Raw genomic sequence first — 48546 nt, 5'->3', positions numbered from 1 at the left:
TTGTAAAGATGAGTAACGATATGTAAATGAGTCTCTTATAGGTCATTGTAGTTTTGTTCTATTGGCTGTTTGCACGAGGTAAAGGTACAAAATGTTTTTGGAATAGAAAAATTAAAGTGATACTTTTTATGGCATTAGTAAAAATTTTGTAAATAAAATGTATTTTCATTTTGGAGTACTTGCACTAAGTTCTCCCTATATAACTCCTATATAGGCCCTATATAGACAATTTTCGTATATAGAGTTGGTAGAGGATAAATAATGTGTAATTTATGATAAATAATTGAAAATATTGCATAGTAAAATCATTTTTTCTCCTTTATAAATTTATATACTATTAGTATTACAGCTATAACTAAAAGTATATGATGAATAGGTTCGTATAACATAGCAAAAGCCATTATTGATAAAAACTCATTACAATCATATAAAGAATAGCAGTTATACACATACAATAGGAAACCTATTCCAAAAAAAGTATAGACTATAAATGAAAAGTATAAAAATCTATCTTTTCTAAAAAAAAATGTTATAAAACAGCTTAATATGTAATAGACTAAGATAAGCGTAAAAGATATTAAATTATTTTCCATTTATATTTTTTTAATGTTATTTTTAATTGGATAAAGCATTTCTAATTTCCTCAGCTGTTATTCTTCCTTGTTTTTTTGTAGTCAGTATGCATTCTCCATTGTTATAAACTTTCCTTTCTCCATGTCGATAATCTTGTTCTTTATTTTTTCTAATATTCCATGCTTTTTCAGATTCACCTTTTCTTATTTTTGTTGTTGGTAAATTGGGGTTAGCTTTTGTTGAATGCCCTATAACAACAGAATTTGTTTTACCTGCATCATATAAGTTCTCTGATAAATCTTCACACAAATTATCTAACCAAAAGGCTACCCTAACTACTGCTGCAGTGTTGCATCCATGTATTTCTATTTTTGCAGCAGTAGTAAATTTATTATAATCAATATCAGATATTAACCTTTCATCTCCACTCAAATTCCAGTTGGAAATAGCGTTTGTGGTACGTCCTATTGCTAATGGAGAATGTAAATCTTTTTCTTCTACTTCTTCTTCTGTTATATTATTATTAATACTACTCCCCTTAATGAAATAAAGCGCGACCTCACTTCCATGACAGAAAACATCAAGTGATTGTATGCTATTGTCTTCTTGTCTATTAATTATATCAACAAGCGACTTCGCTGTATTTACAGGTTCATGTATAAATTCACCATCATTTCCATAATCCTTTTTTACATTCAAAGAAGCATAGTAAAAACTACTATTATCAGAAGCTTTTCTTGCTCCTCCATATAGTAATAGCCTTTTATATGTTACGTTTATACTTTTAGTTTTCTCTTGTTCTATGCCTGGTATCTCTAATACAATATCTATTTTTTCCATAATTAATATTCTTTTTCTATAAACAGTTCTATTTCTTCGTGGTTTTTAGTGATCTCATAATTTTTTAGAGTGTCTTTCTCTAATTTTTCCCCTTTATAAATGAAATCAATAAATTTATTATTCATATTAATGTTAATTCTATCATTAATTAAATCTTGTGTTTCTATATGTACAATTATTTTGTCTCCAATATAATTAGTAATGTCAGATTCTATTCTATTCCCTTCTACATCTGTAATATAATAATCAATTAACTTAGGAGTTTTAGACATTTCTTTCTGGTTTCTAAATGTAGCAAAATCCATAAAAGGATTGATCATATCCATTTTAATAGGGTCAGCACTATGTAGATTGCGGTTTGTTATCTCTGCCACCTGTCCGTGGTTGATAATGCTGATGCAATCCTTGCCGCCTATGGGGCAGGTGGCTTTACTGTCCTCTAAAAGGGGGTGTCCGTTGTTTTCTTCATAGGTAACATTCTCATAAGCACCGCTCCACTGAGTTACCATTGCCTGACAGGGTTTATAACCACCACCTGGTAGTGGTTGCATCTGACACAGCCCAAAGGTGTTTTTCTCAAAAGTAGCTCCTATATCGGCAGTTGTAGCGACCAATTTCTCTTGTGGCTCTTCCTCATTGATAAAGGCTTTGGTCTGCGTAAGTACCTTTAACTTATCGGGAGCATTGCCAAATTGACATTGGCAGGTTGCTCCTTGGCATACTAAATGTTTCTGGCTCATAATACATTATCTTTTATGTTGTTATCTTCTTTTCTATTCCACACGTTTTTCCCTTCCTGCCAATCGGCTATGATGCTATCGCCTTCCTTAAACTCTCCTGCAATAATCTTTTTAGCTAAGGGACGACGTAGTTTAGCGCGGATAACCCCCTTTAAAGGTCGTGCCCCATATTTAATGTCGTAGCCCTCTTCTGAAAGCTGCTGATCCTTGTAATTGCTTTCTGTGTATTTAGCATCTATACTATCCTTATGAGCTTGCGCGGCTTTGCGAAAGCTATCCGTATAATAATGATAGGGCACCTTACGGATATACTTACCTGTTGAGCAAGCGGCTGTAAAGATGAGTGCTGATATGTAAATGAGTCTATTATAGATCATTGTGGTTTTATTCTATTGACTGTTTGCACGAGGTAAAGGTACAAAATGTTTTTATTCAATATTTTCTCATAGACAGGTTTAACCCACATAATATTCACCATTTGCAACGGCCTGTTTTGTTGCGTTTTACCAAATCAATACAAATTTTATGAATGGAATCATTTTGCATTTGCGGGATCTTATCCAATGCTAACACAATAGAATCTATACAAACAAAGTCCGAAATTCCTTTGTTTATAACTTTTAGAATAAAATATTCACTTCTGTTATTTTTCAAAGTTAATAGAAGAATAGTCAAATTATATACAGAAAAAGACTCTGGTGCATATTCTCCACTATTTCTGACTTTCAAGTATTCATATTCCAACAATCGCCCTGTTATAGCCTTAAAACGATTATCTTCAAACAATTCTTCTGGCAGAATTTTTGAAAAATAATAATTTAAACTATCATTGGTTTTAAAGTAATTTTTATTATTTTTTCTGTTTTCAATAGTTTGATTAATAAGGTTTTCTACTTTTTTATAAAAAACTTCTTTATTTAAAATACTGTCTTTTGGGGTTTCTTTTTTTTCGAAAATAACAGTATCTTAAAAGAGAACTTCTTTAAGAGATTGTATGTAATTAGGAAAAATACCGTTTAAGAGTAGAAATATTCCGAATATTATTAAAAAAATATTAATTCCTTGTTTTACCTTATGAATATTAATAGGAGTGAGCCTATGGCGAAGTCGCTTTGCTATAAGTATTTTTACTACATCTGTGAGTAAGTATGTCAGTAGTATTGTTGCTAAAAAAATAAGTGTACGCATGGAAGTATTTCCCGGTCTGGAAGAAAAGGTAGCAATAGTAGCCAGCCAATAGAAAAAAACACCTATATTGATAATATTCAAGAAAAAGCCTTTGTAAAAAAAAGTAAAATAATTCCCTTCCTTAATTACGGTTATACGTGCCTGAGGAGGGTTTAGTCTGTAATCTTTCCTTTCTTTGAAATAGGAGAACACCCCATAAATAATAATAATAATACCTCCATAAATGAATAAATTAGGATTGTCTTCTATATAATTGGCTAGCTTACTTGTTCCCCAATAAGCTAATGTTATGAAAAAAATGTCTCCTGAGATAGCTCCAAAATCAAAAGCTAATGCTGAGCGCATTCCCTTGGTGATACTGGTCTCTATTAGAATGAAGAATACAGGTCCTATTGTAAAAGCTAATATTATGCCTAAGGAAATAGCTACAAAAATATTCTCTATCATTTTTGAAATAAAAAGCAAATATACATAAAAAAATGAAAACATCAAAAGGTTTTTTTAATTAATTCAGGCTTGATGGATTTTCTATAGGGTATCAACCCATAACCTGCTGAGCAGACCATTACTCTTGTATCATTTTCTCTTCTACAAAAGCCCTTATAGTGGCTGAAACATCTGTCTTTACAGAAATGTCTTTTGTGTTCATTGGTTAATTCTTATGTTTTTACGTATTAGAAATCCCTTTTTTGGCTATTTCTACATATAAAAGGATATTATAATAGATTTTTATCTTCCTAATGAATTTATATAGGTAAAAAGGAGTTGTTTTATCTAAGAAATAGGACTAATCTATACAAAATAGAAATAGTAGGGACTTATTATAGAATTTTTTTAGAACTATTTATAATTTAGAGGAGGCTTATGTAAATAGTATGCGATAAGTAGATTCCTTTGCATGGAGAAGATGATTGATTTATAAAGGATCTTTAGAAATAAAAAATAGGGGCAAGTTGCGCAACTTGCCCCTATTGTATTTTGGGAAATTATTTTCTTCTTTCTCTCTCCTGAGCATCCACTACGGCAAAGGTAGTGAGGTTCACCATTTCATCCACACTGGCATTCATTAGGGTAATGTGAATAGGCTTAGAGAGTCCCAAGATAATAGGACCTATGGAATTAAGCCCTTCATCCTCTTTGATAATTTTATAAGAGATATTTGCTGACTCTAAGTTAGGGAATATCAATACATTGGCAGGTTTCCCGTTATTGAGTTTCGAGAAAGGAAAAGCTGCTGCCAACTTTTCAGGATTCAGAGCGATATCCACCTGTACTTCACCATCCACCACCAAATCAGGATAATTTCGGTGTAAATATTCTACCACTTTGGTGAGCTTCTTAGTGCTCTCTGAAGGGGCAGAACCAAAGTTAGAGTAAGAAAGCAAAGCTATGGAAGGCTCTATACCGAACATCTTGGCTTTCTCGGCTACAGCAAGGGTGATTGAGGTCAAATCCTCTGCTGTAGGGTTAGGATTCATAGTAGTATCTGAAAGGAATAGTGGACCCCTTTTGGTAATAAGAATACTGGTTGCTGCGATACGACTAAAGCCTTCCTCCTTTTCCACCAAGTCCAAGATAGGGCGAATAACCTGTGGATAGGAACGCGAATAACCTGTAATCATTGCATCAGCTTGCCCAGTATTAACCAACATAGCTCCAAAGTAATTACGTTCACGCATAAGGCGTTGTGCATTGAGCTGTGTGATTCCTTTACGTTGGCGTTTCTTCCAATAGATATCGGCAAAGGATTTGCGACGTTCTATTTCTTGGTCACTCTTAGGATCAATAATCTGTAGGTTAGCATTAAAGTCCAATCTTTCCATGTGGGAGAGAATGGTCTCCTTATGACCGAGGAGTACTGGAATGGCGATTCCTTCCTCATATACACGTTGGGCAGCCTTGAGCACTTCTAAGATATCAGCTTCAGGGAATACCACTCGCTTAGGATTCTGGCGGGCACGTTCCTGTAGGGCGCGTATTTCCTTATTACTACCTCCTAAACGATCCATAAGTTGTTCACGGTAAGCATCCCAATCGGTAATGGGCTTTTGGGCTACTCCAGAATCCATTGCTGCCTTAGCTACCGCAGGAGGTACTTCATAAATAAGGCGTGGGTCAAAAGGTTTAGGGATAATATATTCCTTACCAAAGGTAAGGTTAATGCCTCCGTATACAGCGTTTACTTGGTCAGGAACACTCTTTTTGGCAAGGTTCGCTAAGGCATGTACCGCAGCGAGTTTCATCTGTTCATTAATCTTAGTAGCCCGTACATCCAAAGCACCGCGGAAGATAAAAGGGAACCCTAATACGTTATTCACCTGATTAGGAGTATCGGAACGACCTGTTGCCATAATGATATCTGGACGTGTCTGGATAGCTAAGTCATAAGCAATTTCAGGAGTAGGATTTGCCATAGCAAAAACGATGGGATCCTTAGCCATGGAAAGAAGCATTTGAGGGCTTACTACATTTCCTTTTGAGAGTCCAATGAATACATCGGCATCCTTGATGGCTTCCTCTAAGGTATGAAGGTTATGATCGGTAGCAAATTCTGCTTTTAGAGCGTCCAAATTTGGATTATCTTTGCGTATGACTCCTTTACTATCAAGCATAACAATATTCTTAGGATTTGCTCCTAAAGCAATATATAGGCGGGTACAGGAAATTGCTGCTGCTCCTGCTCCATTGACTACGATACGTACTTTGCTAATATCCTTTCCAACAATCTCCAAGGCATTCTTCAAGGCAGCTGCGGAGATAATGGCAGTCCCATGTTGGTCATCATGCATAACTGGAATATCCAATTCTTCTTTAAGACGTCGTTCAATTTCAAAGGCTTCTGGTGACTTAATATCTTCTAAGTTAATACCTCCAAAAGTAGGAGCAATTGCCTTAACCGTATTAACAAAGGTATCCACATCGGTAGTATTTACCTCAATATCAAATACATCAATATCGGCAAAAATCTTAAAAAGCAATCCCTTTCCTTCCATAACAGGTTTGGCAGCATCAGCACCAATATTCCCTAGTCCCAGTACAGCAGTACCATTGGAAATTACCGCCACAAGGTTTCCCTTATTGGTATATCGGTAAGCATCGTTTTTGTTCTCTTCAATAGCCAAGCATGGCTCAGCTACTCCAGGGGAGTAAGCCAAAGAGAGGTCATACTGAGTTGCATGTTTCTTGGTAGGTACTACGGCTATCTTCCCAGGTTGGGGATACTCATGATAGTCCAATGCATCACTTTTTTTATGATGTTCTTTCATTTATAATTTTTTTTAATTAGTATTTTTTATTTAAAAAAGTTCTTTATTTTACCCAAGAGGCTTGTTTTCCCAAGTAATGCCTCCATCTGTTGGGTAGTATCCATCTGTAGGAGCATATAATGACCATCCAATTTTTTGATTTTCTCCTGTGGTAAGCGCTCAAGGAAAGTCTTATAATCCAAATCTCCTAAATAGTTGAACCCATCCTCACCTCCTTCTGTATCTACCAAAGAGATGCGCCACTGCAAGATATCCTCCTGCTGGAGATCTGTTTTAGTAATATCAATAAAAGGAGGATACTGATAAGGCAATACAGTAGGGACAGTTTTGGTCAGGGTATAGGTACCTATAATTTCTCCTTTATCATTCTGATAGAATATTTGATTAGCAATAAAGATATCCTCATGTTGCTGTTGGCTCTCCACAAAATCACTAAAAGCCTTTACCTTATCCTGAGCTGAGAGTAGGCGACCCACAATTTCTGCATTCAGTGCAATAGGGCGACATACACCAAAGATAAAACTTTCTTCTCGCTCACCTTCATAGCACCTTACTCCAAACTCAATATCTCCTCTATAGTTATAAGTGATATGGTTGGCTTTGTACTCCATGCCTTCTTCATCTATGATATCCACCTGTAGATATATGGCGAGTTTACTCATGAATTCCATTGCTCCAAGCCAATCCCTCTCGGTACTGGGAGTGAAAACACGCACCTCATAAGCGGCAGGTTCTCCTTCCTGATAGCTTACCTCAAAGCCTCGCCCACTAATGCCCTCTTGCCCAAAAAGCATATAGCCAAACTTATTTAAGGGCATTTGCATAACCTCTTTAAAGTTTTCTTCATCTTGGGAAACAACAAATTGTCTGAAATCTCCTCCTGCAACACTTAGAAGCTCTTCTGTACTCATTACCTTAGGAGCTTGTGTGTTTTTGACATAAAAAGTACGACTCATATCTCTAAATTAGTTATTATAGTCAATCATAATAAAATACAAATAGATAGAAAAGTTTTCCCTACCCTATGTGCCAGATACTCATATTTTGCAAATTATTTTGCTTGGCTACAATCGTTATTATATTAAATTAAAGCCATTTCTTACGCTTGAAATAGAGCAGCATAATCACAGAGATAAGCAACATTAACACCCAGCAAGCGGGATATGCCCATGAATAATGGAGCTCAGGCATATACTCAAAATTCATGCCATATACTCCCACAATAAAAGTAAGTGGGATAAAGATTGTAGAAATCAGGGTTAGTAGGCGCATAATATTATTCATTTTATTACTCATCGCCCCCATATAAGTATCGGTAAGTCCCCAGAGGGTATCCCGATAGGTACTAAGGGTTTCTACAATCTGTACAATATGGTCATGCAGGTCACGGAAATATGGCTTTGTTCCTCCTCGAATAAGGTGATGGTTATTCTTTTCTATTCTGGAAATCACTTCACGGGCAGGTACAATAGATTTCTGAAGAAAAGCGGCTTTTTTCTTTAGAACTTGTATTTCAGAAATCATATCCTCACGTGGGTGAGTGATGATCTCATCTTCAATAGCCTCAATGGTATCACTCACTTTATCAAGAATTACCAGATAGTTATCCACAATCGCATCCAAAAGGGCGAAAAGCAAGAAATCCGCTGTATGCTTCCTTATAGCTCCTTCTGCTTCCTGTAGGCGCTTGCGCACAGGATCAAACACATCCCCTCCCTCTGATTCCTGAAAGGTGATAAGGTAGTTCTCTCCTAAGAGTAGGGCTAAGTGCTCAGCAATAAGTTCCTCTCCTTGAAAAAATAGCATCTTTATAATAACCAGTAAGTTATCCTCTAAAAGTTCCACTTTTGGGCGATGTTCTGTATCCAGTACATCCTCCAAGAGCAGTGCATTAAGGTGCGTATAATTACCTATTTTTCGTATTTCCTCAATATTATTAAGCCCATTGATATTTATCCAAGTAATCTTCTCTGGAGTAATAAAAGAGAGTGCTTTCTCACTGGAGAGTACCTTCTGCTTATGGAAAGAACCCTCAGAGAAAGAAATGACTTCTATATCAATTGCCTTTTCTTTTTCGCCAAAATAAACTAAGCTACCTGGAGGCAATCCTATTTTCTTAGCTCTATTAGCTTTCTTCTTTTTGTTACTCACTTCAAGGAATAAATTTAGATAACTAGTAAGTTTGGCACAAAAGTACAACTTTTTACAACAAGAAAAAAATATCTATTGTAATTATTCTTCATGCGTTTCCATCACCTCCTCTATAGCATTGTCAAAGAGGTTGGCAAGAGTAATACCTGCTGCTTTTGCCTGTTGTGGGAGGATACTCGCATTGGAGAGTCCAGGTGTGGTATTCATCTCCAACAAATAAGGTTCTCCCCCTACCAAAATATATTCACTTCGGCTGAAGCCTTTCATCTGCAAAAGGTCATATACTTTAAGAGCAAGGGCTTCTACTTTTTCCTTCTCTTGAGCAGTTAGGCGAGCTGGAGTAATCTCTTTGGACCTACCTTGATACTTGGCTTGATAATCAAAGAAATCATTCTCAGAGACAATCTCAGTAATGGGCAAAACCTTCTTTTTTCCCCGATAAGTAATCACCCCTACAGAAACCTCCGTTCCCTTAAGAAATTCCTCAATGATAATCTCATTATCCACCTCAAAAGCCTTTTCAATAGCATCATCTATATCCTTCTCATTATATGCTTTGTATACACCAAAGCTACTACCCGATCTATTAGCTTTAACAAAACAAGGTAACCCTACTGTTTTTATAATTTCTCGTACGGAGAAATGTTCTCCTTGGTTTAGGTAATATGCTTTAGCACGAGGAATTCCATAGGGGTTCAGCACCGATAGCATATCACGCTTATTAAATGTAAGGGCAGAAGCATACATGCTACAACCCGTAATAGGAATCCCCACAAGGGCAAAGTAGGCTTGTAGGTAGCCATCCTCTCCTGGGGTACCATGAATAGCATTAAAAGCACAATCAAAAGTGATTTTCTTCCCCTTAAGGATTAGGGAAAAATCATTTTTATCTACTACAAACTCTTGATTTTGAGAATCCATATATACCCATTTCTCCTTAGTGATAAGGATGGGATAGGAAGCATATTTACTTTTATCTAAGTGTTCCACTACTGTGGCAGCACTCTTAAGAGATACTTCTGATTCTCGGGAATATCCTCCCATAAGTACAGCGATATTTTTCATTTCGATATTAATTATGATATATTAAACAAATGTTCTGTTCTTGATATAAAAAAGTTTCTATAATGAAGGATAAGAATACCTCCACGAAAGGACATCCATACAAAAAAAGCTACCCAAATCCCTTTAAGTCCCCATTCCAAGAGAAACTCTGTTACATAAAATGTAGGTAAAAAGCCTAAAAAGGTTGCTATGATAAAAGTATTGCGTAATACGATAGTAAGCCCCATTCCTTTATAAATTCCATCAAAGAGAAAGGTGATAGCATTGAGTGGCTGCATGAGAACAACCATCCAAAAAGTTTCAAAAAATAACAACTGAACATCACTATCCTTAGTAAGGAATACCCCCATCTGAAAATAAAAGATAAAGTACAGCATCATAATTAAACTTCCTATTCCCAGAACAATGAAAAACAAATCCCTTACCATATAACGAATAGTTTGGTACTGCCGAGCACTGTATAACCGCCCTGAGAGCACTCCTCCTGCATTACAATAACCATCAAAGAGAAAAACAGAGAAAAGCCATACCTGATTCAATAAGGTGTGGGTAGCCACGATAGTACTATCCTCTCCGCCTCCTAAAATAGTGGCTCTTAGGAAAGAGAAATAAAGCACTGCTTGCAAAAGGGTAGAACGAATAAATAGGTCAAGACTCATTCGTAAATTCTGAAAAAACTTGGGATGTAAGTTCTTTGTTCTGAAAAAGCGGAAAGGAGTCTTCCGATACAGATAGTGCACCGAAACCACCAACATAACTATTTGTGCTAGAAGGCTTGACCATGCCAACCCTTTAATGCCCCAATGAAAAATAAAGACAAAAGTATAATTAAGTGTAATATTAATCATTCCTCCTAATAGACTGATATACATGCTCCAAGAGGTGTTCTGTAAACCTCTGAATATGCTATGGATAGTAAGAGTAAGTAGAATAAAAGGGAAGCCCCATACCCGAATACGAAAATAATCCAAACAGTAGTCCAACAGAATTCCATCTGCCTCATAGAAGTTAACAAGAATGATCTTAGAGGTAAAGAAGGCTACAATGGAACAAAATAAAGAAATTGTCAGAGAAAGGGAGAGTATCTGAGCCACTAAACTCTTTAACTGTGCTACACTCCCTTGACCATAAGCATAAGCCACCTGTGAGGAAATGGCACGACTAATCTGAATAAATATCCATACCAAAGCCGTCAAAAAAGAAGATACAATACCCACTGCCCCTAATACTTCCTTTGTATTGACAGGAATATGCCCTGCCATTACCGTATCAGTAAGGGAAATCACTGGTTCTATCACTCCTGACACAAGGGCAGGTAGTGCCAGACGGTTAATCTCTTTTATGGATATTCGGCTCAAAAAATGATGATTGCTAATTACTTTATAAAGCTCTGCAAAAGTACATTATTTTTCAGAACATACCAAAAGAAGTCAAAAAAAGAAATCTTTAGTGATTTTCTTAGAAAACTCAGTCTTACAAAAAAAGTAGAGTCATTGAGTTATTTTTAATATGTATGCTTTAATTTATAAAATTTTCTAAATAATAGAAATTAATTGTTATTTATCAAAAATAATTCACATATTAATCGCTAATTTGTTAAAAATAAATATTTTTTATCTTATCTCTTTTTCTTTTCAAAAAATATTGTATTTTTGTGGAGGTAAATATTAAAAATTTGTATTATGAAGAACATAGCAAAACTAACTTTTGAAGGGAAAGAATATGAGCTTCCCATTGTAGTAGGAACTGAAGGAGAAAAGGCTATTAACATTGAAAAATTACGCTCCCTCACTGGGCTGATTACCTTGGATTCTGGCTACAAGAATACAGGTTCCTGCAAGAGTGCCATTACCTTCTTGGACGGAGAAAAAGGAATTCTCCGCTATCGTGGTTATAACATAGAGGATTTGGCAGCCAAGGCGGAGTTCTTGGAGGTAGCTTATCTGCTTATCTTCGGAGAACTTCCTACCGTAGAAGAGTATGACAAATTCAAGAAAACCATTCACAAATACACCTTGGTGCATGAGGAAATGCGCCAAATACTCAATGGTTTCCCTAAGGCTGCCCACCCTATGGGAGTACTCTCAGCGGCTACCAGTGCGCTAACGGCTTTCAATCCTATCCCTGTAAATGTACATTGTGAAAAAGACGTATATGAAGCAGTGTGTAAGGCAATTGCCAAAGTAACCATTATCGCCACTTGGGTATATCGTAGGCGTGAGGGATTACCGCTCAACTACTACAATAATGAATTGGGCTATATAGAGAATATCCTACAATTGTTCTTCTCTATTCCTACCGAAAAGTACGAAATCAATCCTACGATTGTCTCCGCACTGAACAAGTTACTGATTCTCCATGGCGACCACGAGCAAAACTGCTCCACCTCTACTGTGCGCTTGGTAGGTTCTTCCGAGGCGGGTCTTTTCGCAAGTATCTCCTCTGGGGTATCTGCTCTTTGGGGGCGCTTACATGGTGGTGCCAACCAAGCCGTAATTGAGATGCTCGAAGAGATTCATAGCGATGGGGGTGATGTGGATAAGTTCATCCGTCGTGCCAAAGACAAAGATGATCCATTCCGCCTTATGGGATTCGGACACCGTGTGTATAAGAACTTTGACCCTCGTGCCACTATCATCAAGGTGGCTGCCGATGATGTGCTCAATGCCTTGGGCATAGACGAACCTATCTTCGCTATTGCTAAGCACTTAGAAAAAGTGGCTTTGGAGGATGAATACTTCAAAGTACGTAACCTCTACCCTAATGTGGATTTTTACTCAGGCATTATCTATAAGGCATTGGGTATGCATTTGGAAATGTTCACCGTACTCTTTGCTATTGGACGCCTACCTGGCTGGATTGCACAATGGAAAGAAATGCGCCAAGGCGGAGAGCCTATCGGTCGCCCACGCCAAATATATGTAGGAGCCACCCAGCGTCCGTTTGTGGAACTTAACAAGAGATAGTTATGAAAAACATTGTATATACCAAAACAGACGAGGCACCTTTTCTGGCAACTCATTCGCTACTGCCTATTATTCAGCGCTTTTGTACTTCTTCGGGAGTGGAATTTGTGTTAAAGGACATTTCCTTAGCAGGACGTATCTTGGCTGCTTTCCCTGAACGACTCTCTAAGGAACAACAGGTGGAAGATGCATTAGCCGAGTTGGGGTACTTAGCCACTACCCCTGAAGCTAATATCATCAAATTGCCCAATATCAGTGCCTCTGTGCCTCAGCTCAAGGCGGCCATTGCCGAATTACAGAAACAGGGCTATCCCTTACCCGATTATCCAGAAGCACCCGCCACTGAGGAAGAAAAAGAGATCAAAGCGCGTTACGACAAGGTCAAAGGAAGTGCAGTAAACCCTGTCCTTAGAGAAGGTAACTCCGACCGACGTGCTCCTAAGGCTGTCAAAGCCTATGCCAAAGCCCACCCCCATACTATGGGGGCTTGGAGTAAGGATTCCAAAACCGCAGTGGCTACCATGGACGAAGGGGATTTCTATCATAATGAACAGTCGGTAACGCTCAAAGCAGCCGACACCGTACGTATAGAACTACTCACTACCTCTGGTAAAACCCAACCGCTCAAGGACAACCTCCCTCTACAAGAAGGAGAGATTATTGACGCTACGGTAATGAGCCGAAAGGCCTTACTGGATTTCTATAAAAAGCAGTTTGCCCGTGCTAAGGAGCTAGGGGTATTGCTCTCTTTGCACCTGAAAGCCACTATGATGAAGGTCTCCGACCCTATTCTCTTTGGCTATGCTGTGGAAACTTTCTTTGAGCCTCTTCTTAGCAAATATGCCGATACCTTCAAGCGCTTAGGGGTGAACACGCGCAATGGCTTCTCCGATGTCTTAGACAGAATAAGCTCCCTCCCCGATGCCGAAAGAGCTGCTATTGAAAAAGATATAGAAAAGGTATTCACCGAAGCGCCCGCTGTGGCCATGGTCAATTCCGACAAGGGCATCACCAACCTACACTTCCCTAACGATGTCATCGTAGATGCTTCCATGCCTGCCATGATTCGCAATTCAGGAAAAATGTGGAACGCCAAAGGGGAAACCCAAGATACCCTCGCCGTACTACCCGACAGTAGTTATGCAGGGGTATATCAGGTTGTGATAGACTTCTGCAAAGAATATGGAGCTTTCGACCCTACCACTATGGGTTCCGTGCCCAATGTAGGTCTCATGGCACAGAAAGCTGAGGAATATGGCTCCCATGACAAGACTTTCGAAGTGCCTGAAGACGGCGAAATACGCGTAGTAGGGGCACATGGCAAGGTATATCTCTCTCACCAAGTAGAACGAGGCGACATTTGGCGTATGTGCCAAGTGAAAGATGCGCCCGTACAGGACTGGGTAAAGCTCGCCATAAGCCGTGCAAGAGCCACAGGTGCTCCTGCTGTCTTCTGGCTGGATACCCTCCGCCCTCACGACCACGAACTTATCAAGAAAGTTGGTCGCTATCTGAATGACTACGACACCGAAGGATTGGAAATCCATATCCTCTCCCCCGAAGAGGCTACCCTTTTCTCCCTCAAGCGAGCTAAAAAGGGATTGGATACCATCTCCGTTACTGGTAATGTCTTGCGCGACTACCTCACCGACTTATTCCCAATCTTGGAACTCGGTACCAGTGCCAAAGTGCTTTCCATTGTCCCCTTAATGAACGGTGGCGGACTCTTTGAAACAGGTGCGGGAGGTTCTGCTCCTAAACTGGCCGAACAGCTCTTCCAAGAAAATCACTTGCGTTGGGATTCCCTTGGGGAGTTCCTCGCCTTGGGTGCTTCCTTAGAGCACTTTGCACAAACCTACAAAAACCCGAAGGCACAAACACTTGCCGATGCTTTGGACGTAGCTGTAGGTAAAGTCCTTGAAGAAGGCAAATCTCCCCAATCCAAGGTAGGCACCTTGGACAACCGTGGCAGCCATTTCTTCTTGGCGCGCTACTGGGCTGAGGCTTTAGCCGCACAAACCCAAGACAGTGCTCTCGCCCAAGAATTTGCACCCATTGCCAAAGCCTTGGCCGATAATGAGGCACAAATCTTAAGCGAACTTATGCAGGTGCAAGGAAAGCCTGTAGATATACAAGGCTACTATCACCCCAACGAAGCACTAACCTTCGAGGTGATGCGCCCTAGTAAAACATTTAATTCAATTATTAATAATTAAATGGTTAGTGGTTAGTGGTTAGTGATTAGTCTTTAGTGACTAGCCTCTAACCACTAACAACTCAAAATTCATAACTCATAACTTAAAACTAACAACGTATGGCATTTGATATTGAAATGATAAAAAAGGTATACGACCGTATGCCTGAGCGAGTAGATAAGGCGCGTAGCATCGTAGGCCGCCCCCTTACCCTCGCTGAAAAAATCCTTTATGCACACCTTTGGGAAGGAACACCTACCCAGGCCTTTGCACGAGGAAAAGATTATGTGGATTTCGCCCCTGACCGCATCGCTTGTCAGGACGCCACCGCTCAAATGGCACTCTTGCAGTTCATGCACGCTGGCAAATCCAAAGTAGCTGTACCTACAACCGTACACTGCGACCACCTTATCCAAGCCAAAGAAGGTGCCGAAATAGACCTTAAAGTGGCTACCGAACAGTCCAAAGAGGTTTTTGATTTCCTTTCCTCTGTATCTAACAAATATGGGATTGGTTTCTGGAAGCCTGGGGCTGGAATTATCCACCAGATTGTCTTGGAAAACTATGCCTTCCCTGGGGGAATGATGATTGGTACTGACTCCCACACCGTCAATGCTGGCGGATTAGGTATGATTGCCATAGGTGTCGGAGGTGCCGATGCGGTAGATGTGATGGCAGGTATGGCTTGGGAGCTAAAATTCCCTAAGCTCATCGGGGTCAAACTCACCGGTAAGCTCAACGGATGGACTGCCCCCAAGGACGTAATCCTCAAAGTAGCTGATATCCTTACTGTGAAGGGGGGTACAGGTGCTATTGTGGAATACTTTGGCGAAGGTGCTCAATCTCTCTCTTGTACTGGTAAGGGTACAATCTGTAACATGGGGGCTGAGATAGGAGCTACAACCTCTACCTTTGGCTACGATGAGTCCATGCGCCGCTACCTCAAGGCTACTGGCCGTGAGGATGTTGTTGCTGCTGCCGACAAAATAGCTACCTACCTGACCGCTGACCCTGAAGTATATGCCGAACCTGAGAAATATTTTGACCAACTCATTGAGATCAACCTCTCCGAGCTAGAACCTTATATCAATGGGCCTTTCACTCCTGACCGTGGTACGCCTGTAAGCAAGATGAAGGAAGTAGCCCGCGCCAATGATTGGCCTCTCAAAGTGGAATGGGGTCTTATTGGTTCTTGTACCAACTCCTCCTATGAGGATTTGAGCCGCGCTGTATCAGTGATTAAGCAAGCCATTGAGTTGGGCGTTACCCCTAAGGCTTCCTTTGGTATCAACCCAGGCTCCGAACAGATTCGTTACACCATTGAGCGCGATGGTATCATAGATACTTTCAAACAACTCAGCACCAAGGTATTTACCAACGCTTGCGGCCCTTGTATCGGTCAGTGGGACAGAGAAGGAGCAGAAAAACAAGAGAAAAACACCATTGTACACTCCTTCAACCGTAACTTCTCCAAGCGTGCCGACGGAAACCCTAATACCCATGCCTTTGTAACCTCCCCTGAAATGGTAGCTATGCTAGCCATTGCAGGTCGCTTAGACTTCAACCCTCTTACCGATACCCTTATCAACGACAAGGGCGAAGAGGTAAGGTTCAAACCTCCTTACGGAGAAGAACTCCCAACCAAAGGATTTGCCGTAGATGAACCTGGTTATCAGGCACCTGCCAAAGATGGTAGTAATGTAGAAGTCGTGGTATCCCCTACCTCCAACCGCCTACAACTCTTGGAACCTTTCGCCCCTTGGGACGGAAAGAATATCACTGGGGCTAAACTGCTCATCAAAGCACAAGGCAAATGTACTACCGACCATATCTCCATGGCAGGGCCTTGGTTGCGCTTTCGTGGGCACTTGGACAATATCTCCAATAATATGCTCATCGGGGCTGTGAATGCCTTCAATGGCAAGACCAACAGTGTCAAAAATCAGCTCACAGGTGCGTATGACGAAGTGCCTAAGGTACAACGTGCCTACAAGGCTGCTGGGGTTCCTTCTATCGTAGTGGGCGATCAGAACTATGGGGAAGGTTCCTCTCGCGAACATGCAGCTATGGAACCACGCCACTTAGGAGTAAAGGCTGTTTTGGTTAAGTCCTTTGCGCGTATCCATGAAACCAACCTCAAAAAGCAAGGTATGCTTGCCCTAACCTTTGCCAACGAGGCCGATTATGACAAGATCCAAGAAGATGATACTATCAACTTCCTTGACCTCACCGACTTTGCACCCAACAAACCCCTACACTTGGAGTTTGTTCACAAGGACGGCAGCAAGGATGTCATCACCTGCAACCATACCTACAACGCCTCTCAAATAGAGTGGTTTAAGGCTGGTAGCGCATTGAATCTTATTGCTAAGAATAAGTAGCATTAATCTGAGTATATAGACGAAAAGTAAAATAGAAGAGAGGCTACCCTTTTCGGACAGCCTCTTTTTTATTTTTGATAAAAACGCACCCAGTCTACATACATTCTTACTGGCTTAGTAAAAGGTTTTACTTTACCTACCCATTTACCTCCTAATTGCATATCGATGCGCAACATATAGGGACGGGCAAAGGGGAATTGCCCCTCACTTTCCTTCTCGGGTACACGTATATAGCTAAATGTTTGTTTGCCATTTACATAAAAACGTACCTCATCAGTGTCAAGCTCTACGGCATAGACGTTATAATCATCAGGGTTAATAGGAGCTGTAGCAGTGCTTTTTGGGGTTCGCTTGGTAGGATCTTTTTTACCCGCTTGTGTGTAAGTGGAGTGTACGGTATGGTGTACAAAGGGCTCATAATTGAGCCGTTCTACGATGTCTATCTCACCTCCTGTAGGCCAAGGGGCATTGGGTACCATCCAGATAGAAGGCCAGGCTCCTTGAGTAGCTTCGAGTTTGCAACGGATCTCTAATCGTCCTTTTTCAAAATACTTCTTCCCTTTAGTAGAAACACCTCCTGTGATGTATTCCGATTTGTCTTTAGCGGGGTCAGTACTGGGTTTACCTAAGAGGATAAGATTACCGTCTTTAATTTCAAATAAACTTGGGTCTTGGCTCATTGTTTTGCACCAATCAGCATCTGACTTTGGGCAACCCCATATTTTTGACCATATATTGGTAGAGAAAATATCGTCGCGATTAAAATCATCTTCCCAAACTAATTTCCATCCTTCTTTTTGCTTAGAAGGCTCCTCCTTTTGCTTAGAAGGTTCTTCCTTTTCTTGCTGAGAGCATCCTATAGTGATGCTGAGAGCACATAGAATAATAAATAAATTTTTCATGATATGTTATATTATTTTTAAATAAGGCTGTTTAAACTTTTCAAATAAAGTAAAAGTTCCTAAAAATTAGTAATTTTGTGTTTGGAAAAAAGAACACTAAAAATTAGGAACTTTGGGCAAAGATACAGAAGCTGTTTAAACTTTTTTAGAGAAGTAAAAGTTCCCAAAAATTAGTAATTTTGTGTTTGAAAAAAAGAACACTAAAATTCAGGAACTTTGGGCAAAGATACAATAAATAATTGGATTATTCCTTTTTTAAGTGTAGGAAAAAGAGGATTTAAAAGTAATTTTGATTTAGCTTCAATATTTTTATTGATAATCACGAGGTTAAAAACAGGAACACAATGGAGGGAATCATAATGATTTATATGAAATAGAAGAGGTATTAAAGGAGATTTTAGGATTTTTAGAAGAAGCAGATATAGAATGTAAAGGAATGTTTTTCAATGTAGATGCAGGATTTAACAGTAAATCTCTTAGAGAATTTTTAGAAAGAAAAAAATTATAGCTAACGTCAAACCTCATCCTCAAAATGGAGAGCAACCAGATGTTTATTTTGATGAGGAATTATGCAAAAACAGATTTAAAATTGGGCAATCAAATGGTTAGCCTTACGAATATAAAGAATTTATAATTGAGGTATGGATATTTAAACATAACTTGGATTGGAATGCTTCTATTGGAATTTATATCCAAGTTCCTCAAAAAGGTATAAACACGTTTAATATCAAAACACAAAGGTATAAAAGTATTTTAAAGATTCCTCTGCTGATGCATTTCTTGCAACTCACACTTCTCCTTTTTTTACCTAATTTCCAAATTTGCTCATTTGTGAATTATATACTACCTTTGCACTCTAATAATTAAGTGCCCTTGTGGCTCGCACTATGACCTATAATCACAAAGAAATAGAAGCCTTTTGGCAAGAATATTGGGCTAAACACCAAACTTTCAAAGCCCAAAATAACAGCACTAAACCTAAGTACTACGTGCTCGATATGTTCCCTTACCCCTCAGGAGCGGGCTTACACGTAGGACATCCGCTGGGGTATATCGCCAGCGATATTGTAGCGCGCTACAAGCGTCACAAAGGCTTTAATGTATTGCACCCTCAGGGTTATGATAGCTTCGGTCTGCCTGCCGAGCAATACGCTATCCAAACAGGGCAACACCCTGCCCTCACTACGGCACAGAATATCGCCCGTTACCGCGAACAATTAGATAAAATGGGCTTTTCTTTTGATTGGAGTCGCGAAGTAAAGACCTCCGATCCCGATTACTATCGTCATACCCAGTGGATATTCATACAGTTGTTCAACTCGTGGTATAACAACGCAACCGACAAGGCAGAGCCTATCGAAACGCTTATCGCTCTCTTTGAAACAGAAGGCAATAGCAAGGTAAATGCTGCCTGTGACGACGATACCCCAACCTTCACTGCTGCCCAATGGCACGCAATGACAGCTGAAAGCAAACAACGTCATTTACTAAAATACCGACTTACCTACTTGGCAGAAACCGAAGTAAACTGGTGCCCTGCCTTAGGAACTGTACTCGCCAACGATGAAATCGTGAATGGCGTATCTGAACGTGGGGGTCACCCAGTGATTCGCAAAAAGATGACTCAATGGAGTATGCGCATCACCGCATACTCCGAACGCCTCTTGCAAGGTTTAGACACCATCGATTGGAGTGAGAGCATCAAAGAAAGTCAACGCAACTGGATAGGAAAATCAGTAGGAGCCTCTATCGACTTTGTGCTCGCCTCTGGCGAGCACAAAGTCGAGGTCTTCACCACTCGCCCCGACACCCTTTTCGGCGTTACTTACTTTACCCTTGCCCCCGAGTACCCCTTAGTATTGCAAATTACTACTGAGGAACAACGCGCTGAGGTAGAAGCCTACATCGCTGCTACTGCCAAACGTTCAGAGCGCGACCGTATGGCCGATACCAAAACCGTATCAGGAGCTTTCACAGGGGCGTATGCCGTGCACCCACTTACCGGCAAGCAAATCCCTATTTGGATAGGCGATTATGTATTGGCTAGCTATGGTACGGGTGCTGTAATGGCAGTGCCTGCTGGTGACGACCGCGATTATGCCTTTGCCAAACACTTCAAGGGCGCCAAAGGAATGCCTGAAGTGATTAACATCTTCGATAAAGATATTTCGGAAAACGCCTTTACCGACAAAGAGGGAATGACTTACCAAAATTCGGATTTCCTCAATGGTTGCAATAACTTTGACGAAGCGGTTGACAAAGTGTTAGCTGCCTTAGAAGCCAAAGGAGCAGGCAAAGCCAAAGTGAATTACCGCCTTCGCGATGCTGTCTTCTCACGTCAGCGTTATTGGGGCGAACCTTTCCCAGTATACTATGAAAACGGCTTGCCACAGATGATAGGCGAGGAGTACCTCCCTATTCTCCTACCCGAAGTAGAGAAATACCTCCCTACTGAAGAGGGAAACCCACCATTGGGCAACGCGACCACTTGGGCGTGGGATACCATAAACCATAAGGTAGTGAGCAACGATCTTATTGATAACCAAACCGTATTCCCGTTAGAACTCAATACAATGCCAGGTTGGGCGGGCTCTTCTTGGTATTGGTTAGAATATATGATGGAAAAAGGCGCACGTGAAACCTTCCCTACCAAAGCCGTAGTAGATTATTGGCAAAACGTAGACCTATACGTAGGAGGTAGCGAACACGCTACCGGGCATCTCTTGTACTCTCGCTTCTGGAACAAATTCCTCAAAGACCGCGGTTTTGCCCCCACTGAAGAACCATTTAAAAAACTCATCAATCAGGGTATGATATTAGGAATGAGTGCCTTTGCGTATCGCTTAGAGGGCACCAATACCTTTGTTTCTAAAAATCAAGTAAAAGGACAATCAGTACAACCTATTCACGTAGATGTTTCTCTCTTAAAAGATACTTCCGATGAATTAGACATTCAGAAATTCAAGGCGTGGCGTAAAGAATTTGCTAACGCGGAATTTATTTTAGAAGAAGACGGCAAGTATATTACAGGTCGCGAGGTAGAAAAAATGTCTAAATCCAAATACAACGTGGTAAACCCTGATGATATTTGCGAGCAATATGGTGCTGATACTTTGCGTCTCTACGAAATGTTCTTAGGACCTTTGGAACAAGCCAAACCTTGGAACACAGCAGGTATTTCGGGGGTATATAACTTCTTGCGCAAGCTATGGCGTTTGTATTTCAATGATAATGGCTGGCAAGTAACCGATGAAGCCCCTACGCCCGAGATGCTCAAAGCCCTGCATAAAACCATCAAAAAGGTAAATGAAGATATCGAGAATTTCTCATTCAATACCTCGGTGAGTCAGTTTATGATATGCGTGAATGAGTTATCAACACTAAAATGCCACCATAGAGACGTTTTAACACCTCTTGCGGTGCTGGTAGCTCCCTTCGCTCCGCATATCGCCGAAGAGCTCTGGAAAAGGCTCGGAAATAGCGAAAGTGTAACTTATGCACCTTATCCCGTACACGAGGATAAGTATTTGCAAGAGGACAGCAAGGAATATCCTGTATCATTCAACGGGAAAGTACGCTTCAAACGCGCTTATGCTACCAGTATGACTCCTGCCGAGATAGAGCAAGCTATCCTCGCCGATCCTCAAACTGCAGAACAGCTACAAGGCAACACCCCTAAAAAGGTAATTGTAGTGCCTAATAGGATTATCAATATTGTAATGTAATAATACAAAGAGGCTTCTCCTCAGTGGGAGAAGCCTCTTTTTTTGTTGTAGTCCTATTATTGAGGGTTTAAAAAATAAAACTTCGCTCTGAATTAAAATAAAAGTATATATACAATGAATTCCATAATCATTCTCATATTCGTGCTTGTATTTGTTTCGGTATATTTTATTGTACAGTACAAAAGTAATTTCGAAAAACGCTTAGCCTATCATACTCCCCGACTTCTTTCCCCCGAACGACAGGAATATATCAGAGGGGCAGAGCGATATATCAAAAAAGCGAGCGTAGTTATAGGCTTGTTTGTTAGCTTTCCGTTAATGGTTGTATGCGCTTTTCTATTAGCTGATGTTGGTATTCCTATCATTTTTCTTCTTCTAATTTTTCTAATAGCAATAGAGTGTTTGGCTATTTATTTACTATATAGTATTTTAAAAAGAAATATAAAAAACCAGCAAGCACTCTTAGAACAAATGAGTGATAGCGACTTTCGACTATTGCAGAGTGTACAAAAAGAATTATTTCTCTTCAAATACTTTCCTCCTTTTATACTTTGCAAAGGTAAGTTGTACTTATTTACTTCTCTTACTGTCGAGGAGGTTGATCCTACAGAAATAAAAGAAATAAGTTTTGTTTATGCTAAAGGAGGAAGGCTAATTGTACGTATCAAATCAACAAAATCTACTTCAATTGTGATGTATAGGAATATATATCTTCTTTTGGTAGAGATTATCGAGAAATACAATCCTAATGCTCAAATAAAAACTTTAGAATAACCTATTAACTAAACAGAAAAATGAAAGATACTATCATTATCCCTTTTAGTAGAAAGAAAAAGCAAAAAAATCAAATGTATCTTGGTTTTTTTCTGCTTTTGTTGTTAGGAATTATAGTTTCTATCATATCTATTGGTGATATCAATTGGTTCGTTTTAGGAGTAGTTATTGCTATTTTTGCTGTCGGAGTGACTGTTTTCATTAGAAAAAGAATAGAAATTTCTATTCTTAATAAGAAAAATGAAGGACTTGAACTCACTCCAGAATATTTAAAAAACAATACGTCAATTTATCATAATGTAATAGGTGAAATTCCTTGGATTGAAATAGACTCCATACATCGTATGTCTCAACTTACCTATAAAGGGATACTTCGCTTGAAGCTCAAGTCCCCTGAAAAATATGCAGCTAAAATTAACAATAGAGAGGAGACTTCCTCAGTATATTGGGGAATTTTGATAGATAACAACGAACTGGATATTACTTTTGAGGAATTAGAAAGGCTTATCAATGAGTATTTTGCTAAATACGGCAATTCTTAACTCTTACTTAAAATTATGGACACAGTTTACATTATCTGTTTGGCACCCTTAGTGATTTTTATAGATATCTTTCTGTACCTTACGATAGTGCGAAAAAATGCCTTTGAAGAGCGATTAGCTCTTTATCTCCCTCAGCACCAACTGTCGCAAAAGCGAGAGGCTTATTTGAAAGAGGTGCGTAAGTTCCATTTGTGGGTTACTGGCATTATTATCGTGATATTTACAGCGCCTTTATTCATCTATCTTATAGTGATGATACAAGAGATAGGTATAACAGCAGCCTTGTATTCGCTATTTTTCAATCAAATGGAATGAATAACCTTACTATTTACCTTATTGTTTTTTTGGTATATTGGCTTCTTTCTTACGTGTTCAAGCGCAATGAAAAAGCCCTGTGTATGCTAGTGGAGCAAATGAGTGATAGTGATTTTGAACTATTGCTAAAAGTGAAAGACTGTCTGTCATTGGACAACAAGTACAGTCCACCGTTTGTGTTGTGCAGCCATCAGTTGTACCTTTTTCCTTTCTTTACAATTCGCGAGATTGACCCCACTAAAATTACCGATATGAAATGTAATTGGGGTTGGGGTCGTGGCAGGAATAGTGTGTTTGTACAAATCAAATTGTCGAAGAAAATTATTGGAATTATAATGCCAGAGAAGGCATTTCCTTACTTTCAAAAGGTTGTTGAAAAATATACAAAACTAAAAATCTAATCTTATTTCTCAGAATAACATATTAAATAAATAGAAAAATGAAAGATACTATCATCATTCCGTTCAGCAAAAAGAAAATGCTGAAACTCACAGGCATCTATGCTCTTGTAATGCTTGGTATAGCAGGTTTTATTGCTCTTATTTTATCAGCTGATACCCTAAATCTATACTATTTAGCATTCTTTTTAGTTTTATTGATAGTTGCCATTATTCTCTTTTTTATGGGGATAAAAGCACTATTATCGTTAAAGAGAAGCAAAGGAGGTGTAATACTCACTCCTGAGTACCTCAAAAGCAATGTGAATCTTGTAGGTAAATGGGTAGGTGAAATTCCTTGGAGCGAAATAGCTGCTATAGGCAGAATGAAATTCTACGGAATACACATCCATATCAAACTCAAACACCCTGAAAGCTACTTGAGCAAAATCAAAAGTAAAGAGATAAAGAATAGGTTTGAAGGAATTCAAATCGACAATAGTGAATTGGATATTACTTTTGAGGAATTAGAAAGGCTTATCAATGAGTATTTTGCTAAATATGGTAATTCTTAACTCTTATCTAAAAAAAATGGACATAATTTACATTATCTGGTTCGCACCCTTATTTCTTTTTTTATTTGTGCTTTTCTATTTTGTAGTAGTACGCAAAAATGATTTTGAAAAACGCATCGATATTTTTTACCCTTATCGCCAGCTATCACAAAAACGTGAAGTCTATATGCAGAAAGTTAGTAAAAATAATCATATAATGTTCGCTCTGCTTTTACTACCTTTCTTCATTTTAGTCTATGTATTGTTAAAAGATAACTATCAAGAAATAAGCAAAACTGATACCTCATTTTCTAATGAGAACTTGATGACAATACTAGTCACTTTACTGCCCCTTTTCGTGGGGTATTGTATCCTTTTTTATATACAGAAACGCAGTAAAAAAGCCAAACGTATGCTTTTAGAACAAATGAGTGATTCCGATTTCGAACTACTCCTCAAAATAAGAGACAATTTCTCTTTTCCCTACAAATATGCCCCACCTTTTATGTTGTGTAACAATCACTTATATATTTTTCTTTTTCATACGATTAAAGAAATTGTCCCTACCCAAATTACCTCAGTAAAATGGTATAGTACTAAACATGGGTTTTTAGTACGTATTAAAGATCCTAAAGCTAAAGTTACCGTTTTTAGTATATCTAAAAGTGCATTACCTCTCTTTTTACAAATTGTAGAACAATATACAAAACTCAAATTCAATTATTAACTAAGTAAAAAACCAAGAAATTCTCCTATTAAAAAACAAAACCTCATTTTATAGTAACTATGTACATAATTTACATTATCTGTTTGGCACCCTTAGTGATTTTTATAGGTATCTTTCTGTACCTTACGATAGTGCGAAAAAATGCCTTTGAAGAGCGCTTGGCACTTTATCGCCCTCAGCACCAGCTGTCGCAAAAACGGGAGGCTTATTTGAAAGGGGTGCACAAGTTCCGTTTGTGGGTTACTGGCATTATTATCGTAATGTTTACAGCGCCTTTATTTATCTATCTTATAGTGATGATACAGGAAGTAGGTATAATAACTGCGTTACATTCGCTATTTTTTAATCAAATGAAGTGGGTAATCCCTTTTATTTACTTTGTTGCTTTTTTAGTGTATTGGCTTCTTTCTTATGTGTTCAAGCGCAACGAAAAAGCCTTGTGTATGCTGGTAGAGCAAATGAGCGATAGTGATTTTGAGTTGCTCCTCAAAATAAAAGACAGTTTGCCTTTTATCAGTAAGTATAATCCTTCATTTGTGTTGCGTAATGATCAGTTGTACATATTCCTTTTCTTTGCTATTCGAGAAATTGACCCTACCAAAATAACCTCAATCAATTGGAGTAGTGGTAAGAATGGCATTTTTGTACAACTTAAAACCTCTAAAAACATGATTTTCACCCTATCTCGCGGAGAATTTCCTTATTTTAAAGAGATCATTAAAAAATATAATCCCACACTAATAACTCCATGATGAACATATATATTCCCATTTTAATAAGTACTCTTCCCTTCTATGCCGTTATGGGAGTACTCTTTTACTTTGCTGCTGTTCGAAAAAATACCTTTGAAGAACGTGTGGCTCACTACATACCTTATCATGCTTTAGATAACGAACGAAGGCAGTATATAGAGAAAGTAGAGAAATACAAACGGTACATCTGTATAGGGATGGGCATTTTCCTAAGCCTTGTGCTTGTAGCCCCTCTTATTCCTCTTTTTGTGATGACCTTCCAGCAAGAAGTCAACCTTGGTGGGACAGAGGAACTCTCTTTGCTCTTCATCCCCCTTTCTTTTATTCTTTTGGTATATTACCTATTGAGCTATGTAGTAAAGAGAAATGCCCAAGCTCAGCACCTACTTCTTGAAGAGATGAGTGATCATGATTTTGCCTATTTATTGAAAATGCAGAAAAACCTACCTTGGCTAAGAAAATATTTTCCTTTTTTTATACTCTGTAAAGGAAAACTATATTTTCTAACTTTTTTCACCATTCGGGAGGTGGATCCTAAGAAAGTAGAAAAAATACGCTCTTGGTACTCCAAAGGAAATAGAACTGTTCTTATAAGATATCCCAAAAGGTTTATCACTAGTATGACAGAAAGGGTATATCCTCATCTGGAAACCCTCATTAAAAAATACAACCCTATAGCTGATATAAAATCCTAAATCAATGCAAGCAAAAATCATGGTACTAAACAAGCTCCTCGCCCATTATGGCAAGCAAAATTGGTGGAACCATCCTAATCGTCTATCCGACTGGATTTCTATGATTCTCATCCAGCAGACTACGCAACAGAATGCCGAGCGAGCCCTTGCAAATCTTGAAGGTAAGCTCTCAGTAGCCATTTTACATACAATGGAAGAAGAGGAGCTGCAAGTTCTTATCCGTCCTGCGGGTTTTTACAAACAGAAGAGTACCTATATCAAAGCCTTGATGGCTTGGTATGTCTCGCATGGAGCTTCCTTAGAAAAGTTCACAGCTATTCCTACTGAATCACTTCGCACAGAACTCCTTTCTATCAAAGGAATAGGTGAAGAGACTGCCGATGCAATGTTGTTGTATATCTTTGGTAGAAATGTCTTCATTGCTGACCAATATGCCTTGCGCCTCTTTAATCGTTTAGGGCTTACCACAGCTACCACCTACAAGGCTCTACGTGAAGAGTGTATGCCCTTAGTTGCGGATATTTCTTTAGAAACTTGCCAAGAGTGGCATGCTGTGATAGATGAACATGGCAAAGCCTACCGACGAGGCAATACCGATGAGCGTTGGCTTTTACAGTAGGCTTAATGTTTTGGGTGGAGAATGTACTACTCCCTTATAATTTTAATGTTTTTATCTCCAAACTTCTCTGAGAGCCACCTTTGAAGTTTATCCGTATCTATTTCCTTAACTACTTCTTTTCCTTTTATACTTTCCTTTACAGGTTCATAGAGCATCACTGTAGTTGTACCAATGGTATCTTTTTTCGAGAAACTATTGAGTTTCCCAAAATAGAAATTTTTAATATTAGGAAAGAGGATTTTTATTTCTTGGGCAAATTTATTATCCTCCATCTTATACTTTTCTAATTCTTCTGTAAGATATTTAATCTTCACATCCTTATTGGAGAGAGAAGCTTTATTCTTGTTAATTTCTGATAGTATTTCAGCACTGATATCCGATTCCTTTTGACGAATAACAAGATCAGTATTGAGTATATTGAAGTTTTTTAGGTTATTCTGTAAGTTCTTCAGTTCCTCATCTGTGAATTTCTTATCCAGAAAAGCCAATTCAATAGTTTTAGGAGTTGAATTATAATGTATTCTTTTATAAATAATCGTATATCCGTTATTTTCAAATTCAGCAGTAATAAAATGGGTTACGTTCTCATGGAAATTTTTTTCCTGGAAAAGGCTATATGCCAAATACAAACTGGGAGTAATAATCAGTATTACCAATGAGGTAATGACATAACGCAGACGCTTGTTGAGAGCTTCGTTTCCTGTATTCTTTGGTGTATATTTAAGATATTTGATAATCAAGAACGTAGCAATTCCTATAAAAAAGCAATTGATACTATATAAATAAAAAGCCCCTAAAAAATATGTAAAATTAGCTGTTGCCAATCCAAATCCTGCTGTACAGAGTGGGGGCATTAAAGCCGTAGCAATGGCTACTCCTGGAATAGGATTTCCTTTCTCCTGACGGGTAAGCGAGATGGCTCCCACCACCCCACCAAAGAAGGCAATCAGTACATCATAGATAGTAGGTGAGGTGCGTGCTAATAACTCAGATTGTACATCCTTGAACGGACTTATATAGAAGTAGACAAAAGAAACTAATAAGCTTACGAAGGTAGCAATCAACAGGCTGCGACCTGTATTCTTTAGAAGTTCAAAATCATAGGTAGCCAAAGCAAAACCTGCTCCTACAATAGGTCCCATAAGGGGAGAAATAAGCATCGCTCCTATAATCACTGCAGTAGAATTGACATTCAATCCAATAGAGGCAATGAGAATAGCACAAGCCAAAATCCATAAATTAGCACCACGAAAAGAAATATTACTAAGAATATCCTCTATTACCTTTTCTTTTTTCTCCTCTCCTTGATGCAAATTAAGAAGGTTTTTTAGAAAACTCATTATATTAATTAGTGTTTATGGAGACAAAGATAATTAATTATTACTTATTAACTCATGTCGTTGATAAAAATTTAACAAAAATATCTATTACTGAATGTCCCTTCGTTCCCTTCCATAGAGGATACAGATAATAAAGTACCTAAATCACTATAAAAACACAGGAAAAGGAATATATTTTTCTTAATGATTTCATTGGCAAAAGGAGGAACTATATATTTTTTCCTTACCTTTGCATTTTATTTAATGATATGAATCCTCCTATTACTGATTATTTAGCCTTGGGAAGGCAGTTGCGTTGTCCTGAGGGAACTCTTGCTCAGGAGATTGGGGACTACCTTTTTGTTTCCAACCGAAATATGATTGAAAAGACCATAGATACTCTTGCGTTAGCGCAAGATGACCATGTATTGGAAATAGGCTTTGGTAACGGTAAGCATCTGCCCTATCTCTTCTGTAAAGCTAAGGATATACACTATACAGGCGTGGAGCTTTCCGCTGAGATGATAAGGCAAGCTAAAGCCAATAACAATGTCTTCATAAGGCAGAAAAGAGCTGTTTTTTTGAAAGAGAATACCAAAGAGACACTAAGCTTTTTACCTTCCTCTTTTCATGCATATTTTTCGGTAAACACATATTACTTTATCAATGATCTTAAGCGCCATTTCCAACAGGTGTATTCCTATCTTATACAGGGCGGGAAGCTCTGTTTGGGATATATAGATAAGGCTTTTGGAGAGCGTATGCCTTTTACCAAAGAAGGCTTTGCTTTCTACAGTCACAAGGAACTTGAGGATATGCTTCTCTCTGTAGGTTTTACTAACTTCAGAGTACATTCCTTCACAGAAGATATTGCTGGTCGGGGCAATAGGAATATCACCAGACCCTTTTATGTAGCTATGGCTAATAAGTAAAGGGGGCTATCCTTTTCAAACGATCTCTCTTATTACCAAGTTCTATTCCTTGATTACTTTTGCAGGTTTGGTTACTGAAATTTCTTCTTTGGCATTTCCTCTGTAGGAGACGGTCAAGAAGCCTATGATACTTCCCTTAAGAGTACGTTCCACCCACAAGCGCATAGTGCCCATACCATCGGTAAAAAGGTTTGCATTTTCTACCCTCACATTTTGGAAATTTAGGTCACTATCACACTGTTCTATATCCAAATTCTTTATACGCCCATTGAAGGAAACCTCTTGTACACTTCTGGCATATAGCTGACAGTTTTGTGATTGTAAGAACATACGTCCTCCTTTTATAATTCCCATGGTTAACTCAAGTTCATCTACATTCAATTGCAAGTCCAAGTCACCTACCGATTCCATTTTTATATTCATTTTTTGTAAGCGCACTTCCTTTGTGGAAGAGATATCTCCCGCCCACTTGAGGTAGATCTGCTCTATTTCATCACTTACAGGAATGGTTACATAGATCTTTCCTGTAGTTATTAAGGAGACTCCTCCTTCACCTTGAACTTTCATTTTTAAGGTACTGTCCTCTACAAATATTTTGATAATAGGGTGAATAGCATTATCTGCTTCCACTTGTATTTCACCACTTTTCCCATTTTTCAGTATAATATTAAAACTACTATCATCTATTAGGATTTTATCGTATTTGGCTACTTTAAAAGTTTTAATGCTCCTCTTTCCAGAAGGTTCATAGGTATTTATCTGTCCATATAAGGAACTTATAAAGAAATAAGTAATTAGGAACAAGGCTAATTTTTTCATGATACAACCATATTTATTTTTGGCAAATATATGAATTAATTTCTTACTAAAATAGTATGACAAAAAAACGAAGTAATATTTCGTAAATAATTATTGCTTTTGTAGCACCTAACAAATGAATAATTAAAAATCAAATATTTATTAAAAAAGGGTTTTGCAGCTATTGCTGCTTCTTACATAAGACTAATGAAGACTTCATAAATTAAATTAAAAGGTCTAAAAGGAAATGAGTAATATCATTTATATACTTATATTTACTAATTGAATATACACAAAATGTATAAGGCTCTCATTTTAATCAAAAGAGAAAGATTATGTGAGAATACTTATAAAAGTGGTGAGTATAAAGGCATTTATAAAATCTACGAAGAAAGCACCTACCATAGGAACAATCAAGAAAGCTTTATGAGAAGGTCCAAACCGCTCTGTTACAGATTGCATATTAGCTACTGCTGTAGGAGTAGCTCCTAAACCAAAACCACAGTGACCTGCAGCTAAAACGGCTGCATCATAATCCTTCCCCATTAGTCGATAGGTAACAAAATAGGCATATGTACTCATTACAAATGTTTGTACAGCAAGTATTACAAGCATAGGCAACGCCAAATCCAGTAATTGCCATAATTTCAAGTTCAGCAGGGCAATTCCTAAGAACAGACTTAAGGAGGCATTTCCAAATACATCAATGGCTCGGTCGAACATATTAACTTTGAAAGCTGAAGTAAGTACATTCCTTAGGATAACTCCAAAGAAAAGCGCCCATACGAACTGAGGAAGAGTGAATTTTTCAGGGAAAAATGCCTTTATTTCAGGAAGGGTCATCAGTGCAGAAAAAGATAAGCAGGCGGCAAAGAGAGCCATTGTTTCGATAACTGATTTGGAGGTGATTAACCGGCGCTTCTCAGGATGTTCAAATACTTCCACTGTGGTATCTGCAGTATCTTCCTGTCCTGTTTCAGCAAGAGGTTTTTTCCCTATTTTGTTTACCAAGCGACGTGCTACAGGCCCACCAATAAGTCCACCAAGTACCAAACCGAAAGTAGCGGCTGCCATTCCCAAATCCGTAGCTCCTGTAATATTATATTTCTGTTCAAGGACTTTGCCCCAAGCCCCTGCAGTACCATGTCCTCCAGTGAGGGTGATTGAACCAGTCATTAAGCCGACAATAGGCTTTAATCCGAAAGTTGCTGCTAAACTTACTCCTACTATGTTCTGGACTACTATAAAAAGCGCCACCACTGCCAGGAAGATGAATAACCCTACACCTCCTGCTTTAAGCCGAGAAAAATCCGCACTTAAGCCAATGGAAGAGAAGAAGATAAGCATAAAAGTGTCCTGTAAGCCCTCATTAAAAGAAAAAGATAATCCCGTACTCATGTACAGAATATAAATAATAAAGGCAGCTAATAATCCTCCTGCGACAGGTTCTGGAATATTAAAGTTCTGTAGGAATTGGATTTTGCTGACCAAAAACCTTCCCAATAGAAGTACTAAGGTCGCAATGATAAGGGTGTAATAGGAATCAATAATGATTGTATTCATAACAAATAAAGTTATTAGATGGAGTTAATAAAAAATCCTCTTAGTAATTAAGAGGAAACTTAAGCACAGTACCTGAGGAGGGAATCGAACCCTCACTCCGAAGAACACGAGTTTGAGTCGTGCGCGTCTACCAATTCCGCCACTCAGGCAATTGTTATGAATTCGGGTGCAAAAGTACAATTATTTTTTGAAATGACAAAAAAAGAATAAATCTTTTTCAAAAATCATTTTTAATTTATATCTTTGCGCCTTAAAAATAAGAGAGAAAAATCATATACAATAAAAAAATCTAATATACTTATAACTACTTGACTTATGGAAAATTCTATACCTGCTGTTAAGATTTTTGCTTGCACACAATCTACAGAATTGGCAAACAAAATTGCATACGAATACGGTATTGAGTTAGGGAAAATTATCTTCTCACATTTCAGTGATGGTGAATTTCAACCTTCTTTTGAGGAATCCGTTAGGGGATCACGTGTATTTCTGATTGGTTCTACACAGCCCTCTTCAGAAAATCTGATGGAAATGCTGCTAATGATAGATGCTGCTAAGCGCGCTTCTGCTAAGCATATTACGGCTGTAATTCCTTATTTTGGTTGGGCACGTCAGGATAGGAAGGATAAGCCACGAGTACCTATTGCTGCGAAGCTTGTTGCTACCTTACTAGAAACAGCAGGAGCTACACGCATCATTACAATGGACTTACATGCAGATCAAATTCAGGGCTTTTTTGAAATTCCAGTAGATCACCTTTATGCTTCTACTATTTTCTTGCCTTACATTGAATCCTTGAATTTAGATAACTTATGTGTTGCTTCTCCTGATATGGGAGGTTCTAAAAGAGCACATCTGTATGCTAAGTTTCTTAATTCAGAGGTCGTTATTTGCTATAAGCAGCGCAAAAAGGCGAATGTGATAGAAAAGATGGACTTAATAGGGGAAGTGGAAGGTAAAAATATCATCCTTGTGGATGACATGGTGGACACAGCAGGAACCCTTGTGAAAGCCTCTGAGATTATGATAGAAAAAGGAGCCCTAAGTGTAAGAGCTGTCTGTACCCATGCACTACTAAGTGGTAATGCCTTGGAAAAGATAGAAAAATCACCTATAGAGGAACTCATTGTTACCGATTCAGTGCCTCATAGCAATATAAATAGTAAGAAAATACATGTACTAAGTTGTGCTAAACTTTTCGCAGATGTTATGCATTCGGTACATGAACATGCTTCTATTAGCAACAAATTTTTAATCTAAATTTTTAATTAATATATATTTATGCAATCAATTACAATCGTAGGATCTCAAAGAGAAAGCGTGGGCAAAGCAGCAAGCAAAGCCTTACGTAATGCTGGAAAGGTTCCTTGCGTACTATACGGAGGGGATAATACCATTCACTTTTCAGCCGATGCCTTAGCATTCAAGAACTTGGTATATACTCCCAATGTATATACAGCAACGATTGAATTAGGAGGAAAAACATATACAGCAATCCTCCAAGATATTCAGTTTGACCCTGTAACTGATAAGATTATCCATGTGGATTTCTATCAATTACATAAGGATAAAGAAATTACCTTGGCGGTGCCAATTCAGATTGTAGGAACAGCTCCTGGTGTTATTGCAGGGGGTACTCTTCGTGTGGTGAACCGTAAGCTCAAAGTAAAGTCTTTGCCTGATAACTTGCCTGATTTTGTCCCTATAGACATTTCTTGGATGGAAATGGGTAACCGTTTCTATGTAACGAAAATAAAACAGGATAAATACAAAATTATGCACCCTGATAATACAGTAGTATGCCAAGTACGTGTATCACGTGCTGCTCTCAAAGCGGCTCAGGATGCAGCTAAAGCAGATACTACAGCCAAGAAAAAGAAGTAAAATTTTTTCTAAAAGAATTTCTTTTTATAGAGAAAGAGAGGCTTTCCGTTACGGAAAGCCTCTCTTTGTATAAGGTATTAAAATTCTGCATTTTGAGGAGTACGAGGATAAGGAATTACATCACGAATATTGGACATTCCAGTAGTGAAGAGCACTAATCGCTCAAAGCCTAAACCAAAGCCACTATGTACTGCGGTACCAAATTTGCGCAAGTCCAAGTACCACCATAGGTCAGCTTCCTTCATCCCTAAGTCAGCTATTTTTTTCTTGAGTACCTCATAGCGTTCCTCACGCTGAGAACCTCCTACAATTTCGCCTATGCCAGGAAAAAGTATATCCATGGCTCGTACAGTTTTGCCATCGTCATTCAATCGCATATAGAAAGCCTTTATCTTCGCCGGATAGTCATAGAGGATTACAGGACAGCCAAAGTGTTTTTCTACCAAATAACGTTCATGTTCGCTTTGCAGATCCACCCCCCATTCATCTATAAGGTATTGGAACTTTTTCTTTTTGTTATAGTTACAGTTCTTAAGGATTTCTACGGCATCGGTATAGCTTACCCGCTTGAAATCATTATGGATAACAAACTCTAGTTTCTCAATCAAGGACATTTCGCTGCGTTCCTGTTGAGGTTTTGTTTTTTCTTCTTCCAGGAATCGTTGGTTAAGAAACTCAATATCATCACGACGCACCTCTAAGGTATAACGAAGTACCTCTTTGATAAAATCCTCAGCAAGGTTCATATTATCGATAAGGTCATAGAAAGCCATTTCTGGTTCAATCATCCAGAATTCAGCCAAGTGTCGGGAAGTATTGGAGTTCTCTGCTCGGAAGGTAGGACCGAAAGTATATATCTTTCCCAGAGACATAGCGAAAGTTTCTCCCTCAAGCTGTCCGGAAACAGTAAGGTTGGTTTCTCGTCCAAAAAAATCTTTTTTATAGTCTACTTCACCCTCTGTAGTAAGAGGTGGGTTTTTGGCATCTAAAGTAGTTACACGGAACATCTCACCGGCACCTTCTGCATCACTTCCGGTGATAATAGGGGTATTTACATAGAAGAAGCCATGATCCTGTAAGTACCTATGTATAGCATAAGCTAAAGTAGAACGTACACGCATGATAGCCCCGAAGACATTAGTGCGTACACGTAAGTGAGCATTCTCTCGTAAGAATTCTAAAGAATGCCTCTTGGGTTGAATAGGGTACTCATCGGGATTACAATCTCCTAAGATGGTAATTTGAGAGGCTTGCACCTCAATAGTTTGCCCTTTCCCTTGACTTTCTACTACTTTTCCATTCACTTCAATTGCTGCTCCTGTAGTAATTCGCTTTAGGAGCTGCTCATCCGTATGTTCAAAATCCACTACTACTTGGATGTTTTCAATAGTGGAACCGTCATTCAAAGCAATAAAACGATTGCTACGGAAAGTGCGCACCCAACCTTTCAGAGTTATCCCCTCAGAGTGTTTCTTTCCTTGTAATAATTCTTTAATACTCATATAATTAAGATAATAATAACAGGTAATTAAGTAAAGTCACCAAATAATTACAAAACGAATAGAGAGATGATTAGCAACTTACTTCTACCCTAATACTCAAGTGAACTGCAAAGGTAGTGAAAAAAGTAGAATTTTAGCATGAAAAATAAAAGTTTTAGTTTTTTCCTTCTTATTTACATATTCAACTGTAGTGGCTTTTTTATATGCTTTCTTGTAAAAAGGTTTGTAATATTGTCTGTTTCATTACCTATTCTTATCTATATAAGCTACTTTTTCAGTGAATCTTATTTAGGATATCTTCACTAAAGTCTTCTATTCCTGTTTTATCTTTTACTTTGTAAGCCTTTTTATTATTGAACTTCAATTAGTGATGACCGTCTATTTTACATGAACATAGGTGCTTTTCCTCTTGATTAATAGTCAATGAACTAATATACTTTTGAAAATTTATTTTAAGGACAAAAGGCACGGCATATTATCTTTTTTTTACTTCTATAGGCATTTAAGAGAAGAGAGTAAGTAAAATAAAAATGTTAAATATTTGGTAATTAATGTTTAATATCTGATAATTAAAAATACTTTTGTCAGGATTTCAATAAATGAACGACTATATAAACAAGTATTTTTTAAAAATATATTAGATGAAATCAGTAACAGAAGAAGTTGCCCAATGGGTGGATCGCTATACCCAAAAGTTATTAGACCATGCTTACTATTTGCTTTCTGATAGGATAGAAGCACAGGATATGGTGCAGGAGGTATTCCTTACTGCTCTTTCTTGTTTTGATTCTTTTGAAGGCAAGAGTAATCCTCTTACATGGCTAAAAGGGATTTTACACCATAAGGTCGCTGACTATTACAAAAAAAAGTACAAAGCACAGCATGTTAGCTTTGATTATTTCTTTGATGAGGATGGTTCTTGGAGGAATAATCAAAATTTGGAAGAATGGGCGGAGGAAGAACCTGATCTGGTGGCTTTATTGGACGATACTTATTTTCATGATACTCTTGAGGATTGTTTAGAGAAGTTACCTCCTAAGTGGAAAATCTTGGTTAAAATGTGTTATCTCGAAGCGAAAAGATATTCAGAAATATGTCAGGATATCTATATATCACAGACTAATTATTGGAAGACACTCCAAAGAAGTCGTCTGCAGCTAAGAGAATGTTTAGAAATTAATTGGTTTAAAGAATAATGAAAAAAATCCTCCATAAGTTCATTCATTTTATAATCCTTCCATGTAAGGATGCTACTTTTCTTATTGAAAAGCAGTTACATACAAAGCTCTCCTTAAAGGAAAGCCTACAGCTAAGGGCTCATTTACACCTCTGTAAGTTATGCTTAGCCTACAGTAAAAAGGCAGCTATTATTCACCAATGGCTACGGAAAAACCTTGGTAAAGAGATTGCAAGAACCCCTGAGAAACCAGGTGAATTAGAGGACTTCAAAAGAGACTTAAAAGAGAAACTATACAAACATACTTAATGTATTCTACTTTTTGTTAATTTTTTCTTTAAGGGTGCAGGAATAAGCACCCTTATTTTTTAACTTTTTATTTTTGTCAGTTTTTATGGATTTCTTCTACTAAGAGAATGTAAAGTTTAAACAAATATCTTATGAATCACAAAAAAAATATCTTAGTTCTCTATAGAATAGGTTATTATACGATTCTCTATGGAACAGCTCTTATCTTGTTATGGATAGGTGTTTTCAAATTTACCCAAGCGGAAGCAAATGCTATTAAGCCTTTATTAACCCATCACTTCCTGCTCTCATGGTTATATCACCTATTCTCTGTTCAAGGAGTATCTAACTTGATTGGTATTGTTGAAATAATTGTTGGGTTCTCCTTTATTTTAGGAATACGCTCTGTATGTTTCCGTAAGATAGCCTTTATAGGAAGTACTATTATTTTCTGTGTAACACTTAGCTTTTTGTTCACTACACCTAATAAATGGCGCATTATTGAAGGAGTCCCAATTACCGATTTTTTTATTTTAAAGGATATAGCCCTTTTAGCTGCTGGATTTATATCACTTAGAAAACCTTGAATAGTAACACTGTAACATTATTAATTAAATATAACTGTATGAAAAATGTTCTAACATTAGTATTGGTCGCTTTATGCACCTTTGTCCTACAAGGACAAACCTCTGATAACACTATTTATTCTTTCAAAGTCAGAGACCTTTATGGGAAAGTATTTGATTTTGCTTCTTTAAAGGGAAAGAAAGTAATGATTGTCAATACCGCCTCAAAGTGTGGGCTTACTCCACAATACAAATCTTTGGAGGCTCTTTACCAGAAGTACAAGGATAAGGATTTTGTTATTATTGGCTTCCCCTCCAATAGTTTTGAGCAAGAATTAAGCAATGAAGCTCAGGTAGCTCAGTTTTGCCAGGCTAATTATGGAGTTACTTTTCCCATGATGGAGATTATAACCGTAAAGGGAGAAAAAATGCATCCACTCTATCAGTTTCTCACTCAGAAAAAATTAAATATGGTTACTGATTCACAAGTTCAATGGAATTTCCAAAAATATTTGATAGGAAAAAATGGAATGTTAGAGAAGGTAATTCCTCCCAAAACCCTCCCAGACACTCCTGAAATTCTTCAATGGATAGAAAAATAAGTTAACGAATTAAATAAAAACAAACATTAAAATTATCAACGTATGAGATTTAATCTTTTTTCAGCAGCTGTGCTTTTTTCAGCATTATTTGTCTCTTGTAAAAAGGACGAAAACAAACCAATGACTCCTCCAGAAAATAAGGCAGAATCCACCATTACATTTGAGAATGTAGTAAAACCCATGAAATATGTACAAAGTGGTACCTTTCATGGAGAAGGCGTATTCCGAGAAGGAGGTAAGGAAATTAAGAACCTTATTCTCCCTTCGGATGATCCTAAAACTAATTCAGCCTCTTTCTCTTTTTATGCAGGGAAAGGACAGCGACTTATGTTCGCTATGATGTTTGGTGCTTCTAAGGATTGGTTCTTTGCAAGTGTACAACCGGGAATTGAGTTGTATGATGCTCAGGGGAATCCCAGAACAGGTGATATCTCCTCTGATGTAAGCCTTTGGGATAATGGAACTAAGAATGATATGAGTGGAGCACAAGAAGATAAGACAATTACTTCACTCAAAGCAAGAACAATGCCCCAGAACTTAATGAAACTTTTTCTAAGTTATGAGCCTATATCCTCTCGCTTTACCTTGAAAATTACCAATACATCCAAAGATAAGATGAGTACAGATGGAATGTCCTTAACAACTCCTTTTGCCCCTGGTGTCTGGGTAGTATCTAATGTATTAGGCGGAAAGTTGTTGGATGAGAAACCTTTCTTTGAAGCACAAAAGAAGAGTAGTAAGGAACTTACACTCCTTGCTCAAACAGGAGATCCTAATCCTTTGTATCAGAAGGTTAAAAAAGAAACGGGTATTATTACAGGGCTTTCCCCTGCAGTAGTGGTACTCTATACTGGAGATAAGAATCCTCTCTATGAAATGGGTAAAAAGGATGCTGGTTTAGGTTTGAAAGAATTATCACAAAAAGGAGATTTTAGCAAGCTACAGGCCTCCTTAAAAGGAATGAAGGGTGTGAAAGAAGTGTATATAGCGGGAAATGCTCCTATTGCTCCCAATGGGAAGGCAATGACAAAAATTAAGAAAAGTCAAGGAGATAAAATAGCCTATGCTTTTATGTTTGGTTATTCTAATGATTGGTTTTATGCCAACAGTGACCCTATTCTTTCCACCAGCAAAGGGGATCTTACTAACAAAACAGCTCTTTTTGATAGTGGTACAGGAGTGGATCAATTCCCTGGCGCAGGAAACAAACAAGCACTTTTTGGAGGTACACCTGATAAGGAAGAAAAACCGATTACAAAGGTAGGTACTACTTTCCCTGTACCTGCAACAGGACAAGTAGTGAAAGTAACTCTGCAATAACGGATAAGTTTTATATATCAAAAATCATCCAAAATTGGATGGAGAAGAGGTTGTCTGTAAGGGCAGCCTCTTTTTTTGGACTATTTCTACTGATAGTGCTGGCGGAAACATTAAGTTTCTCTACCATAAATTTTTGTTTCATTCTGCTTGTAAAATACGTTCCTATTTCGTACCTTCCTGAGTTAGATGTTTATATTTCAATGCCTATTTTGTGTTTATCTTAAATTTCAGTTACTAATTAATGCTATTTGACCCTACACCCCGTAGCCTCCGCAGCCTTGCAGACGAAATTGTAAAGTGTTTGGCTCAGTTCAGCTTCTTCTGGATGTCTGAATGAAAAATCATCAGGGTGCGCTACATTGTAAGGGGCTGTAATATGTGGAGCGTAGAATAATTTTACCCATTTTATTAATTTCTCTTTTAAGGGACTTTCACTGCTTTGAATTTGGGTTAGTAAACATTCATAAAATTCATCGGTTACCTTAAAAACACAATTCCTTTCAGAAGGTTTCACTTTATCTAAATAGCAATAAGCCCAGAAATTACACTGTATCATTTCTGCTTGAGAGAAATCTATATTTTCCATTCGGTTATCTACTTTTTCAGGTAAAATAGGTTCTTTTTGCGAAGTAAAGTCTCTTACTCCCCAGAAAGAAGTATCATAAAGTACACCTTCAAAGGTACAATTTTTTAAGGATGAATACCAAAATTTAGCTTTGTAAATATCACCAATGAACAAGCAATCTTCTATCAGCTTACAGTTAAAATCTAAGCGTACATTCTTTTTGATATCAGAAAAGAGGCAGTCTTTAATGACTGTTTGGAGGAAGCCAACGCCTTTGTATTTGCAATTGATAAAACAACACGATAGGAATGTAGCCCCTCGTCCACAAAGGGGAGTATATTCACTCTGCTGAAAAGAGCTTTCATCAAAAATTACGCGGTTTATCACAGGAGTAAAAGTTTCGGTTTCTGCAATTTGAAAGTTTTGCCATAGCGAACCTGAGAAATCAGAATTACTAAGAGAAACATTGATACACTTACCTTTACCAATGAGTTTGATACCGCGAAAATCTTGTAAGTCATCGTCTATTGTAGTACCAAAAGGGGATACACTGAGGTTTTGTGTAGCAGTGAGCACGTCTTGCAAAGTGGAATAAACATCCCAACGTTTTTTAAATTTAAGAGGAATAGGCATAAGTGATAATGTGTTAATGGGTAAGTTTATCTATAAGTCAATTTGCTATTATCTACCCCTCAATAGTAGCCTCTTCGAGTTCTCCGTTGAGGTCCCCGTATACGACAATGGCGTGCCCCCAGAACATATCGTCATCATCAAAATAGATACAGAAGCGCTTGTCCTCAAAAAGAAGGATACTTGTGATACTCATACGCTGAGCAAAATGCTCAGGGGTAATCTCAGGGGCAGTAACATCTGCTTCTTTTTGCCATTTGTTGACTAAAGCAGTAAGCTTTTCAGTGGCAAAGACTTTGAGGGTTGCTACCCATCTGTCGAATTTGCCCTTAGTAGCATTTTTGAAAGATTTTAAGATATCTTGTAGCTCACTTAGATCGGTAGTTTCTACGGTGAACTGCATTTCTTCATCGGTGTAGAGGATTTCCCCCTCAAACCAATCGTATTCTCTGTCGAGTGCTAAACTAAAATCTTCATCTTCATAAGTAACTTCGGTGTTGTACTCCTCAATAATAGAGTCAAAACGAGGTTCGGTTACATTCTCTTCCAAAACTGCTACCAACATAAAGCAGCGTTGCTCAGGGTGTGAGTGTTCTGGTTTCTTAGGACGTACTCTGATGCGGAAAGCTTTCAGTGGGGCAAAGTAATACTGCCAATTACTTTCATCAGATACCAACCACTCTAAACGGATATTTCCTTCGTAAAACTCGCCAGTAGCTACCTCAATATACGCTAAAGGGTCGTTAGAAGGCACCCAAGCTCCATTATAATATGTTGCTCCATTGGTAGAACTTTCAATGAGCACGATAAGTTCCTTTTCTTCGGGAAGAAACTCATCAGAGAATTTTTGTACAGTTTGTGGGTTCATATATGTAATTTGTTAATAAGTTAATTTTCAATGATTGGATGAATTAAGAGTTATGCTTCACCCTGCCTACCGTGCTATGAGTCCTCTACGGCAAAGTTCCATTACGAATATCCAGAAGATATGCCCCAACATTTCTGATAGATTCTCATCAAAAGGAATTTCGGAGAGAGGTGGTACCAATCCCATCAAAGGCATTACAATGATATGGGCAAATATATTGGATACTATAGCAAAGATCGCTCCATACCATATACGTATAATAGGGAAAAACTCGGAGGCTACACAGTAAATCACCCCAAAAACTACGGAGAATAAAATATGCACGATAAAGATAGACAGAGGCAATTCTACACCTGAGAATGTATATGTCCAATCATAAGGGACACCTAATTGTTCTAAAAATACTTGTGGAGGTGTTACCCGTTCTAGTATACCATTGTGTATTACAGCACCTGTCATTCCTTCGTATGGAAAGCCTAATGAGGGATTACGAGGAGGAAAAGGCACTTCCCAGCCCCATTTTACAAAGGCTCCGATGATACCAATAAAGGCTCCAATACCAAAAGCCTTGGGCAAATTCCGCTCAGAAGAGGAAGTCATCTTAAAAGTATATCTGTTCATAAGCGAATAATTTAAAAGACAAAGGTAATATTTTTTAAGGATATTTTAATTTTCTTATGGAAAGAATTTTTTCTTTACATTTAAGGTGATTATCAAGTAATATTTAAATGTATAATCTCTAGAATTTGTATTTTATAAATAGGAGATACATAAATATATTTTTCCAAGTTGTATGGATAAATTATAATGTTATTCTATTTAAGCGTTTATTCTGGTAAAAATCATTTCATAGATTATTCAATTCTGGGTAAGAAAGTAAAAAAATAGCATTTTAATCTCTTATTGAGAAAACTTTTTGAGAAATATGAGAAAAAAATGGGCTGTTAATAACTTTTCTAAAAGGGATAAATTTTTTAGTACTTATAGGATATTTTATGTAATTATTTAATAATCAGCCGATTATCATGTGTTAAATCAAGGAGTCTTATAAAAATCATTATGTTAATAAAAAAATATTGGGAATTAGTGTTTTGCGTTTTGTCAGTCCAGAAAAAGTTTGTACCTTTGCCCTCGCTTAAAAAAATATTTTATAAATGCCAACAATTTCACAATTAGTACGAAAAGGAAGAGCTAAAATAGCCAAGAAGAGTAAATCGGCTGCTTTGGATTCTTGTCCTCAACGTCGAGGTGTATGTACGCGTGTATACACTACTACCCCTAAGAAGCCGAACTCTGCGATGCGTAAGGTAGCGCGTGTTCGCCTAACCAATGGGAATGAAGTGAATGCGTATATCCCTGGAGAAGGACATAACCTCCAAGAGCACTCGATAGTATTGGTAAGAGGCGGAAGAGTAAAAGATTTACCAGGGGTACGTTACCACATTGTACGTGGAGCATTGGATACTGCTGGGGTAAATGGAAGAACCCAAAGACGCTCTAAGTATGGAGCTAAACGCCCTAAACCAGGACAAGCAGCAGCTGCACCAGCAAAAGGAAAGAAAAAGTAAATTTTTAAAACCGTCTAAAACAACCAAATGAGAAAGAGACAAGCTAAGAAAAGACCTCTTTTACCAGATGCAAAATACAATGACCAGTTGGTTACTCGCTTTGTGAACAACCTGATGTGGGATGGTAAAAAGTCAGTGGCTTTTAAGATTTTCTATGATGCTATTGACATTGTAGAACAAAAGAAAAATAATGAGGAGAAAACGGCTTTGGAAGTGTGGAAAGATGCGCTCTCCAATGTAATGCCTCATGTGGAAGTGCGCTCCCGCCGTGTGGGAGGTGCTACCTTCCAAATCCCTATGCAAATTCGTCCAGACCGTAAAGTGTCTATGGCTATGAAGTGGCTTATAGGCTATGCGCGTAAGAGAAATGAAAAATCAATGGCTCAAAAGTTAGCAGCAGAAATCCTTTCCGCTGCCAAAGAAGAAGGAGCTGCTGTGAAGAAAAAGATGGATACACATAAGATGGCAGAAGCTAATAAGGCATTCTCTCACTTTAGATTTTAATTTGTAGTAGTATGAGTAGAGATTTAAAATATACAAGAAATATTGGTATCGCAGCACATATTGATGCGGGTAAGACCACTACTACTGAGCGTATTCTTTTCTATACAGGGAAAACGCATAAAATCGGTGAAGTACACGAAGGAGCAGCTACCATGGACTGGATGGAACAAGAGGCAGAACGAGGAATTACCATTACCTCAGCAGCGACTACCTGTAAATGGAATTTCCCTACAGAGAATGGAAAACCTACTGCCGATGCAAAAGAATATCACTTCAATATTATTGATACCCCAGGGCACGTGGATTTCACTGTGGAAGTGAATCGTTCACTCCGTGTATTGGACGGATTGGTATTCCTGTTCTCCGCAGTGGATGGAGTAGAGCCTCAATCCGAAACCAACTGGCGTCTTGCAGATAACTATAAGGTGCCTCGTATGGGCTTTGTGAATAAGATGGACAGACAAGGTTCTGACTTCTTGAGAGTATGCCAGCAGGTAAGAGATATGCTCAAATCCAATGCCGTACCAATCGTACTTCCTATTGGTGAAGAAGCTGATTTCAAAGGAGTAGTGGATTTGATCAAAAACCGAGCTATCGTTTGGCATGATGAAACTCAAGGAGCTACTTTTGATGTTGTAGAAATCCCTGAGGATATGAAAGCGGATGTGGCTAAATATCGTGCTAAACTTATTGAAGAAGTGGCAGGATATGATGAAGGTCTTTTGGAAAAATTCATGGAAGATGAGAATTCCATCTCTGAAGAAGAAATTCATAGAGCACTTCGCGCAGCAGTAATGGATATGGCTATTATTCCGATGACCTGTGGTTCTTCCTTCAAGAATAAGGGAGTACAGTTCATGTTGGATGCTGTATGCCGTTATTTGCCTTCTCCTTTGGATAAGGAAGCTATTGAGGGGACTAACCCTGAAACAGGTGAGCCTGCCGTACGTAAGCCTTCTGTGGATGCCCCTTTTGCTGCATTAGCATTTAAGATTGCTACTGACCCTTATGTAGGTCGTTTGGCTTTCTTCCGTGCCTATTCAGGACACTTGGATGCAGGATCTTATGTACTGAACACTCGTTCAGGAAGCAAAGAGCGTATCTCTCGTATCTACCAGATGCATGCTAATAAACAAAATCCAATTGAATACATTGAAGCAGGAGATATTGGAGCTGCAGTAGGTTTCAAGGATATCAAAACAGGGGATACCCTTTGTGATGAGAAATATCCTATTGTACTGGAAAGTATGATATTCCCAGATCCAGTGATTGGTATTGCGGTAGAGCCTAAAACAAAGGCTGATGTAGATAAATTAGGAATGGCTTTAGCTAAGCTTGCTGAAGAAGACCCAACTTTCCAAGTTAAAACAGACCAAGCCTCTGGGCAGACTATCATTTCTGGTATGGGCGAACTTCACTTGGATATTATCGTTGACCGACTCAAGCGTGAGTTCAAGGTGGAAGTAAACCAAGGAGAGCCACAAGTAGAGTACAAAGAAGCTATTACAGGTAAGGCTGACCACCGTGAAGTGTACAAGAAACAAACAGGGGGTCGAGGTAAGTTTGCTGATATTGTCTTTACAATGGAGCCTGCCGAAGAAGGAAAAGCAGGTTTGGAATTTATCAATGAAATCAAGGGCGGTAATATTCCAAAGGAATATATCCCTTCTATAGAAAAAGGATTCAAAGATGCTATGAAGAACGGACCTTTAGCGGGCTTTGAAATGGATGCCATGAAGATTACCCTTAAGGATGGTTCTTTCCACCCTGTGGATTCTGACTCCTTATCATTTGAATTAGCAGCTAAGTTAGGATACAAAGAAGCTGCCCGTGCTGCAAAGGCAGTGCTTATGGAACCTATCATGAAATTGGAAGTAATTACTCCAGAAGAAAATATGGGGGATATCGTAGGAGACCTTAACCGTCGCCGCGGTCAAGTAAATGATATGGGTGACAGGAATGGCGCCAAAGTAATTAAAGCCAACGTACCTCTTTCTGAAATGTTTGGTTATGTAACTACTCTTAGAACCCTTTCTTCAGGGCGCGCTACATCTACTATGGAATTCTCTCATTATGCTGAGACACCTTCCAATATTGCAGAAGAAGTGATCAAAAAAGCAAGAGGTGGTAATTAATTTGTAAAGAAATGAGTCAAAAAATTAGAATAAAATTAAAATCTTATGATCATAACTTGGTAGATAAATCTGCTGAGAAAATCGTAAAAACAGTAAAATCAACAGGAGCAGGAGTTGTAGGACCTATTCCTCTTCCTACTCATAAGAAGTTATTTACGGTACTTCGCTCTCCACACGTGAATAAGAAAGCGAGAGAACAGTTTCAATTAAGTTCATATAAGCGCTTATTGGATATTTATAGTTCTTCTCCTAAAACTATTGACGCTCTTATGAAGCTTGAGCTTCCTAGTGGAGTAGAAGTAGAGATCAAAGTATGATAGAGCAAAACCAAAGGTTTGCTTGACTTGTCCCAAAACAATAGCGTGAGGGAAAAACGGTTAAACGAATTGATATTCAGGGTTGAAATATTTAACCCTGAATTTCAAATTGTAAAATTAGGAAAATTTCAGAATTATAGTGGAGTCTTCCTTGATTTTATTATAACTAAAAAGTAAGTTTAAATTAAATTTTTTAAATATGTCTGGGTTAATTGGAAAAAAAGTAGGCATGACCAGTATTTTTGATGAGAATGGGAAGAATATCCCATGTACCATCATAGAAGCGGGTCCATGTGTAGTTACCCAAGTCAGAACCAAAGAGGTTGACGGGTATGAAGCTCTTCAACTTGGTTTCGATGACAAAAAAGAGAAGCACACCAATAAAGCAGCAGCAGGTCACTTTGCTAAAGCAGGTATTTCTCCTAAGAAGAAACTTATCGAATTCCAAGGATTTGAGAGCACTTACAAATTAGGTGATACAATTACAGCCGAGTTCTTTGTAGAAGGTGAGTTCGTGGATGTAACAGGGACTTCTAAGGGAAAAGGATTTCAAGGGGTTGTGCGCCGACACGGTTTTGGAGGAGTGGGACAATCTACTCACGGTCAGCATAACCGACTTAGAGCTCCAGGTTCAGTAGGAGCCTCTTCTTATCCTTCACGCGTATTCAAAGGGATGCGTATGGCAGGAAGAATGGGAGCTGAAAAAGTAACAGTACAAAACTTAAGAGTGTTAAAAGTGATTCCTGAAAAGAACCTCCTTATCCTAAAAGGATGTGTTCCAGGTCATAAAAATGCTTATGTAACGATTCATAAATAATGGAAGTAGCAGTATTAAATATACAAGGAAAAGAAACAGGAAGAAAGGTTACTCTTTCTGAGGCTGTTTTCGGGATTGAGCCTAATAATCATACTATTTATTTGGATATCAAACAATACTTAGCCAACCAACGTCAAGGAACTCATAAGTCCAAAGAACGTAATGAAGTGGCAGGAAGTACCCGTAAGATTAAAAAGCAAAAAGGGACAGGTACTGCTCGTGCAGGTAGTGTGAAATCCCCTGTATTTGTAGGAGGAGGACGCGTATTTGGACCTCGCCCTAAGGATTATACTCAAAAACTCAATAAAAAAGTAAAACGACTTGCACGTCGTTCTGTATTAAGCCAAAAAGCACAACAAGGGGCTATTATTGTATTGGAAGATTTTAATTTTGAAACTCCTAAAACAAAGGATTTTACTCAAATTTTAGCAGCTCTTGGTATCCAAGATAAAAAATCTCTTTTTGTATTGGCGGATACAAATAAAAATGTATATTTGTCCTCTCGTAATATCCCTTCTGTGAATACGGTAACTGCTTATGAGTTAAACACTTATGATGTAGCTAACGCGACAAATGTGGTATTGTTGGAGAGTGCAGTGGAGGTGATTCAATCAAATTTAACAAAGTAAGATTATGAGTATATTGATAAAACCTATTAATACAGAAAAAGCAAATAATGATAGTGAGTTGAGAAACTGTTATACCTTTTCTGTAGACAAAAAGGCTAACAAAATTCAGATAAAGAAAGCTGTTGAAGAAACTTATGGAGTCACTGTTGAGAAAGTACGAACTTTAAATTATGCTCCAAAGCGTTCTGTTCGTTATACTAAAAATGGATTGCAACTTGCACAAACCAATGCAGTGAAAAAAGCAATTGTAAGTGTAAAAGAAGGAAAAACAATAGATTTTTATAACACTATTTAAAAGACCGTATGTCAGTAAGAAAATTGAAACCCACGACTCCTGGTCAGCGTTTTAGAGTGGTAAATAATTACGATGCGATTACCACTGATAAGCCGGAAAAGAGTTTGCTCGTTCCGTTAAAAAAGACAGGGGGGAGAAACAATCAAGGGAAGATGACCATGCGCTATATTGGTGGTGGTCACAAGAAGAAGTATCGTATCATTGATTTCAAGAGAAACAAATTCGGTGTGGAAGCCACTGTAGTTTCAATTGAATATGACCCAAACAGAACAGCATTTATAGCGCTTGTTCAATACACTGATGGGGAAAAGAGGTACATCATTGCTCCTGCAGGACTCAAAGTAGGACAGGTGATTGTATCGGGAGAGAATGCAACTCCTGAAATAGGAAATGCAATGCCTCTTTCACAAGTTCCATTAGGAACAGTCATTAACAGTATTGAGCTCCGCCCAGGACAGGGAGCTAATATGGCTCGTTCAGCAGGTACTTTTGCTCAGCTAATGGCAAAGGAAGGAAAGTATGCCACTGTGAAGTTGCCTTCAGGAGAAACACGTATGATTTTGCTTACATGTTTGGCTACTATTGGAGCAGTGTCTAACTCAGATCATCAGTTAGTCCTTTCAGGAAAAGCGGGTCGTTCACGCTGGCTTGGGCGCCGTCCTCGTACACGTGCAGTGGTAATGAATCCAGTTGATCACCCAATGGGAGGTGGTGAAGGACGTGCCTCAGGAGGTCATCCACGCTCTCGTAAGGGAATCCCTGCCAAAGGTTATAGAACTCGTTCTAAGACGAAGGCAAGTAATAAGTATATTGTAGAACGTAGAAAGAAATAAGGTAAGATATGGCTCGTTCATTAAAAAAAGGTCCTTATGTTCATTATGCTTTGGAGAAAAAAGTACTCCAAAATAAGGAAACAGGAA

Annotated in this window: 46 protein-coding genes, 1 tRNA gene and 1 pseudogene (1 of these 48 running past the window's edge); 29 read left to right on the top strand and 19 right to left on the bottom strand. The window is 38.2% G+C overall.

Features of this window, described 5'->3' with window-relative positions:
* Positions 1 to 615 precede the first annotated feature (615 nt).
* From HMPREF9071_RS01315 to HMPREF9071_RS01270, 9 genes are all read right to left on the bottom strand, one after another.
* Positions 616 to 1413, bottom strand: coding sequence for a hypothetical protein (locus tag HMPREF9071_RS01315; RefSeq protein WP_009744725.1), 798 nt, complete (start codon positions 1411 to 1413; stop codon positions 616 to 618).
* Between the two features lie 2 nt (positions 1414 to 1415).
* Complete coding sequence (locus HMPREF9071_RS01310) at positions 1416 to 2153, bottom strand: DUF4280 domain-containing protein (protein WP_009744724.1); 738 nt, start codon at positions 2151 to 2153, stop codon at positions 1416 to 1418.
* Positions 2150 to 2530 (bottom strand): chaperone protein ClpB, encoded by a 381-nt coding sequence (locus HMPREF9071_RS12425; protein WP_009744723.1) that lies wholly within the window; start codon positions 2528 to 2530, stop codon positions 2150 to 2152. The genes HMPREF9071_RS01310 and HMPREF9071_RS12425 overlap by 4 nt, the downstream gene beginning before the upstream one ends.
* Positions 2531 to 3119: 589 nt before the next feature.
* Positions 3120 to 3788, bottom strand: coding sequence for a LysE family translocator (locus HMPREF9071_RS01295; protein ID WP_009744721.1), 669 nt, complete (start codon positions 3786 to 3788; stop codon positions 3120 to 3122).
* A 539-nt stretch (positions 3789 to 4327) separates the two neighbouring features.
* Positions 4328 to 6607, bottom strand: a complete 2280-nt coding sequence (locus tag HMPREF9071_RS01290) for an NADP-dependent malic enzyme (RefSeq protein WP_009744720.1) — start codon at positions 6605 to 6607, stop codon at positions 4328 to 4330.
* 26 nt (positions 6608 to 6633) lie between these two features.
* On the bottom strand, positions 6634 to 7563 hold the full coding sequence (locus HMPREF9071_RS01285; RefSeq protein ID WP_009744719.1) for a DUF4299 family protein: 930 nt from the start codon (positions 7561 to 7563) through the stop codon (positions 6634 to 6636).
* A 130-nt stretch (positions 7564 to 7693) separates the two neighbouring features.
* On the bottom strand, positions 7694 to 8758 hold the full coding sequence (gene corA, locus HMPREF9071_RS01280; RefSeq protein WP_009744718.1) for a magnesium/cobalt transporter CorA: 1065 nt from the start codon (positions 8756 to 8758) through the stop codon (positions 7694 to 7696).
* Positions 8759 to 8839: 81 nt separating this feature from the next.
* Entirely contained in the window at positions 8840 to 9823 is a 984-nt protein-coding gene (locus HMPREF9071_RS01275) for a D-alanine--D-alanine ligase (protein ID WP_009744717.1), read from the bottom strand.
* Positions 9824 to 9834: 11 nt separating this feature from the next.
* Positions 9835 to 11181: an MATE family efflux transporter gene (locus HMPREF9071_RS01270; RefSeq protein ID WP_009744716.1), complete on the bottom strand. Its 1347-nt coding sequence runs from the start codon at positions 11179 to 11181 to the stop codon at positions 9835 to 9837.
* A gap of 324 nt (positions 11182 to 11505) precedes the next feature.
* On the opposite strand from HMPREF9071_RS01270, the gene HMPREF9071_RS01265 reads away from it, so the two are divergent.
* From HMPREF9071_RS01265 to HMPREF9071_RS01255, 3 genes are all read left to right on the top strand, one after another.
* Entirely contained in the window at positions 11506 to 12789 is a 1284-nt protein-coding gene (locus HMPREF9071_RS01265; RefSeq protein ID WP_009744714.1) for a citrate synthase, read from the top strand.
* A 2-nt stretch (positions 12790 to 12791) separates the two neighbouring features.
* A complete protein-coding gene (locus tag HMPREF9071_RS01260) occupies positions 12792 to 15005 on the top strand; it encodes an NADP-dependent isocitrate dehydrogenase (protein WP_009744713.1) in 2214 nt (737 codons plus the stop codon).
* A gap of 98 nt (positions 15006 to 15103) precedes the next feature.
* On the top strand, positions 15104 to 17365 hold the full coding sequence (locus tag HMPREF9071_RS01255; protein ID WP_009744712.1) for an aconitate hydratase: 2262 nt from the start codon (positions 15104 to 15106) through the stop codon (positions 17363 to 17365).
* A gap of 68 nt (positions 17366 to 17433) precedes the next feature.
* Here the strand turns inward: HMPREF9071_RS01255 and HMPREF9071_RS01250 are convergent, their stop codons facing one another.
* A complete protein-coding gene (locus HMPREF9071_RS01250; RefSeq protein ID WP_009744711.1) occupies positions 17434 to 18267 on the bottom strand; it encodes a glycoside hydrolase family 16 protein in 834 nt (277 codons plus the stop codon).
* Positions 18268 to 19154: 887 nt separating this feature from the next.
* Here HMPREF9071_RS01250 and leuS point away from each other — a divergent pair.
* From leuS to HMPREF9071_RS01205, 9 genes and pseudogenes are all read left to right on the top strand, one after another.
* The gene (gene leuS, locus HMPREF9071_RS01245) at positions 19155 to 21992 is read left to right on the top strand and encodes a leucine--tRNA ligase (RefSeq protein ID WP_009744709.1); all 2838 of its coding nucleotides are present in this window, start codon (positions 19155 to 19157) and stop codon (positions 21990 to 21992) included.
* A gap of 114 nt (positions 21993 to 22106) precedes the next feature.
* Complete coding sequence (locus tag HMPREF9071_RS01240) at positions 22107 to 22766, top strand: hypothetical protein (RefSeq protein ID WP_009744708.1); 660 nt, start codon at positions 22107 to 22109, stop codon at positions 22764 to 22766.
* 20 nt (positions 22767 to 22786) lie between these two features.
* Complete coding sequence (locus HMPREF9071_RS01235; RefSeq protein ID WP_009744707.1) at positions 22787 to 23308, top strand: STM3941 family protein; 522 nt, start codon at positions 22787 to 22789, stop codon at positions 23306 to 23308.
* A 15-nt stretch (positions 23309 to 23323) separates the two neighbouring features.
* Positions 23324 to 24024 (top strand): annotated as a pseudogene (locus tag HMPREF9071_RS01230) (hypothetical protein).
* A 38-nt stretch (positions 24025 to 24062) separates the two neighbouring features.
* Positions 24063 to 24575, top strand: coding sequence for an STM3941 family protein (locus HMPREF9071_RS01225; RefSeq protein WP_009744704.1), 513 nt, complete (start codon positions 24063 to 24065; stop codon positions 24573 to 24575).
* Positions 24576 to 24591: 16 nt separating this feature from the next.
* A complete protein-coding gene (locus HMPREF9071_RS01220) occupies positions 24592 to 25281 on the top strand; it encodes a hypothetical protein (RefSeq protein ID WP_040358139.1) in 690 nt (229 codons plus the stop codon).
* A 59-nt stretch (positions 25282 to 25340) separates the two neighbouring features.
* A complete protein-coding gene (locus HMPREF9071_RS01215; RefSeq protein WP_009744702.1) occupies positions 25341 to 26033 on the top strand; it encodes a hypothetical protein in 693 nt (230 codons plus the stop codon).
* Complete coding sequence (locus tag HMPREF9071_RS01210; RefSeq protein WP_009744701.1) at positions 26030 to 26728, top strand: hypothetical protein; 699 nt, start codon at positions 26030 to 26032, stop codon at positions 26726 to 26728. The genes HMPREF9071_RS01215 and HMPREF9071_RS01210 overlap by 4 nt, the downstream gene beginning before the upstream one ends.
* Positions 26729 to 26732: 4 nt before the next feature.
* Positions 26733 to 27347 (top strand): endonuclease III domain-containing protein, encoded by a 615-nt coding sequence (locus HMPREF9071_RS01205; RefSeq protein ID WP_009744700.1) that lies wholly within the window; start codon positions 26733 to 26735, stop codon positions 27345 to 27347.
* Between the two features lie 26 nt (positions 27348 to 27373).
* Here HMPREF9071_RS01205 and HMPREF9071_RS01200 read toward each other — a convergent pair whose 3' ends face one another.
* The gene (locus HMPREF9071_RS01200) at positions 27374 to 28687 is read right to left on the bottom strand and encodes a DUF389 domain-containing protein (protein WP_009744699.1); all 1314 of its coding nucleotides are present in this window, start codon (positions 28685 to 28687) and stop codon (positions 27374 to 27376) included.
* A gap of 248 nt (positions 28688 to 28935) precedes the next feature.
* Between HMPREF9071_RS01200 and HMPREF9071_RS01195 the strand changes: the two genes are divergently transcribed.
* The gene (locus HMPREF9071_RS01195) at positions 28936 to 29598 is read left to right on the top strand and encodes a class I SAM-dependent methyltransferase (RefSeq protein WP_009744698.1); all 663 of its coding nucleotides are present in this window, start codon (positions 28936 to 28938) and stop codon (positions 29596 to 29598) included.
* Between the two features lie 42 nt (positions 29599 to 29640).
* Here the strand turns inward: HMPREF9071_RS01195 and HMPREF9071_RS01190 are convergent, their stop codons facing one another.
* The 3 genes from HMPREF9071_RS01190 to HMPREF9071_RS01180 all read right to left on the bottom strand — a co-directional run bounded on the left by HMPREF9071_RS01190 (position 29641) and on the right by HMPREF9071_RS01180 (position 32108).
* On the bottom strand, positions 29641 to 30417 hold the full coding sequence (locus tag HMPREF9071_RS01190; protein ID WP_009744697.1) for a GIN domain-containing protein: 777 nt from the start codon (positions 30415 to 30417) through the stop codon (positions 29641 to 29643).
* A 312-nt stretch (positions 30418 to 30729) separates the two neighbouring features.
* Entirely contained in the window at positions 30730 to 31959 is a 1230-nt protein-coding gene (gltS, locus tag HMPREF9071_RS01185) for a sodium/glutamate symporter (protein WP_009744696.1), read from the bottom strand.
* A gap of 69 nt (positions 31960 to 32028) precedes the next feature.
* Positions 32029 to 32108, bottom strand: a tRNA-Leu gene (locus tag HMPREF9071_RS01180).
* A 166-nt stretch (positions 32109 to 32274) separates the two neighbouring features.
* On the opposite strand from HMPREF9071_RS01180, the gene HMPREF9071_RS01175 reads away from it, so the two are divergent.
* Complete coding sequence (locus tag HMPREF9071_RS01175) at positions 32275 to 33219, top strand: ribose-phosphate pyrophosphokinase (RefSeq protein ID WP_009744695.1); 945 nt, start codon at positions 32275 to 32277, stop codon at positions 33217 to 33219.
* A gap of 21 nt (positions 33220 to 33240) precedes the next feature.
* A complete protein-coding gene (locus HMPREF9071_RS01170; protein WP_009744694.1) occupies positions 33241 to 33843 on the top strand; it encodes a 50S ribosomal protein L25/general stress protein Ctc in 603 nt (200 codons plus the stop codon).
* 77 nt (positions 33844 to 33920) lie between these two features.
* Here HMPREF9071_RS01170 and asnS read toward each other — a convergent pair whose 3' ends face one another.
* Positions 33921 to 35345 carry an asparagine--tRNA ligase gene (gene asnS / locus HMPREF9071_RS01165; protein ID WP_009744693.1) on the bottom strand — a complete coding sequence of 475 codons (1425 nt, stop codon included), beginning with the start codon at positions 35343 to 35345 and terminating at the stop codon, positions 33921 to 33923.
* 641 nt (positions 35346 to 35986) lie between these two features.
* Between asnS and HMPREF9071_RS01160 the strand changes: the two genes are divergently transcribed.
* From HMPREF9071_RS01160 to HMPREF9071_RS01140, 5 genes are all read left to right on the top strand, one after another.
* Positions 35987 to 36541 carry a sigma-70 family RNA polymerase sigma factor gene (locus HMPREF9071_RS01160; protein WP_009744692.1) on the top strand — a complete coding sequence of 185 codons (555 nt, stop codon included), beginning with the start codon at positions 35987 to 35989 and terminating at the stop codon, positions 36539 to 36541.
* The gene (locus HMPREF9071_RS01155) at positions 36541 to 36831 is read left to right on the top strand and encodes a hypothetical protein (protein WP_009744691.1); all 291 of its coding nucleotides are present in this window, start codon (positions 36541 to 36543) and stop codon (positions 36829 to 36831) included. Before HMPREF9071_RS01160 ends, HMPREF9071_RS01155 begins: the two co-directional genes overlap by 1 nt.
* 131 nt (positions 36832 to 36962) lie before the next feature.
* Positions 36963 to 37397, top strand: a complete 435-nt coding sequence (locus HMPREF9071_RS01150; RefSeq protein WP_009744690.1) for a DUF417 family protein — start codon at positions 36963 to 36965, stop codon at positions 37395 to 37397.
* Positions 37398 to 37435: 38 nt separating this feature from the next.
* Complete coding sequence (locus tag HMPREF9071_RS01145; protein WP_009744689.1) at positions 37436 to 37978, top strand: glutathione peroxidase; 543 nt, start codon at positions 37436 to 37438, stop codon at positions 37976 to 37978.
* A 42-nt stretch (positions 37979 to 38020) separates the two neighbouring features.
* Positions 38021 to 39298, top strand: a complete 1278-nt coding sequence (locus tag HMPREF9071_RS01140) for a spondin domain-containing protein (RefSeq protein ID WP_009744688.1) — start codon at positions 38021 to 38023, stop codon at positions 39296 to 39298.
* A gap of 10 nt (positions 39299 to 39308) precedes the next feature.
* Here HMPREF9071_RS01140 and HMPREF9071_RS12595 read toward each other — a convergent pair whose 3' ends face one another.
* The 4 genes from HMPREF9071_RS12595 to HMPREF9071_RS01125 all read right to left on the bottom strand — a co-directional run bounded on the left by HMPREF9071_RS12595 (position 39309) and on the right by HMPREF9071_RS01125 (position 41982).
* On the bottom strand, positions 39309 to 39440 hold the full coding sequence (locus HMPREF9071_RS12595; RefSeq protein WP_256378926.1) for a hypothetical protein: 132 nt from the start codon (positions 39438 to 39440) through the stop codon (positions 39309 to 39311).
* A gap of 102 nt (positions 39441 to 39542) precedes the next feature.
* Positions 39543 to 40496 carry a hypothetical protein gene (locus HMPREF9071_RS01135; protein ID WP_009744686.1) on the bottom strand — a complete coding sequence of 318 codons (954 nt, stop codon included), beginning with the start codon at positions 40494 to 40496 and terminating at the stop codon, positions 39543 to 39545.
* 52 nt (positions 40497 to 40548) lie between these two features.
* The gene (locus HMPREF9071_RS01130; RefSeq protein WP_009744685.1) at positions 40549 to 41361 is read right to left on the bottom strand and encodes a DUF2262 domain-containing protein; all 813 of its coding nucleotides are present in this window, start codon (positions 41359 to 41361) and stop codon (positions 40549 to 40551) included.
* Between the two features lie 66 nt (positions 41362 to 41427).
* Positions 41428 to 41982 (bottom strand): DUF1440 domain-containing protein, encoded by a 555-nt coding sequence (locus HMPREF9071_RS01125; protein ID WP_216698032.1) that lies wholly within the window; start codon positions 41980 to 41982, stop codon positions 41428 to 41430.
* Between the two features lie 533 nt (positions 41983 to 42515).
* Here HMPREF9071_RS01125 and rpsL point away from each other — a divergent pair.
* The 9 genes from rpsL to rpsS form a co-directional block, all read left to right on the top strand.
* On the top strand, positions 42516 to 42929 hold the full coding sequence (gene rpsL / locus HMPREF9071_RS01120) for a 30S ribosomal protein S12 (protein WP_002666477.1): 414 nt from the start codon (positions 42516 to 42518) through the stop codon (positions 42927 to 42929).
* 27 nt (positions 42930 to 42956) lie between these two features.
* Positions 42957 to 43433, top strand: a complete 477-nt coding sequence (gene rpsG / locus HMPREF9071_RS01115) for a 30S ribosomal protein S7 (RefSeq protein WP_009744683.1) — start codon at positions 42957 to 42959, stop codon at positions 43431 to 43433.
* Between the two features lie 11 nt (positions 43434 to 43444).
* Positions 43445 to 45568 carry an elongation factor G gene (fusA, locus tag HMPREF9071_RS01110; RefSeq protein WP_009744682.1) on the top strand — a complete coding sequence of 708 codons (2124 nt, stop codon included), beginning with the start codon at positions 43445 to 43447 and terminating at the stop codon, positions 45566 to 45568.
* An 11-nt stretch (positions 45569 to 45579) separates the two neighbouring features.
* Positions 45580 to 45885 carry a 30S ribosomal protein S10 gene (rpsJ, locus tag HMPREF9071_RS01105; RefSeq protein ID WP_002666495.1) on the top strand — a complete coding sequence of 102 codons (306 nt, stop codon included), beginning with the start codon at positions 45580 to 45582 and terminating at the stop codon, positions 45883 to 45885.
* Between the two features lie 199 nt (positions 45886 to 46084).
* Positions 46085 to 46702, top strand: a complete 618-nt coding sequence (gene rplC, locus HMPREF9071_RS01100; protein ID WP_009744681.1) for a 50S ribosomal protein L3 — start codon at positions 46085 to 46087, stop codon at positions 46700 to 46702.
* Positions 46702 to 47331, top strand: a complete 630-nt coding sequence (gene rplD / locus HMPREF9071_RS01095; protein ID WP_009744680.1) for a 50S ribosomal protein L4 — start codon at positions 46702 to 46704, stop codon at positions 47329 to 47331. Before rplC ends, rplD begins: the two co-directional genes overlap by 1 nt.
* Positions 47332 to 47335: 4 nt before the next feature.
* Complete coding sequence (gene rplW, locus HMPREF9071_RS01090; protein ID WP_009744679.1) at positions 47336 to 47626, top strand: 50S ribosomal protein L23; 291 nt, start codon at positions 47336 to 47338, stop codon at positions 47624 to 47626.
* A gap of 8 nt (positions 47627 to 47634) precedes the next feature.
* Entirely contained in the window at positions 47635 to 48459 is an 825-nt protein-coding gene (rplB, locus tag HMPREF9071_RS01085) for a 50S ribosomal protein L2 (protein ID WP_009744678.1), read from the top strand.
* 8 nt (positions 48460 to 48467) lie between these two features.
* Positions 48468 to 48546: the beginning of a 30S ribosomal protein S19 gene (gene rpsS, locus HMPREF9071_RS01080; protein ID WP_009744677.1), read on the top strand. It continues 200 nt past the right edge of the window; 79 of the gene's 279 nt are visible here — the first part of the coding sequence; it begins with the start codon at positions 48468 to 48470; the stop codon falls past the right edge of the window.

The sequence above is a fragment of the Capnocytophaga sp. oral taxon 338 str. F0234 genome (genome assembly GCF_000192225.1).
GTDB lineage: Bacteria > Bacteroidota > Bacteroidia > Flavobacteriales > Flavobacteriaceae > Capnocytophaga.
This window is presented reverse-complemented; position numbering and strand designations above follow the sequence as displayed.

Coding starts and splice junctions, on each gene's coding strand:
- HMPREF9071_RS01160 (WP_009744692.1), top strand. CDS start 35,987: ATGAAATCAGTAACAGAAGAAGTTGCCCAATGGGTGGATCGCTATACC.
- HMPREF9071_RS01255 (WP_009744712.1), top strand. CDS start 15,104: ATGGCATTTGATATTGAAATGATAAAAAAGGTATACGACCGTATGCCT.
- rplW (WP_009744679.1), top strand. CDS start 47,336: ATGAGTATATTGATAAAACCTATTAATACAGAAAAAGCAAATAATGAT.
- HMPREF9071_RS01285 (WP_009744719.1), bottom strand. CDS start 7,563: ATGAGTCGTACTTTTTATGTCAAAAACACACAAGCTCCTAAGGTAATG.
- HMPREF9071_RS01200 (WP_009744699.1), bottom strand. CDS start 28,687: ATGAGTTTTCTAAAAAACCTTCTTAATTTGCATCAAGGAGAGGAGAAA.
- HMPREF9071_RS12425 (WP_009744723.1), bottom strand. CDS start 2,530: ATGATCTATAATAGACTCATTTACATATCAGCACTCATCTTTACAGCC.
- HMPREF9071_RS01240 (WP_009744708.1), top strand. CDS start 22,107: ATGAATTCCATAATCATTCTCATATTCGTGCTTGTATTTGTTTCGGTA.
- HMPREF9071_RS01220 (WP_040358139.1), top strand. CDS start 24,592: ATGGACATAATTTACATTATCTGGTTCGCACCCTTATTTCTTTTTTTA.
- HMPREF9071_RS01155 (WP_009744691.1), top strand. CDS start 36,541: ATGAAAAAAATCCTCCATAAGTTCATTCATTTTATAATCCTTCCATGT.
- HMPREF9071_RS01125 (WP_216698032.1), bottom strand. CDS start 41,982: ATGAACAGATATACTTTTAAGATGACTTCCTCTTCTGAGCGGAATTTG.
- rplB (WP_009744678.1), top strand. CDS start 47,635: ATGTCAGTAAGAAAATTGAAACCCACGACTCCTGGTCAGCGTTTTAGA.
- rpsL (WP_002666477.1), top strand. CDS start 42,516: ATGCCAACAATTTCACAATTAGTACGAAAAGGAAGAGCTAAAATAGCC.
- rplD (WP_009744680.1), top strand. CDS start 46,702: ATGGAAGTAGCAGTATTAAATATACAAGGAAAAGAAACAGGAAGAAAG.
- HMPREF9071_RS01145 (WP_009744689.1), top strand. CDS start 37,436: ATGAAAAATGTTCTAACATTAGTATTGGTCGCTTTATGCACCTTTGTC.
- rpsJ (WP_002666495.1), top strand. CDS start 45,580: ATGAGTCAAAAAATTAGAATAAAATTAAAATCTTATGATCATAACTTG.
- HMPREF9071_RS01170 (WP_009744694.1), top strand. CDS start 33,241: ATGCAATCAATTACAATCGTAGGATCTCAAAGAGAAAGCGTGGGCAAA.
- fusA (WP_009744682.1), top strand. CDS start 43,445: ATGAGTAGAGATTTAAAATATACAAGAAATATTGGTATCGCAGCACAT.
- HMPREF9071_RS01215 (WP_009744702.1), top strand. CDS start 25,341: ATGTACATAATTTACATTATCTGTTTGGCACCCTTAGTGATTTTTATA.
- HMPREF9071_RS01210 (WP_009744701.1), top strand. CDS start 26,030: ATGATGAACATATATATTCCCATTTTAATAAGTACTCTTCCCTTCTAT.
- HMPREF9071_RS12595 (WP_256378926.1), bottom strand. CDS start 39,440: ATGAAACAAAAATTTATGGTAGAGAAACTTAATGTTTCCGCCAGCACT.
- HMPREF9071_RS01190 (WP_009744697.1), bottom strand. CDS start 30,417: ATGAAAAAATTAGCCTTGTTCCTAATTACTTATTTCTTTATAAGTTCC.
- HMPREF9071_RS01275 (WP_009744717.1), bottom strand. CDS start 9,823: ATGAAAAATATCGCTGTACTTATGGGAGGATATTCCCGAGAATCAGAA.
- HMPREF9071_RS01205 (WP_009744700.1), top strand. CDS start 26,733: ATGCAAGCAAAAATCATGGTACTAAACAAGCTCCTCGCCCATTATGGC.
- rpsG (WP_009744683.1), top strand. CDS start 42,957: ATGAGAAAGAGACAAGCTAAGAAAAGACCTCTTTTACCAGATGCAAAA.
- HMPREF9071_RS01235 (WP_009744707.1), top strand. CDS start 22,787: ATGAAAGATACTATCATTATCCCTTTTAGTAGAAAGAAAAAGCAAAAA.
- HMPREF9071_RS01250 (WP_009744711.1), bottom strand. CDS start 18,267: ATGAAAAATTTATTTATTATTCTATGTGCTCTCAGCATCACTATAGGA.
- HMPREF9071_RS01225 (WP_009744704.1), top strand. CDS start 24,063: ATGAAAGATACTATCATCATTCCGTTCAGCAAAAAGAAAATGCTGAAA.
- HMPREF9071_RS01135 (WP_009744686.1), bottom strand. CDS start 40,496: ATGCCTATTCCTCTTAAATTTAAAAAACGTTGGGATGTTTATTCCACT.
- HMPREF9071_RS01265 (WP_009744714.1), top strand. CDS start 11,506: ATGAAGAACATAGCAAAACTAACTTTTGAAGGGAAAGAATATGAGCTT.
- HMPREF9071_RS01290 (WP_009744720.1), bottom strand. CDS start 6,607: ATGAAAGAACATCATAAAAAAAGTGATGCATTGGACTATCATGAGTAT.
- HMPREF9071_RS01295 (WP_009744721.1), bottom strand. CDS start 3,788: ATGATAGAGAATATTTTTGTAGCTATTTCCTTAGGCATAATATTAGCT.
- gltS (WP_009744696.1), bottom strand. CDS start 31,959: ATGAATACAATCATTATTGATTCCTATTACACCCTTATCATTGCGACC.
- HMPREF9071_RS01140 (WP_009744688.1), top strand. CDS start 38,021: ATGAGATTTAATCTTTTTTCAGCAGCTGTGCTTTTTTCAGCATTATTT.
- HMPREF9071_RS01260 (WP_009744713.1), top strand. CDS start 12,792: ATGAAAAACATTGTATATACCAAAACAGACGAGGCACCTTTTCTGGCA.
- rplC (WP_009744681.1), top strand. CDS start 46,085: ATGTCTGGGTTAATTGGAAAAAAAGTAGGCATGACCAGTATTTTTGAT.
- HMPREF9071_RS01175 (WP_009744695.1), top strand. CDS start 32,275: ATGGAAAATTCTATACCTGCTGTTAAGATTTTTGCTTGCACACAATCT.
- HMPREF9071_RS01195 (WP_009744698.1), top strand. CDS start 28,936: ATGAATCCTCCTATTACTGATTATTTAGCCTTGGGAAGGCAGTTGCGT.
- HMPREF9071_RS01150 (WP_009744690.1), top strand. CDS start 36,963: ATGAATCACAAAAAAAATATCTTAGTTCTCTATAGAATAGGTTATTAT.
- HMPREF9071_RS01315 (WP_009744725.1), bottom strand. CDS start 1,413: ATGGAAAAAATAGATATTGTATTAGAGATACCAGGCATAGAACAAGAG.
- leuS (WP_009744709.1), top strand. CDS start 19,155: ATGACCTATAATCACAAAGAAATAGAAGCCTTTTGGCAAGAATATTGG.
- asnS (WP_009744693.1), bottom strand. CDS start 35,345: ATGAGTATTAAAGAATTATTACAAGGAAAGAAACACTCTGAGGGGATA.
- HMPREF9071_RS01130 (WP_009744685.1), bottom strand. CDS start 41,361: ATGAACCCACAAACTGTACAAAAATTCTCTGATGAGTTTCTTCCCGAA.
- HMPREF9071_RS01310 (WP_009744724.1), bottom strand. CDS start 2,153: ATGAGCCAGAAACATTTAGTATGCCAAGGAGCAACCTGCCAATGTCAA.